The sequence below is a fragment of the Imperialibacter sp. EC-SDR9 genome (assembly GCF_902498805.1).
Classification (GTDB): Bacteria; Bacteroidota; Bacteroidia; order Cytophagales; family Cyclobacteriaceae; genus Imperialibacter.
This window is the reverse complement of the sequence record NZ_LR701581.1, coordinates 173,014-216,337: the sequence shown is the minus strand read 5'-3', so window position 1 is coordinate 216,337 and position 43,324 is coordinate 173,014. Positions and strand designations below refer to the sequence as shown.

Annotated in this window: 31 protein-coding genes (1 of these 31 cut by a window edge); 11 read left to right on the top strand and 20 right to left on the bottom strand. The window is 48.2% G+C overall.

What is annotated here, in order from left to right; genetic code table 11:
• Positions 1-1,155 precede the first annotated feature (1,155 nt).
• The 4 genes from GC130_RS11330 to GC130_RS11315 all read right to left on the bottom strand — a co-directional run bounded on the left by GC130_RS11330 (position 1,156) and on the right by GC130_RS11315 (position 4,043).
• The gene (locus GC130_RS11330; RefSeq protein WP_151998415.1) at positions 1,156-1,641 is read right to left on the bottom strand and encodes a DUF3368 domain-containing protein; all 486 of its coding nucleotides are present in this window, start codon (positions 1,639-1,641) and stop codon (positions 1,156-1,158) included.
• Positions 1,642-1,644: 3 nt separating this feature from the next.
• Complete coding sequence (locus tag GC130_RS11325; RefSeq protein ID WP_151998414.1) at positions 1,645-1,911, bottom strand: UPF0175 family protein; 267 nt, start codon at positions 1,909-1,911, stop codon at positions 1,645-1,647.
• A 206-nt stretch (positions 1,912-2,117) separates the two neighbouring features.
• On the bottom strand, positions 2,118-3,371 hold the full coding sequence (locus GC130_RS11320) for a DUF819 domain-containing protein (RefSeq protein ID WP_151998413.1): 1,254 nt from the start codon (positions 3,369-3,371) through the stop codon (positions 2,118-2,120).
• Between the two features lie 33 nt (positions 3,372-3,404).
• Positions 3,405-4,043, bottom strand: coding sequence for a CoA pyrophosphatase (locus tag GC130_RS11315; protein WP_151998412.1), 639 nt, complete (start codon positions 4,041-4,043; stop codon positions 3,405-3,407).
• Positions 4,044-4,119: 76 nt separating this feature from the next.
• Between GC130_RS11315 and GC130_RS11310 the strand changes: the two genes are divergently transcribed.
• Complete coding sequence (locus GC130_RS11310; protein ID WP_151998411.1) at positions 4,120-4,830, top strand: hypothetical protein; 711 nt, start codon at positions 4,120-4,122, stop codon at positions 4,828-4,830.
• 7 nt (positions 4,831-4,837) lie between these two features.
• On the opposite strand, the gene GC130_RS11305 is transcribed toward GC130_RS11310, so the two are convergent.
• A complete protein-coding gene (locus tag GC130_RS11305; RefSeq protein ID WP_193217836.1) occupies positions 4,838-5,899 on the bottom strand; it encodes a tetratricopeptide repeat protein in 1,062 nt (353 codons plus the stop codon).
• A gap of 295 nt (positions 5,900-6,194) precedes the next feature.
• On the opposite strand from GC130_RS11305, the gene ilvD reads away from it, so the two are divergent.
• The 5 genes from ilvD to ilvA all read left to right on the top strand — a co-directional run bounded on the left by ilvD (position 6,195) and on the right by ilvA (position 12,637).
• Positions 6,195-7,871, top strand: a complete 1,677-nt coding sequence (gene ilvD, locus GC130_RS11300; protein ID WP_151998409.1) for a dihydroxy-acid dehydratase — start codon at positions 6,195-6,197, stop codon at positions 7,869-7,871.
• Between the two features lie 10 nt (positions 7,872-7,881).
• Positions 7,882-9,615: a biosynthetic-type acetolactate synthase large subunit gene (ilvB, locus tag GC130_RS11295; RefSeq protein WP_151998408.1), complete on the top strand. Its 1,734-nt coding sequence runs from the start codon at positions 7,882-7,884 to the stop codon at positions 9,613-9,615.
• Between the two features lie 12 nt (positions 9,616-9,627).
• Entirely contained in the window at positions 9,628-10,212 is a 585-nt protein-coding gene (ilvN, locus tag GC130_RS11290; RefSeq protein WP_151998407.1) for an acetolactate synthase small subunit, read from the top strand.
• 44 nt (positions 10,213-10,256) lie between these two features.
• Positions 10,257-11,300 (top strand): ketol-acid reductoisomerase, encoded by a 1,044-nt coding sequence (gene ilvC / locus GC130_RS11285; RefSeq protein WP_151998406.1) that lies wholly within the window; start codon positions 10,257-10,259, stop codon positions 11,298-11,300.
• Positions 11,301-11,374: 74 nt separating this feature from the next.
• Entirely contained in the window at positions 11,375-12,637 is a 1,263-nt protein-coding gene (gene ilvA / locus GC130_RS11280) for a threonine ammonia-lyase (RefSeq protein WP_151998405.1), read from the top strand.
• Between the two features lie 71 nt (positions 12,638-12,708).
• Here the strand turns inward: ilvA and GC130_RS11275 are convergent, their stop codons facing one another.
• The 6 genes from GC130_RS11275 to GC130_RS11250 all read right to left on the bottom strand — a co-directional run bounded on the left by GC130_RS11275 (position 12,709) and on the right by GC130_RS11250 (position 28,796).
• Positions 12,709-15,408 carry a T9SS type A sorting domain-containing protein gene (locus GC130_RS11275; protein ID WP_151998404.1) on the bottom strand — a complete coding sequence of 900 codons (2,700 nt, stop codon included), beginning with the start codon at positions 15,406-15,408 and terminating at the stop codon, positions 12,709-12,711.
• A gap of 22 nt (positions 15,409-15,430) precedes the next feature.
• Complete coding sequence (locus tag GC130_RS11270; protein ID WP_193217835.1) at positions 15,431-20,368, bottom strand: fibronectin type III domain-containing protein; 4,938 nt, start codon at positions 20,366-20,368, stop codon at positions 15,431-15,433.
• A 53-nt stretch (positions 20,369-20,421) separates the two neighbouring features.
• A complete protein-coding gene (locus GC130_RS11265) occupies positions 20,422-23,985 on the bottom strand; it encodes a tail fiber domain-containing protein (protein WP_151998402.1) in 3,564 nt (1,187 codons plus the stop codon).
• A gap of 417 nt (positions 23,986-24,402) precedes the next feature.
• Positions 24,403-25,725 carry an AarF/ABC1/UbiB kinase family protein gene (locus tag GC130_RS11260; protein ID WP_151998401.1) on the bottom strand — a complete coding sequence of 441 codons (1,323 nt, stop codon included), beginning with the start codon at positions 25,723-25,725 and terminating at the stop codon, positions 24,403-24,405.
• A gap of 4 nt (positions 25,726-25,729) precedes the next feature.
• Positions 25,730-26,413 (bottom strand): TetR family transcriptional regulator C-terminal domain-containing protein, encoded by a 684-nt coding sequence (locus GC130_RS11255; RefSeq protein WP_151998400.1) that lies wholly within the window; start codon positions 26,411-26,413, stop codon positions 25,730-25,732.
• 52 nt (positions 26,414-26,465) lie between these two features.
• Positions 26,466-28,796 carry a response regulator gene (locus GC130_RS11250; protein ID WP_193217834.1) on the bottom strand — a complete coding sequence of 777 codons (2,331 nt, stop codon included), beginning with the start codon at positions 28,794-28,796 and terminating at the stop codon, positions 26,466-26,468.
• Positions 28,797-28,997: 201 nt separating this feature from the next.
• On the opposite strand from GC130_RS11250, the gene GC130_RS11245 reads away from it, so the two are divergent.
• Entirely contained in the window at positions 28,998-29,669 is a 672-nt protein-coding gene (locus GC130_RS11245; protein WP_226940440.1) for a GNAT family N-acetyltransferase, read from the top strand.
• Positions 29,670-29,671: 2 nt separating this feature from the next.
• Here GC130_RS11245 and GC130_RS11240 read toward each other — a convergent pair whose 3' ends face one another.
• Positions 29,672-32,080: a penicillin acylase family protein gene (locus GC130_RS11240; RefSeq protein ID WP_151998398.1), complete on the bottom strand. Its 2,409-nt coding sequence runs from the start codon at positions 32,078-32,080 to the stop codon at positions 29,672-29,674.
• A gap of 93 nt (positions 32,081-32,173) precedes the next feature.
• Between GC130_RS11240 and GC130_RS11235 the strand changes: the two genes are divergently transcribed.
• Positions 32,174-32,863, top strand: coding sequence for a nitroreductase family protein (locus GC130_RS11235; RefSeq protein WP_151998397.1), 690 nt, complete (start codon positions 32,174-32,176; stop codon positions 32,861-32,863).
• Here the strand turns inward: GC130_RS11235 and GC130_RS11230 are convergent.
• The gene (locus GC130_RS11230; protein WP_151998396.1) at positions 32,857-33,375 is read right to left on the bottom strand and encodes a hypothetical protein; all 519 of its coding nucleotides are present in this window, start codon (positions 33,373-33,375) and stop codon (positions 32,857-32,859) included. The two genes, GC130_RS11235 and GC130_RS11230, sit on opposite strands and share 7 nt — an antisense overlap.
• Positions 33,376-33,519: 144 nt before the next feature.
• Between GC130_RS11230 and GC130_RS11225 the strand changes: the two genes are divergently transcribed.
• A complete protein-coding gene (locus tag GC130_RS11225; RefSeq protein WP_151998395.1) occupies positions 33,520-34,164 on the top strand; it encodes a hypothetical protein in 645 nt (214 codons plus the stop codon).
• On the opposite strand, the gene GC130_RS11220 is transcribed toward GC130_RS11225, so the two are convergent.
• Positions 34,124-34,846: a lysoplasmalogenase gene (locus GC130_RS11220; RefSeq protein ID WP_151998394.1), complete on the bottom strand. Its 723-nt coding sequence runs from the start codon at positions 34,844-34,846 to the stop codon at positions 34,124-34,126. The two genes, GC130_RS11225 and GC130_RS11220, sit on opposite strands and share 41 nt — an antisense overlap.
• 30 nt (positions 34,847-34,876) lie before the next feature.
• Positions 34,877-36,061: an MFS transporter gene (locus tag GC130_RS11215; protein WP_151998393.1), complete on the bottom strand. Its 1,185-nt coding sequence runs from the start codon at positions 36,059-36,061 to the stop codon at positions 34,877-34,879.
• A 207-nt stretch (positions 36,062-36,268) separates the two neighbouring features.
• Between GC130_RS11215 and GC130_RS11210 the strand changes: the two genes are divergently transcribed.
• Together GC130_RS11210 and GC130_RS11205 are read left to right on the top strand one after the other, a co-directional pair.
• Positions 36,269-36,463, top strand: coding sequence for a hypothetical protein (locus GC130_RS11210; RefSeq protein ID WP_151998392.1), 195 nt, complete (start codon positions 36,269-36,271; stop codon positions 36,461-36,463).
• Entirely contained in the window at positions 36,453-36,785 is a 333-nt protein-coding gene (locus GC130_RS11205) for a type II toxin-antitoxin system RelE/ParE family toxin (protein WP_151998391.1), read from the top strand. The genes GC130_RS11210 and GC130_RS11205 overlap by 11 nt, the downstream gene beginning before the upstream one ends.
• A 126-nt stretch (positions 36,786-36,911) precedes the next feature.
• Here the strand turns inward: GC130_RS11205 and prfB are convergent.
• The 5 genes from prfB to GC130_RS11180 all read right to left on the bottom strand — a co-directional run.
• A protein-coding gene (gene prfB, locus GC130_RS11200) for a peptide chain release factor 2 (protein ID WP_151998390.1) occupies positions 36,912-37,995 on the bottom strand; the annotation gives its coding sequence in 2 pieces (ribosomal slippage) (positions 36,912-37,934 and positions 37,936-37,995; 1,083 coding nt in all).
• Positions 37,996-38,108: 113 nt separating this feature from the next.
• On the bottom strand, positions 38,109-39,173 hold the full coding sequence (locus GC130_RS11195) for a branched-chain amino acid aminotransferase (RefSeq protein ID WP_151998389.1): 1,065 nt from the start codon (positions 39,171-39,173) through the stop codon (positions 38,109-38,111).
• 237 nt (positions 39,174-39,410) lie between these two features.
• Positions 39,411-41,603: a TIM-barrel domain-containing protein gene (locus tag GC130_RS11190; RefSeq protein ID WP_226940438.1), complete on the bottom strand. Its 2,193-nt coding sequence runs from the start codon at positions 41,601-41,603 to the stop codon at positions 39,411-39,413.
• A 121-nt stretch (positions 41,604-41,724) separates the two neighbouring features.
• Positions 41,725-43,038 carry a putative oxidoreductase C-terminal domain-containing protein gene (locus GC130_RS11185; RefSeq protein ID WP_226940437.1) on the bottom strand — a complete coding sequence of 438 codons (1,314 nt, stop codon included), beginning with the start codon at positions 43,036-43,038 and terminating at the stop codon, positions 41,725-41,727.
• Positions 43,039-43,114: 76 nt separating this feature from the next.
• Positions 43,115-43,324 carry the end of a Gfo/Idh/MocA family protein gene (locus GC130_RS11180; RefSeq protein ID WP_151998387.1) on the bottom strand. It continues 1,167 nt past the right edge of the window, so the window shows 210 of its 1,377 coding nt (coding positions 1,168-1,377); its start codon lies off the right edge, out of view; its stop codon occupies positions 43,115-43,117.

Here is a 43,324-nt window from a genome sequence, read left to right as displayed (position 1 = left end):
GACAAGCTCCATCAACTCAAAACACTCAGGTATAAAATCTTTGCTATTGGGGGCTATATAACCAAATCCGGCAGTCAGAAAATACTCAACCTTTCTCTGGCAATGAAACGAAGAAAATGGATTGAAGGAATCTGGACAGAGTCCCAAAATTTCAACTGGCCTTTTGCTCCGTCCTAATTCCTAATGACAATTCCGGGTTAATACAACTGAACCATCTATTTCTCCAAAGCTCTTTTTGCATTTCGTTCATTTAATGAAGCACAATAATTGAATAAACCCAACATCCTGGTTTATACCTACAATATAGTCGGATATATCCAACCTACTCTTTATATACACCTTATATTTTTAGATGATAAAGACTAAAAAGAAGCTAGCATCAAAAGCAATGACAAAAAAAACAGGCTTCTCTCCTGATCAGTTTACCCATGGCATGCTCCATTTCGCTCAAAGCTTCGGCGAAGTATAGTGGAAGGCAGTACCGTTTTCGGCTGAAGGTTGTGCGGCACTTCATTGAAGCTTCCATTGCTTGATCTTCAAGCTTGATCTGTTAACGGAACAAGCTTGTTTCGTTTGCAGTCGAAGCTTCAACCAGTTTCCATTGAAGCTTCAGTGAGAGCTGGTTGAAGCTTCAGTGGGAGTTCATTGAACCTTCGGTAAGAATCCATTGAAGCCTCAATGGGAAACGGCCTCCAGTCTGGTAAGAAAAAATGTCTTTTAGCGTTGAATTCAACACTTTTTGGAAGTATATTTGACTACACTCAACCAACTACCTCAATATGAAAGTAACAGCCAGGGATATCAGAGTTTTTCTATTTGGAATGCTTTTTATGTTTTTGATCGTGCTTGCTTACGATTGGGAAAATTTTCGAAGAGGCTTTGCTGGTGAACCAGAACGGGCGACTCAATCTATGAAATAAGGTCTCTTCATTATATTTTTCATCTATGAAAATCACCAAAAGAGATATTATTTTTTCGTCGTCGGCTTGTTTACTATGTTAATCATAGAATCGATATATGATTGGGAAGGCACCAAACAAGCTGCAAAAGAAGGCTGGGAGGCTGGAATGAGCAGAGCAAAATAGCGACGATTTGTCTTAAAAAGTTTTACGGGCTAGTCTGCTGCAACTCCTCCTCGACAATAGCTTGCTGCTGTCACCATTCGCCAAGGGTATTTTCTCCAATTTCAGTCAGCACTGTATTCAGAAGCTTCTTTGAGAAAAACCTCCCTGAAGAAATCCATTTTTGAAAAATTGGTCGCAGCTCAACAATGCTTCCATTTAGCTTGGCCTGCATCAGTAACCCAATAGATCCAATGCACTTTACATTCAGCAACTCGGCGATAGCCCTTGCCTTCTTATTGTCGTCGATGAGCAAAAAATCTGCTTTTAATTCTTCGTATAAAATGACAGACTCCGATTCTCCGAAATCCATCACCATTGACAGGTGATTCGTTGACTTTATTTTTATGACCCTCTTTTCAATGTCCTTTAATACGCTGCGATCAAAGCCTGGATTGTCGTAGACCTGTAATTCCTGCCACACGGCTTCCGCAATGAAATAATCACCAAAAACACTTTCAATTAAACCAAGTGGCACAAGAGAAATGATGGCCCCGGTATCTGCCACAACTACTTTCACTGGCTACAGCTTTTTGATCGTCTCAAGATCTGCCATCACTTGCTCAATACTTGGATTCGAGACAGGCAAATTGCTTTTAGCGAGAGATTTTTCAAACTCGTAACGAGTTAAGCCCGACAATTGAATAGCTTTTCCGATGGTTAACTTTCCTTCATGAAAAAGCATGATTGCCACGGCCACCTGTAAATGGTCTTTCAACTCTTCCTCAGATTCGTTCAGCGCCAACATAATATCAGAAGGAATTTCTACAGGTATCGTTACATTTTTCATGGCCGGGGTCTTTTTATTCAAAAATACGACCTTTATTTTAATATTACTGAAGAACACGACGCCTATTGGGCTCAGAAATTCACCTCAAAATAGCTGCTAGGCCGTAACACCCACACATAGTTGGCTGGCTTCTTCGCCGTGGGTTCAGCCTTCTCTTTTCTTTGCGACTTAGCGCTTTTGCGTGCCAATAAAAATTGGGCAAGAACCTAAGGCGCCACCGCCTGCATCATCAGCCCACACAAGTAAGCCCCGTAAGTGCCCGCCGCATAGCCCAGCACGGCCAGCAGCACGCCCACCGGCGCCAGCGAGGGATTAAACGCTGAAGCCACAATGGGCGCTGAAGCGGCACCACCCACATTGGCCTGACTGCCCACTGCCACAAAGAAGAATGGGGCCTTGATCAACTTGGCCACCACCAGCATGATGGTGATGTGGAACAATATCCAGACAAAGCCTACAAGAAATAGTCCCGGGTTTTCGAAAATGGCCAGCAGGTTCATTTCCATGCCAATAGTGGCTACCAGAATGTAAAGAAAGACACTTCCAAGCCTGGAGGCACCAGCTCCTTCAAGATTTCGTGCCTTGGTGAAGGACAGCAACAAACCCAGTGTAGTGGCAATCACCACTATCCAGAAGAAGCCGGAAGTAAGGCTGTACTCCTCCAGCCCAGGAAAGTTCTCCCCTATCCACGGCGCAATGATGTCGGCACCGAAGTGAGACAGGCCTGTCACCCCAAAACCTACGGCCAATATCATCAGTGTGTCCGACATGTTGGGCACCCGCATGATGCTGAGGCGGTAAGTCTCTATTTTCTTTTTTACCTCTTCAATGGCGGAGGTGTCCGACTTCAGAAACTTGTCGATCTTTTCAGCTCGTCCTGTGCCATACAGCAGAAATGCTAACCACAGATTCCCGATTAGAATATCGACAGTCACCATGGTAGAAAACATCTCCCCTCCCACGCCAAACACTTCTCTCATGGCCGTTTGGTTGGCTCCACCGCCAATCCAGCTACCGGCTATGGCCGTCATGCCTCTCCACACTTCCTGCCCGGGGGTGCCAGTCACCACCTCGGGTGCAACAACTGAAAATAGCAGTATCGCCAGCGGCCCGCCAAGCATAATACCGACCGTGCCTGCAAAAAACATTATCAACGCCTTTGGCCCCAGCTTCATGATCTCTTTGAGGTCTACCGACACAGTGAGCAAGACTAAACTAGCGGGAAGCAGGTAACGGGAAGCCACAAAGTACAGCTTGCTGTGAGCACCCGATATGATGCCCATGGAATTGAGTATGGATGGAATGAAATAACAAAGGAGAACGGTAGGCACAATGGAGTAGAACTTCTGCCAGCCGGTGTGCTTGCTGGAGGCCGTACCAAATACGGCTGCCAGTATCACAATGAGTATACCGAATACGACTGCGTCGTTGGTGATAAGAGGTGCGGTAGTTTCTTCCATGGGAGCCTTTTAATCAACTCCCAATATGCCCAATTACCTTATATCCTCCAAAATTTGAAGCAACTCACCCAGCATCATGGCGGTAGCTCCCCACACTACCCTGTCTTCGACAGTAAAAAATGGCGACCTGATTTTTATATTAGGGCCAACGATCATGTCCTTCACCGCAATTTCCTGCTTCATCAAGTTCCCTACGTCGGCTGATAATATTTGAGCTACTTCTTTTTCCTCTGGCACAAATCGGGGCGTTGAAAAACTGATCCCTATGACAGGCAGCACTTTGAAGTTGCTGGCGGGGATATAAAGTTCGGACATGGTGCCCATTACTGTAATTTCACTGGGGTTGGCTCCCACTTCTTCTTCGGCTTCTCTCAAAGCAGTATGCAGCAGGTCTCTGTCGCTTTTCTCGTACTTGCCGCCCGGAAAGCTCACCTGACCACTGTGGGCACCAGGGTATTCAGGCCGCTGAATCAACGGAAAGTGAATACCACCCGTTCCCGGATGAAACAGGATCAGCACGGCTCCCGCCTTCGCATCCGGCCTTTCTTTGAATGCAAACCGCTCCTGGTTGATGGGCGTGGGCGACATCCGAATTTGTGCGTCGACACCTGGCAAAGGTGCCTTCAGCCTGTCCGACAGCCTCGCCTGAAACTCTTCATTCAACTCCCACATACCCAAAGATAATCTATCATAGAATTTTGCTTTACGAGGAATTTGCTAAATTCGTTTGTCAACGTCAAACGATGAAATGGACCCCGACCTCCCGCTAAGGATTTATATCGTATTTTTTCTAACTACTTTTTCCCTTTTTCTGTTCCTCCTTTTTGCTATTGGATTTAGCCGCCACTCCAAAAGAATTCGGCTCCAGTGGCTGACCGGCTTCACCATAACTGTTTGGCTGGGGATCACAGGCTACCTCGCCTACTCCGGTTTTTTCCAGGCTTACGAGGAAGTGCCTCCCAGAATGATTTTTGGCGTTCTGCCTCCCTTAATCACCGTGATCGGGCTGGTGGCTTTTGGCGTTTCCAGGCGTTTTCTTTTTCGAATCCCGCTGTTCACCCTCACCTACCTGCACATTATCCGAATTCCGGTTGAGATCGTGCTTTGGTGGCTGTACAGGCAGGGGCTGGTGCCTGAAATGATGACCTTCGAAGGTGGCAACTGGGATATTCTGTCAGGCATCACCGCTCCCTTCGTGGCTCACTTCCTCAATCCCACTGTCGGCAGGCACCGGTTCGTGATCTTTATTTGGAACCTGGCAGCCTTAGGGCTCCTGTTCAATGTGGTGATCAGAGGCGTGCTGTCGGCGCCGTACATTACTCAGGTTTTCTCTTTTGACCAGCCCAATATTGGATTGCTTCAGTTTCCTTTTATCTGGCTGCCTGTTTTCATTGTGCCTGCGGTATTGTTCAGCCACCTCATTGCCATGAATAAACTGGTGAGGAAGTTGAAGAAATAGTTATTGGTTAGCAGTTGTCAGTTATCAGTTTCAAGGCTTCGGGCGCTGGCCCGGCCTCACTTAGCACCTCGCAAGCCTTGACTTTGTTGCCTACTGCCAAATAAGCTTTTCCCAGCCACAGGTGAACTTCGGTCATTTGGCTGTCCATGGACTCAGCCCTTGTCAGCAACCGAAGGGCCTCCTCAAAGTTGCCTGCCTTGTAGTAGTATATCCCCTTGTTCCGGTAAGCCCAGGCGTTCTGCGGATCCCGCAGCAAGCTGGCGTCAATATCCTCCACCGCCTTTTCCAAACTATCGAGCTGTAAGTAAACATATCCCCGGTTGTTCAGAAAGTAGGCTTCGTTGGGTGAAATGTCAATAGCTTTATTAATCAGGTCAAGACCCTTGGCATTGTTGCCCTTCGCCGACGCTACCATCGCCAGGGTGTTCCACGCATTGCCCTCCTCCGAGTGAGACAGGAGCCCTTCTTCCAAATCCGATTGTGCCGAATCGAGCTTGTTTAAATAATACCTGACGGTGCCCCGGTTGATATAGGCCTCACCATTGCTGTTGTCCCTCATCAGCGACTCCGTGAAGGCGGCTTCCGCCTGCTGGTACTCTTTGAACTGAAAATGAATGACGCCTTCCGAGAAATAAACCCTGGCCGAATCGGGGAAGGCCTTTCTTACTACAGTGATGTCGTTGATGGCCTTGTCGTACCGGTTGGCACCGGCATAGGCCTCAGCCCTGTTCCATACATAGGAGAGGTTTTCGGCATCAATGAGAATGGCCTGATTGAAGTCGAGCAAGGCAGAAGCAGCATCTCCCCTCTTCATGTGCGCAATGCCTCTGTTATTGAAAGCATCGGCATAGTCGTTGTCAAGTGCCAACGCTTCAGTGTAAAGCCGGATGGCCTCCTTATTATCGTTCCCCTTCAGTGCCTCATTGCCCAACAGAAAGAACCTGTCTCTGTCGTTTTTCTTCCTTTCCGCACCACACGACGTGATAAAAGCGATGACGGCAATGAGAATGCTGAATTTTAATAATTTATCAAAAAAACTTCCTGAAAATGTAAATTTTATAATGTTCATTCTTTTAAGTACCTCTTTTTTTGAAATATATTGTGAAAAAAACCAAACTAACAATGGGCTAAGCCCTTTGCCGAAAAACAAAATTCTTCTTTTTTGTTGCCAGATAAAATTTTCTGCCATAGGTTTGTGGCACAAGTAACAGAAAGAAAAGATTTATGTTATCCTCGCTTATCATTAACGTCCGTGTCATTGTCGTCATCGTTGGATGTCGGTCGTGAGAATGGAGCGTTAAAACTAAGCACAAAAAGGGCCATTCTCATTACAGAGAATGGCCCTTTTTTAATTGTTTCAGCTCATGTCAACAGAATTAAACAAACACAGTAAGACAATCACCCAGGATCCGAGTCAGCCGGGCTCTCAGGCGCAGCTTTACGCCCTTGGACTTACGGAGGAAGATCTGAAAAAAGCGCAGGTGGGTATCGTGAGCACTGGCTTTGAGGGCAACCCCTGCAATATGCACCTCAATATTCTGGCCCACCAGGTAAAGAAAAGCGTAAAAGAAGCCGACCTTGTAGGGCTCATCTTCAATACAATAGGTGTGAGTGACGGCATGTCCAATGGAACAACTGGCATGAAGTACTCTCTGATCTCCAGGGATGTTATTGCAGATTCTATAGAGGTAGTTAGCCAGGCACAGTTTTACGACGCCCTGGTGGCAGTGGTAGGCTGCGACAAAAATATGCCGGGTGCCATTATGGGCATGTCCCGACTGAACAGACCCAGCATCATGGTCTACGGAGGCTCTGTTCGCCCGGGCAAATGGAAGGGCGAAGACTTGAACATCGTCTCAGCATTTGAGGCTTATGGTCAGCGCCTCGGCGGCAACATGTCGGACGAGGACTACAAAGGCATTATTCAAAACTCTATTCCCGGCCCTGGTGCCTGTGGCGGTATGTACACAGCCAACACCATGGCATCGGCTATCGAGGCAATGGGTATGAGCTTACCTTATAGTTCATCAAACCCTGCTGAAGGCAACCCAAAGGTAAACGAGATTCAAAAAGTGGGTGCGGCTATTCGTAACCTGATGGAAAAGAACATTCTTCCGTCAGATATCATGACCAAGAAGGCATTCGAAAATGCCATCACAACTGTAATGGTGTTGGGCGGGTCTACGAACGCAGTGCTTCACCTGCTGGCCATGGCCAAAGCGGCAGACGTGGAGCTCTCACTTGACGACTTCCAAAGGATCAGTGACAAGACACCTTTCCTCGCCGACCTGAAACCAAGCGGAAAATACCTGATGGAAGACCTGCACAAAATAGGCGGTGTACCAGGTGTATTGAAGATTCTCTTGAGAGAAGGTTACCTCTATGGCGACTGCATGACTGTAACCGGAAAGACGCTAGCCGAGAACCTGGAAGAAATTGCTGATCTTCAATCGGGACAGGATCTTATCTATTCTTTTGATAAGCCGATCAAAAAAACAGGCCACCTGCAGATTTTATATGGCAACCTGGCCCCCGAAGGCGCTGTGGCGAAAATCACCGGCAAAGAGGGAGAAGTGTTCGAGGGCCCTGCAAGGATCTATGAAGATGAGTTTGCTGCCATCGACGGTATTGGTAAAGAAGTTAAAAAAGGTGAGGTAATCGTCATTCGTCAGTCGGGACCGAAAGGCGCACCAGGCATGCCTGAGATGCTGAAGCCGACAGGTGCCGTCATGGGTGCCGGGCTGGGCAAAGACGTGGCGCTGATCACCGACGGAAGATTCTCAGGCGGGTCGCACGGATTCGTGGTGGGGCATATTACCCCTGAATCGCAGGAAGGCGGGCCTTTGGCACTGATCAAAAATGGAGACATTATCCGCATTGACGCAACGAATAATTTGCTGGAAGTGAAACTTTCGGACGAAGAGCTGGCAGCGAGAAGAAAAGCATGGGTAAAACCTGCTTACAAAGCCACGAAAGGAATATTGAAGAAATATATTAACTCAGTAAGCTCAGCCTCACAAGGCTGTGTTACAGACCTTTAATGAACGTAGTATGAACACCTCGACATTAGCGGTTGAAAAAAAGCAACCCAAAAAGACCATCAGAGTATCAGGTTCAGAAGCATTGCTTATGTGCCTGCTCGAAGAGGGCGTTGACTCCATTTTCGGATATCCCGGAGGAGCCATTATGCCGATCTACGATGCTTTGTATGGCTACCAAGACAAGCTCACCCATTACCTGACCCGCCATGAGCAGGGAGCTGCCCATGCCGCTCAGGGTTATGCCAGGGTCACTGGCAGAACGGGTGTCTGTTTCGCTACTTCCGGGCCCGGAGCTACCAATCTGATTACCGGCATTGCTGATGCTCAGATTGACTCAACCCCAATGGTCTGTATCACAGGTCAGGTTCCTTCTCATTTGCTGGGAACTGATGCTTTTCAGGAAACCGATGTGATTGGCATTTCTATGCCTGTAACAAAATGGAATTATCAGGTAACCAAAGCCGAGGAAATACCGGGGGCTATTGCCCGGGCATTTTATATTGCCAACACTGGCAGGCCCGGCCCTGTGTTAATCGACATTACCAAAGATGCACAGTTTGCGATGGTGGACTTCTCTTACGAAAAGTGCACCAAGATCCGCAGCTATCATCCCTACCCTGTATTGGATGAAAGCAAGGTGGAAGAAGCCGCTGAAATCATCAACAGTGCGAAGAAACCATTCTGCCTTGTTGGCCACGGTGTTTTAATTTCACACGCACAGGAAGCGCTTAGCGAATTCCTGATCAAAGGCGATATCCCGGCAGCATCGACTCTTCTGGGGCTTTCGGCGCTTTCTACGGATCATCCGCAGTACGTTGGATACCTGGGCATGCATGGCAATTATGGCCCCAACATCAAAACCAATGAGTGTGACGTGCTGATTGCGATCGGTATGCGGTTCGACGACCGGGTAACAGGCGACTTGAAAAAATATGCACGGCAAGCCAAAGTGATTCATATTGAAATCGATCCTTCAGAGATTGATAAAAATGTAAAGACCACAGTGGCAATCAATGCTGATGCAAAAGCGGCGATCAAATCATTGATTCCGAAGATCAAAAAGGCAGAGCACAAAAGCTGGATGGCGGAATTCAAAGAATGCGACAAGTTGGAGCATGAAAAAGTCATCCAAAAGGATCTTTACCCAACAAGCGGCGAAGTGAAAATGGGTGAAGTAATCAGGCTTTTCAACGAAAAAACAAAGGGAAAGGCGATTTTGGTTACTGACGTTGGGCAGCACCAGATGGTCGCCACCAGGTACTATGGCTTCAACGAAACCGACAGCAACGTAACATCGGGCGGATTGGGCACCATGGGCTTTTGTCTTCCGGCCGCTATTGGCGCCAAGCTTGGCAAACCAGACAGGCCGGTGATTGCCGTGATTGGTGACGGGGGCTTCCAGATGACCATCCAAGAACTGGGCACCATCTTCCAGTACAATATTGGCGTGAAAATCGTGGTACTCAACAACAACTTCCTTGGCATGGTGCGCCAGTGGCAGCAGTTGTTCCATGGCAAGCGGTACTCATCTACTGAAATGGTGAACCCTAATTTTCAGCTGATTGCTGAAGGCTATGGCATTCCATGTCAAAAAGTAGTAGACAGAGGCGACCTTTCATCTGCTATCGACAAAATGCTGAGCACCGATGGCCCCTACTTTCTGGAGGTAGTAGTGGAGCAGGAAGAAAACGTGTTCCCTATGGTTCCCTCTGGTGATTCAGTTTCAAACATTCGTTTAGAGTAAAAGAGCAGTATTATGTCACAGTCATTATATAACGAACAAAACGGGCAGGATCCTGAAAGACTCTTCACTATGTCTGTCCTGACAGAAGACAAATCGGGACTCCTGAACCATATTACCATCATATTTTCCCGCAGGAAAATCAATATCAGCAGCCTGAACGTCTCAACGACAGAGGTAGCTGGTGTGAGCCGCTTCACCATAGTGGTGCATAGCACGAGGGAGCAGGCAGAGAAGGTAGTAAAACAGATCAGAAAGCTGGTGGATGTACTTGGAGCATTTCTTTACGAAGAAGACCAGGTGCATTATCAGGAGATTGCCCTGTACAAAGTTCCAACCAAGATTTTCATGGGGGGTAACAAGATTGAAAAACTTGTCAGAGACAACGGAGCACGAATACTTGTCATAGAAGAAGACTATATTGTGCTCGAAAAAACTGGCCACAAAGACGAAACCTCTGACCTTTTCAAGAAGCTGGAACCCTATGGTGTTCTGGAGTTTGTGAGGTCGGGTCGTGTGGCTATCTCGATGAGCAAAAGAAAAACCGAAACCTTTATCAAGGAATTGGAAGAAATAAAAACCAACCTATTGTTACAATAGCGGTCATAATGTAAATCCTAATTTTAATAAGAAAACACAAGAAAATGGCAAAGATCAACTTTGGAGGCGTAGAAGAGGAAGTAGTAACCAGAGAAGAATTTCCTTTAGAAAAAGCCAGAGAAGTCCTTAAAAACGAAACCATAGCCGTACTGGGATATGGAGTACAAGGTCCTGGACAGGCACTCAACCTGAGAGACAATGGTTTCAACGTTATCGTTGGCCAGCGTAAAGATTCGAAAACATGGGACAAAGCGGTGAAAGACGGCTGGGTACCTGGCAAGACACTATTTGAATTGGAAGAGGCCTGCGAAAAAGGCACCATCCTTCAGTTCTTACTTTCTGATGCCGGACAAATTGCGCTTTGGCCAACAGTGAAAAAGCATTTGAAAAAAGGCAAGACTTTATATTTTTCTCACGGCTTCGGCATCACTTACAAAGAGCAGACTGGCATTGTTCCTGACGCTGATATTGATGTGATCCTTGTAGCACCTAAAGGATCTGGCACCAGCCTTCGCCGTCTGTTCCTTGAAGGAAAAGGCTTGAACTCCAGCTTTGCTGTTCATCAGAACGCATCTGGCAAAGCAAGAGAAAACGCTATTGCCCTTGGTATTGGCGTAGGATCAGGCTACCTGTTCGAAACTGATTTCAGAAAAGAAGTATTCTCTGATCTTACTGGCGAAAGAGGCACGCTTATGGGCGCTCTGGCTGGAATTTTGGAAGCACAATACACGCTGCTTCGCAAAAAAGGACACTCACCATCAGAATCTTTCAATGAGACAGTGGAAGAACTGACTGAGTCCCTTATCAAGCTTGTAGCCGAAAACGGTATGGACTGGATGTACGCCAACTGCTCTACGACTGCTCAACGTGGTGCACTTGACTGGAAAAACAGGTTCCGTGATGCTGTAGCTCCTGTGTTCGACGATTTGTACGAAAGCGTTGCTACAGGTAACGAAGCTCGTATCACGATCGAAGCGAACCGCCAACCGGACTACCGTGCTAAATTAGAAGTAGAACTAGCTGAACTTCACGATTCAGAAATGTGGCAGGCAGGCGCTCAGGTGCGCAAGCTCCGTCCGAAACAGTAAATAGTAAATGGTAATCAGTAATCAGGTGACACCGATTACTGATTACCGATTACTTGATACATTTATCTCCGCCAATGTCTTCCATGCAATCTCCTCTCGTTGCTGTAGATAAAATCCTACAGGCCAAAATCACGCTCAAAGACGTTGTGCCCCCCACCCCGCTGCAATTCAATCAGCAGCTTTCTGAAAAACATGGTGCCAGGATCTACCTGAAGCGGGAAGACCTTAACATCGTTCGTTCTTATAAGATTAGAGGCGCCTTTAACAAAATTGCTTCGCTGTCGGATCAGCAAAGAGCCAACGGCATCTTCTGTGCCAGCGCAGGCAATCATGCTCAGGGCGTAGCCTATGCATGCTTCCATCAAAAGATTCACGGCAAGATTTACATGCCCACACCCACGACCAGTCAGAAGATCGACAGGGTGCGGATGTTCGGAAAAGAGTTCGTTGAAGTAATTTTGATCGGCGACACGTTTGACGACGCCAACTCCCAGGCCGTTAAAGACTGTGAAGCCGCTGGCGGCACCTTTGTTCCTCCCTTTGATGACGAAAAAGTAATAGAAGGCCAGGGCACAGTGGCGGTGGAAATACTGGACGAAATTTCCGAACCCATCGACTACCTGCTTGTTCCCATTGGCGGCGGCGGACTTTCCGCCGGTGTGGGAAGCTATTTCAAGGCATTGAGCCCAAAGACAAAAATTATTGGTGCAGAGCCACTGGGAGCACCAGCCATGAAGAAGTCACTGGAAGCAGGACATGTAGTGACACTGGAAAGTATAGACAAGTTTGTGGATGGCGCCGCTGTGCAAAGCGTGGGTAAGCGCAATCTGGAGATTTGCAAAGAGGTGTTAAGTGAGGTGGTGCTGGTACCGGAAGGCAAAGTTTGTACCACCCTGCTGGAGCTTTACAACAACGAAGGCATCATTGTAGAACCAGCCGGCGCATTAACCACGGCGGCGCTTGACATGGTAGCTGATCAAATCAAAGGGAAAACCGTCGTTGCCATAGTCAGCGGCGGCAACAACGATATCATCCGAATGGCAGAGATCAAAGAACGGTCAATGCTGTACGAAGGCTTGAGGCACTATTTTATCGTTAAATTCCCACAGAGAGCTGGAGCTCTTAAAGAGTTTCTTGTCAATGTGTTGGGGCCGAATGATGACATCATACTTTTCGAGTACACCAAAAAGACAGCCCGTGAAAACGGCCCGGCCATGATCGGAATAGAGCTAAAAGATCGGAACGACTTCCAAAGCCTGCTCGATAGAATGAAGGCCTATAACATCAACTACCAGCTGCTCAACAACAAGCCCGAGCTGTTTGGGATGCTGGTTTGATTGGGGGCATTTTGGCGTATGCCAGAGCCAAAAAAAGGCCCGAACCCGGGCCTTTGCGTTGTTGCAGAAATCTATTGTTTAATGAACCTAAAGTCTTTTCGAACCTTGCTGTCGAACACCCGCAAATAGTAAACGCCAGCCGGTAAGTCAGCTAATTCAATCGAATTCTCATCAACTCTCAGCTCCAGTTCCTTCACCAAGCTTCCTGAGACATTCGATATTTGCACCGTTTTTACCGAACTGAATACTTCGTCCAGTGACTTCAGCGAAATCCGTTCTGTCGCAGGGTTAGGATAAACGATGATATTGCTGAGATAAGCCTGGTTAATACCCGTTATCGTCACATTCACTTCCGCCGAGGTACTGGTACATCCACCCACATCCACCATCACTTTAAATACGCCACTCTCCTGATTGGGAAGGTTATTTCCTTCGGTAGGCAATTCCTGTCCATCTCTGAACCAGGTGTAAATAGCGCCGGTTACCAAAGCGGTTGATAAGCTTTTTCCTTTAGAAGCGACAGTAATCACTGGCAAGGCAGGGTTAACACAAATCGACTGGGTAGCAGCGGTGGCGGCGTTGTAATTGCCATTGCCAGGCTGGCTGGCCGAAATTGTTAGTGGACCGGCACCCAGCAGGGTTACGGTATTACCTTCAAGGCTTGCGTCACCTTCGACAGAAAAAGTGATTGGCAACCCACTGGACGACGAAGCCTCAAGGGTAAGGGTGCCCCCCTCCAGGTTCACATCTTGCAGCGCTGTAAAGCTAATCGTTTGGCTGGCCTTTGCCACTTGTATAGTGACCGACGCATCCGCTGCGGTGTAGCCATCATTCCCCGCCTGTACTGCGTCTATGACGAGCTCGCCAGCCCCCGTGATAGTCACCACATTTCCGGAAATAGTAGCAGGCCCCGTTACAGTAAGCGCTACGGCCAGTCCGGCACTGGATGTGGCGGTTACTTCGAAAACAGCATCGCCAAATGTCTTATTATCTATCGCAGCAATTGTAATCGTTTGGGATAACTTATCAATTGATCCGTCGCAGTTGTTGTCTTTGCCATCAGGCAAAGCGGGAGCGCTGGGGTAAACGTCCTTGTCAGTGTCGTTGCAGTCTGTGGCGTCGGCCACAAACCCCTCCGGCTTGCTACATGATTTTGACGTGGTGGCCGCATCACCAAATCCATCTCCATCGGCATCTTTGTACCACAGTGTATTGGGATTAACATCCGCCTTGGCGTCGTCACAATCGCCTGTCACGAGCACATATCCCTCAGGTTTTGTGCACTGTGTCTTTTTATCGGTTTCCAATCCGAACCCATCACCATCGGCATCAGCGTACCATACAGTCGTCGGATTGATAGCTTCCTGGCTGTCGTCGCAATCACCTGCTGTTATGATGTATCCAGCTGGCTGAGTACATTGGGTTTTCGTCACACCTTCGTCTCCATAGCCATCCCCGTCGGCATCGGCATACCAAACAGTTGTTGGTTTAATAGTTTCTTTGGTATCGTCACAGTCGTCAGCGTTCGCCACATACCCGGCAGGAGCAGCACATTGTGTAAGACTAACGGCGGAGTTGCCGTAGCCGTCACCGTCGCTGTCCTGGTACCAAATGGTTGTCGGTTTAATGTTTGCATCATTATCGTTACAGTCGCCACTTACCCGAACATAACCGGTGGGCTGCGTACACTGCGTTTTTGTGTCTGTATCTGTGCCATATCCGTCACCGTCCGCATCGGCATACCAAACTGTAGCCGGATTGATAGTGCCGTCGTTGTCGTCACAATCTCCGTCGCACTTCTTGTAGCCATCACCATCCACATCTGAGTCAGCAACCAGAATATTGCTGTTCTGCGCCACTTCCTGTCCGTCGTCGCAGCCATCGTCGTCGGTGTCGGCCAGGTTCGGATCGGACTCATAATCGTTCACTTCTTCTCCATCCTCGAGGCTGTCCTCATCAGTATCCTTCACCAGTGGGTCAGTACCATAAACATTCACTTCATCACCGTCGCTGAGGCCATCACCATCGGTATCGGATAGCAAAGGATCGGTGCTATAAGTGATTAGTTCCTCATAATCATTTAACCCATCATTATCGCTATCCGAAAGCGTGGGATCAGTACCGTATGTAATGACTTCGTCATAGTCACTAATTTCGTCTCCATCTGAATCGGTAAGCGTCGGGTCACTGCCATATGTATTTACTTCATCGCCATCCTCCAGACCGTCATCGTCAGAATCCTTCAGCGTCGGGTCGGAACCATACACGTTCACTTCATCGCCATCTTCAAGACCGTCATCATCGGAGTCTTTGAGGGTAGGGTCACTGCCATAGGAATTGATTTCGTCATAATCACTGAGGCCGTCATCGTCAGAATCTGAAAGTGTCGGGTCGGTACCATAAGTGTTCACCTCCTCAAAATCATTCAGGCCATCGCCGTCGGAATCTGATAGAGTAGGATCAGAACCGTAGGTATTTATTTCCTCGCCATCTTCCAGCCCATCATCATCTGTGTCCTTCAAAGTTGGGTCAGAGCCGTAAAGATTTACCTCATCTCCGTCATTCAACCCATCGTCATCGGTGTCGGCAAGTTCAGGATCAGTGTTGTATATATTGATCTCATCATCATCCGTCAGCCCATCCCCATCAGTGTCGGTGGTTACATAACTTTCCAGGGTAATCTCATTGCCTGCGGAAGTAGCCAAAAAGGGAGCCAGCAGCAGCAAAAAGGCAAGAGTACTCCATATCGTTGGTTTGTATATCGAACTCATCGTAGTAGTAGTTTGGGTTAGATTAGTGGGTCAGAATGATTCTCCTGCTAATTTCCAGTCCTTTGCCATTCGAAAGCTTAAAGACATAGATGCCAGAAGGTCGATCCCTCCCCTGCCAGACGAACTCAGCCTGCTCTTCTCCTTCGAGCCACCCGTCAAACAGGTGTTGTACCTCCTGCCCGGCAAGGTTAAACACCGACAAAGAGAAGTAGTCACTTTGCGGTGGTATAAGCCGGAAAAACACCTGATCAGGTGATGGGTTTGGATAAATCACCAATTCAATAGCTGCAAGAACTTCTTCAAGTCCCATGGCTATCTCAGTATCATCTTCTTCAGCTACCCTGGCACCTGGTTCGGCAATGGTTTGGAAAGTAGACACTGACGAGAACTGGCTGCGCAACGAATTATCACCTGAGCAAATTGTACGCACTTTCCACTGGTAGGTGGCCAGCGAAGTCAGTCCTGACAGGCTTATCGATGCAGTGGCTGAAGTTGCCGCCGTCCAGATAATGTCGCCCTGCTTGCGGTACAAAACTTCATAACTCAGGGCACCGCTGGCGGCCTCCCACGACAAATCGGCGGTGGTCTGCTCGGTGATGCCAACTGTTAAACCGGTTGGAACCGCACATGCCGTGGCACCAGTAGTACTAAACTCCATTATGGAAGAATACGGGGACACCAGGCTGTTATCCGGAGCACAAAGTGTTCTCACCCTTACCTGGTATGGCATACCCGACGACAAGCCAGACAGGCTTACCGAAGCGGTACCTGCAAGCACCTGTGTCCAAATGGTAGTACCTTTTACTCGATAACGAACGTCATATTGATCTACACCCGCAGCAACAGTCCAGGTAACCTGAGCGCCCGTGTCGGTGATGGCCGACGCTGCGACGCCAGTTGGCGATTCACATGACACTGTGCCGGTGGTGGTGAAAAATTCCACACCCGAGTACAACGATTTCAGTGAGCCATTGGCTGCACAAACAGAACGCACCTGAAATTGATAATTGGTGCCGGTTTGAAGCGACCCAAGGCTGATAGCGTTCGTGCCAACATTCAGGTTTGTCCAGATGGTAGACCCGCTCACTCTGAACCGGACATCATAACTCAAGGAACCAAGGTTAGCCCAGGTTATCTCTGCATCTGTATCAGCAGCGCTAACGTTAAAACCGGACGGTACATCGCAACTTGGTAAGCCATCGGTGGTGAACTCTGCCGGCACAGAGTATACCGACGACAGCACAGGGTTGGTGCTACAGTTTGATTTCACAGAGAACTGATAAGGCATGCCTGGCTCGAGCCCTGTGAGATTGTAACTATTTGTTGCGGTTGTAACGAGCGTCCACAAACTGGTTCCTTTCACCCGATACCTCAACCCGTAGCCACTGGCTGCTTCTGCCACAGTGGTCCATGAAACCGTGGCTGAGCTGGACGTAATATTGGAAGCAGCAAGGTTAACAGGAATTTCACAGCTAACGGTCCCAGAGGTTTCGAATGAAACCAATGAGCTAAACAGACTCTGAATACTTCCATCTACGGCACAAATTGCCTTGACCTGCACCTGATAAGGCATGCCTGACTCAAGGCCGGTGAGGACGTAGGAAGGACTGACAATCGGAACCATCGTCCATATGGGTGTTCCGGCGATTCGGTAGCGAATTTGGTAGGATGTCGCACCGACATCGCTCCAGGTCAGGCTGGCCGTCTGATCGGTTATAGCTGATACTGACAGGCTGGTCGGCACTTCACATGAAACAACGCCAGTCGTTTCAAAAAACGCTGTGGAAGCAAAAGGCGAAGCAAGGGTACCCTCCGCATTACAAATGGTTCTTACGGTCCACATATAGGGCATTCCACTCACCAGTGAACTGATGTTCAAGGAATTAGTTGCGGTGGTTTGATAGCTCCATGTGTTAGTTCCCTCCAACCTGTAGCGTACCTGATAGCTGAAAGCGCCTCCCTGAGCCGCCCACGTCAAACTCGCATCGGCTGTGCCTGGGGTAGCTGCCAAACCCCCAGGAGTGGTACATGCAGCCGCACCCTGTGTGGTGAAGATGTAGGTGGTCGAATAAACAGACACAAACGTACCATCAAGGGTACAAACCGATCTGGCCTGCACCTGGTAGGAAGTACCTCCACTAAGCCCTGTCAATTGCTTACTGTTTGTTGGACTCTGTAAATAGCTCCAAACCGTAGTGCCCTGCACACGGTAACGAATATCGTAAGCTACTGCTCCTGTGCTGGCAGTCCAGCTCAAGTCTGCGGTATTGGTAGTCACTGTAGCACTCAACCCAACCGGGGTCACACAACTTGGTGCACCCGTGGTAGTAAACTGATTGACAGTTGTGTAGACTGAACTCAGCCCCGAACTCGAATTGCAGACAGCCTTGAGCATGTACACATAGGCAGTGCCGGGCTCCAGGTCGGTCAAATCGATGCTCGCCGTAACTGCTGTAGCTGTCGTCCAAATAGCTGTACCATTGGGCTTGTACCTGATTTCGTATGACTCAGCCGATTGGTCTGTCCAGGAAACTGTAGCAGACGAAGCAGTTATGCCCGAAACCGACATGCCCGCTGGCACCGGGCAACTTACAGCTCCCGAAGTAGTAAACTCATATACGGATGAATACAGGGTCTGAACAGCCGCACAAACTCCTCTTACCTGTATCTGATACGCCATACCAGCCTGCAGGCCAGTGAGACTCGCACTCGCAGAAACAAGCCCTGTAGTGGTTGTCCAGATAGTAGTTCCTTTTAGCCTGTAACGAACATCGTAGGTCACAGCCCCCGTATTATTCCATGTAATGTCCTGCTCAGTATCACTGATGCTCACATCGCTCGCTATCACAGGCACTTCACAAGCAGGTGTACCCAATGTGGTGAACGATTCCACATCCGTATAAGCCGACGTCAGCACCTCAGACCCAGTACATGTCATGTTCACTTGAACAAGGTACTGCACACCAGGCTCAAGAGCAGTAAGTTGAAGGGAGGTTCCCCCTTGAATTACCTCTTCCCATGTGAGCGTACCCAGTGGTTTGTAACGGATTTTATAAGTGAGCGCATCTCCGGCAGGGTACTGAGCTATATTCCAGCTTAAGTCAGCTGTGGTGGAAGTAACATTCGAAACAGTGAACGATACGGGCGTATCACATATTTCCTGATACTTGTATTTGCCAACAAACATCGATGTTCCCGTGCCAGCCTGCAACGTGCTAAGCTGGCCAAACTCAGCAGCTCCCAAAAAGCGGCCGGTGGCGTAGAGGTTGTTCTCAAAAACTGAAACAGCACGATTCGACACCAGATAATTAGACTTACCTTCCACCTTGTCTACCCGAAGGACTGCTCCAGAGGCATCGTAGTGAGCAAAGAATCCAAAACCGTTACTCAAAGTCTCAGCCGACGGTGGGAATAACATTTGATCAATCCCCATAAAACCACTGACGACGATCTGCCCGGAGCTGCCTGTCGCCATGGCCAAAACGCCATCGCTTCCTGCACCGCCCATTGAACGCACCCACTGAGTGGCACCATCAACCGATGCTACCGCCAGAAGGAACCCTTCCCGGCCTCCTGAGCTGGAAGCCGCCCCGGAAGGCACAGATAAACTTGCACCATCGAAGAAGCCACCGACATATACACTGCTGCCGCTCGTGGCTACGGCGTATGCCTGATCAGCCTGATCTGTCGATGCGTGTTTGACCCATAGTGGATCCCCGGAATTATTGAATTTTGAATAGAAGATGTCGCTTAGTCCGGTCGATGACAATGATGTGCCACCAATTGTGGGCGATGCTGAGAAGCTACCGACCACGTACACATTCCCCTGTGCGTCCACGGCGAGGTCGTTGCCCGTAACGCCAGCATCTGCTGACACGGGTTTGGTACGCACAAAATTTCCATTGGGTGATATTGTCACCAGATGAAGGCCAGCATTGAGAGCGCTACCTCCAAAAGTACCGTTTGTGCTAGCTGAACTGTATAGAAGGTGGATATTTCCGCTACCATCAAAAGCATGTGAGGTGATGAGGTCGTCGAGCGAGCCTCCCAAAGCTTTCGCCCAGATCAACTGCCCATCGGCATCCATTTTCAGCAAGAATCCGTCATTGCTACCCAGAGCGTTGAAGGTTGGACCGTTGGGAATGGTAAGCGCTCCGCTAAAATAACCACTGACGTACAACACGCCATTAGCATCAACCTTTACCTCCTCCACCGATGCATTACCAGTGGACAATAGTTGTCGGCCCCACACGATATTTCCGTCCGCATCATATTTGATGACAAAGCCATCGCTGCCTCCTGCTACCACCCAGCTTTCGGCACCAACGTACAGGTCGGCCTCTACCCGGCCACCCACGAAGGTATTGCCATTGTTGTCGTTGGCAACGGTTCGGCCGTAAGAGGGCGAATAAAGGCTGCTTGCCCAGGCCCATCGATTATCAAGCGTCCCGGAGAAAGTGGAAGTTCCATCATACACATAATCAGACTCCTCACTGGCTCCCACAGCTTTCAGCCTGTAAAAGTAGTAGGTGTCTGGAGTGAGGCCAGTATTAGTGTATTCAGTGCCATTGGCACCGACAGGAATGCCTACTAAATCAGTCGTGAAATCATCCGAAGTTGATCTTTCCAGCGCATAGTGAGTTTCATTGCTTGCGTTGTCAATCCAGCTAATGTAAAGTGACGTCTCACTCAAAGGCAATACCAGAAAGTCGGATGGTGCCTGGGGAAAAGCGTCATTGATAATGGTATGAATAAAGCCAATATTCATTTGATAGTTGCCACCTGAAGCACCACCCGCTACAGACTGGCCTGCTACCCCAAAATGCTGGATATTGGTGCCAGTTGAACTGCCACCGCCATTCGACGTTGTTTGGCTCGTCTGCACCAGCTGGGCCTGTGCTCCCTCGTAAAGGAGAACAGTGCACGCCAGCAGTAAATAATATCTTAAGTTTCGTTTCATAGTCATTCAGTTTTTAAGTCCAACTTGATTGAGTGGATTAGGTAGTTGAATGACTACTCTTGTTTCCCTAGTGATATGCTGTTTTCATCCGACTGTTTGGAAGGTGCCTGCAGCAGGTTCACCAGCGATTTGACGCTGGCTTCCAGCTCGGTTATTCGTTTTTCGTTATTCTTTGCTGTCGCCAGCTCCGTTTTTAGCGATGCATTCTCGGTCTTCAGTGTTTCGATCTGAGTATTCAGCTCTTTGATGGCTTCGATAAGCACGGCAACCATTTGTGAGTAATTCACCGACTTCATGCCCTCTTCGTTGGTGTGCACAAACTCGGGATATACTTCCTCTACCTCCTGAGCGATCACGCCGATTTGTCTGCTTTGAGATTTGGATTTGTCTAGCCAGTTGTAAGATACACCACGTAGTTTAAGTGTGTTTGCCAGCGAGTGCTCGATCGGCGTTATATTCTCCTTCAAACGACCATCTGAAGTTGTATTGAAATTTGTTGCAAACATATCTCCTTCAGCGCTCACACTGTTGCTGGCGTTTACACTTCCATCCCCCCACAGATACACGTAGCTTCCAGGGCCGTCAAGTGCGATATGGCTTCTTACATTGCCATCGCTATCAAAGTCATAGCCACCATACATCCTTAGACCGTGACCCGCAGACGTAGCCCCTAAGTTGACTGTCCCACTGGTGTTTCCGTTGTTTTCGCCAGTTGCGACATTTACAAGTCCATTCTTAACGTTGATACTTCCATCAAGTCCATTGAGGGTTATTTCATTTTCGTTGTTGGTATTATTAATATTCAGGAAGCCAGCATCCCCGTTGTCACCCATTTCAATCGAGTTATTACCAGGAGTACTGCTTTGTGCTACCGCTATCAAACCAGTAGATCGGATACCCCATTGGGCATTGAGGTCGACAAAACTTCCGTTGGCACTGTGAGACAAATACATAGAACCCGTGTAATTGGCAGCGCCGTCGTCACTTACTGATATCAGCGCACGAGATTGATCATTGGCATCTCTCAAGTCCAGTGCTCCCTGACCATCATTGCCCCATTGGCTTTGCAGGGTGGCTCTTTTCATATGGATATTCTTAATGTCGCCGCTCAGCCCATTGGCATCAATTCTAAGATTAGCTCCATCGGTACCGTTAAAACTGACCGCACCCAATTCATTGCCCAACCCATCGTCGGCTACTTCCATCCATACCAAGTCCTGATCCGGCGTATTACCCCGCATGCGGAAGTAAGGTCTGCCCGCCCCATTCGTGGGATCCTCCCAGGATTTGGCCCCTATTTCCACGTTGCTCACTCCATCGTTAGCCTCCAGTCGCAAAGAGCCCCATTCCTGGCTCCCGTCCTGATTGACCTGTAGGCCTGCATGGCTGTAAAACCAGCCGTTTCCGTCAGGCTTGTTGCCAAACAGTGATAAATGTCCCAAATCGCTGTCCTGGTAGTTTTGACCACCAATGATAACGTTAGGAGACTCCTGCCCACTCAGCTGAAAATTGCCCGACCATTCAGTGGGTGCATTTCCGCCGGGATCGTTTGAGAGATAGGCAGAAACGAAGCTCCTTGGACAAGTAGTGCAATTCACATCATTGTACACCGGGCCAAATAGGGAAAAGCTGCCAACTGTTTCTGATCCTGCTTTTTCCACTCCCAAAGCGATTCTAATATTGTCTTTTCCTGCTTCGGCATCGCCACGAAGGTCAAGGTAGCCCTGAAGACCTGTCTCCCAATTCTTTTCTCCAAAATTCCCATAGTCCTGATTGATACCCGTAGCAGAAATGCTCCCCCCCTGCCCATCGACAGAAAGTGTGCCGGTTACCTTCACGTCTCCTTCAAAAAATCCTGCCCAGTTTTCCCCCGAGGCGCTAGAAGCAGTGCCATACACACCAATATTTTTCGCAGAGTTGTTGGACGTAGAAACACCTGATACACCTATATTTTCGCTTGTTTGTGCTCCGTCGCCCTGGGCTCTTCCTCGTAGGCCGACATTTTGTCCCGGGTTATCGTTTGCGGAAAAATCACCGCCAAAATTGGCGCCTCCAGCTGCTGAATTATTAGAAATTCCCCTAACACCAACGCTAAAGCTTGATTGACCAAGTGCCTCACCTCTTAACCCGTAGATTACCGCAGTACTATTCGCCTCAGTAGACCTGGAGATGCCATACACGCCATAATGGAAGCTAGCGGAATTGGCTGAAACATTGGCAATACCTCTCACACCAGCGTTTCCACCCTCAGCAGCACTACCAATACCTAATATTCCGCTGTATTCTGTAATTCCGGCACCCTGCCCATCCCAAACTCCCGTTCCTGATACTTCTGCCTTCAGGGCAGTAATCTCTTCGCTTGTCGAACTGTTCTGATCGACTGAATAGTGGCCATTTCCCGCCACGCCATTGTAATCGATCATGTACGACTGACTGCCATCGGCATTTCTAAGCGTTAAGCTTCCATTTCCGGCGTCCAAAACAACCGTTTCTGTTCCGTCGTCATCCTTCATTTTCAAATTGCCGGCCTGGTTGCTGCCAGAAAGGATTGCTTTTGGCTGTCCCTGGTATCCATGGAGCTCCAGCTGTCCATAAGAGGTGGCGGAATTTGGCCCATAAGAACCCAATGAGGCCCTTCTTCCTTCGCCATCATCACGAGGACCATAGATGGCTACCAGTCCATTATCGAAGTTGCCGTCGTAATAGTTGGGGGCAACAAAAACCCTCCAATCCGGTTGTCCCGAACCAGCACCATTGGGATTGATAGACCCTAAATTTTGTCCATGAAGAGTACCAGAAATCTTCACATCGCCATCAAACCAACCTGCCCAATTTTCTGAACCACCAGTTGCCATGCCTACTAGTCCTTTGTTGACTCCTGTACCCTTGGCCCAACCGAGCACTCCTCTATTCTCTACCCCACCTGAAATTTCACTCCAGCCAACTACGCCTATGTTGTCCGCCGCCCCTGCATTTCCTGTAGCCTTTCCCCAAACACCAATATTTCCATTGAGGTTGTCTTTTGCTATTCCTATCGCTCCGTAATTGTAAGAGCCAAATGTGCCTTGAAAGTCGGTAACTGACCCGTCACCCGCACCAAGACCATAACCATAAAGGCCAGCGTTTACTTTTCCAGTTCCCTCTCCCTGACCGTATACACCGTAATTGTCTCCGTCGGTGCTGGCATATCCCTCTATGGCTGCCCAATTACTCGCTGGGCCCGATATTTCACCCAAAATCGCAGGTCGATCAGTACTTCCGTCCATTTCCTTCGTGAACTTCCACTCCTTAATACCTGCATAGAGAGTAATAGGAGATAAACTTGTCGCCCCTACGGTAATTTCCAGGGTTCTTTCACTCACATCCGAAAACAACTGATCAGGCAGAGTCGCAACGTCGCCTAACACAAGTGAATAAAGTCCATCCTGAACCTGTACACCAATGTGAGTTTCTGTCCACAAAGATCCGCCAACTCCGTCTGGTATATTGAAAACAAAATCTCTGGTACCTGTCACAGGTGTCCCGTTTTCAATCAGCTGTCCCTGAAAGGGAAGCTTCTGCGAGAAGGCCACAAATGAGATTAGGGTGATTGTTAATGTTGTTACAAGGGCTTTCATAAAGTGATCTGTTGGTTGCAAATAAAACACCTTATAAAAGTAGTTGAAGGTCAACGGGGTAGTCAATACTCAATTTGGAGTATTTCTAGGTTAAGAAAAAAATTATTCTTGAGCCTTAAAATGCACTTTCACCGATTAGCTCTTCAGAAAATAATATATGCCAATATATTATTTTGAATCACATAAAAACACCTATCACATGCCGAAATATTAGGGGCACTCACCAAATAAATGAGCCTAATCAAATCCAGAGAAAAATTTTCCGGAAAAGATCACTTTGTAGTAAATCTATAATTATTTCAATAAAAATAGGTGAGTACTAAATTTGAACCAGTTAACTTATATAACCACATACAATTGAAAAATACTGTATGAGGCTGACTTCCCCATCAATTCAATGTGACAAAGCGGAGTGCTTCACTTTACTAAAGAAGTCATCAGCCACTCCGGCTTGGTCGTCTTCACCTCCGCTCCCAGGTCGTGGAGCAGGTTATAGAGCCCAAAATAAGTCCTGTTGATGTACAACCCATGCCTCGAACCTCTCGGGTGTTTGGAGTTTTTGAATTCCTTGCGCTTAGAAATTCCTTCGCCAAGGTCGAAGATTTTCCTGAAGTACTCTTCGTCGGCAAAATCAAATGACTCTTTGTGAAAGGGAGCGCCCAATAATTGCATCATTTGCTTGAACACATCGATATACAGCGCTTTGTAGTCGGCCCGATCGTCTTCATATAGAAAGCACAGGTCGTGAAATGCCACCACCAGCTCCTCTTCTTTCCAGAGCAAGTCTTCCCTCATCAGTTGAAAATAAGTCCTGTAAAAATCCTCAGGGATTACTTTCACACAGCCGAAGTCTATCACTCCCAGGCTGCCATTTTCCATCATTAGGAAGTTGCCAGGATGAGGGTCGGCATGCACCTGCAGGAGATTATGCACCTGATGGTTGTAGAAATCCCACATGGCCTGACCTATCTGGTTTCGCAGATTCTGTGAAGGATTGGTTTTCAAAAATTCTTTCAGGTGCAAACCCTGTAGCCAATCCATGGTCAAAATCCTTTCCGATGAAAGCTCGGAGTAATACCTGGGAAAGGTCAGGTTCGGTATATGAGCGCAAGCCTCAGAAATTTGCTTTGAACGCAACAGCTCCAACTTGTAGTCAGTTTCTTCCAGTAGGCGCTCCTCTACTTCTTCCATATAGTGATCCAGCTCCTGTTCGTTGAGCTTCACTAGCCTGAGGGCAAACGGCTTCACCAGCTTCAGATCCGACTTAACGCTGCCAGCCACTCCGGGATACTGCACCTTTACTGCAAACTCCTTGTCGCCAATCGTACCCTTGTGCACCTGGCCGATGGAGGCAGCATTCACCGCACTTTTTGAAAACGACTCGAATGCATCCGACGGAGACTTTCCAAGCTGCTCTTTAAAAGTTTTGACCACCAGCGGGTACGACAACGGAGGGGCGCTATACTGTGCCATGGAGAACTGGTTTTGATAAGCCGTCGGGAGGATATTCTTATCCATAGCCAGCATCTGAGCCACTTTCAGGGCACTTCCTTTGAGTTCGCTCAGCGAACCGTAAATATCTTCTGCGTTTGCCTGATCAAGATCCTCACGGGACGTATCGCCAGTAATGAAGCGCTTGGCGTAATGCTTGACATAGTTACCGCCTACCTTAGCGCCCGTACTTACAAACTTCGAGGCCCTCGCCACTTTCGAAGTGGGAATACTGGATTGTTCTTTCATTTGATCAGGCTTCCTTCTTCGATTGGTAAATAAACTTGGCCAGGTCTAGCAATGAATCCACAGCCCCCCGCCCCATGAGGTCAAAAGCCAGGTTGACGGCCTTTTCTATCGCAGCATCCGTTTTCTCAAAGCCTTTGCTCTCGTCTTTGTGCCAAAAATTTAGAATAAACAAAGTTTGTACCCACATGGCTTCGCCATATCTGTCGCTGATAAAAGGTCGGTTCGCTATTTCGTCTGTGTCCTTTCCTTCAATCACAAGATTATTGGCCCAGGAAAGAAATTCGGATTTAAATGCCTTGAGGAAATAAGGCGTTGTGGTGGGGTGCTTCACAGCTTGCATCTGCCACAGGATATAGCTCCTGTTCCGCTTCAGCTCCTCAATCAGGGTGTAGTAGAACGCTAAAAGCTTCTCCCTGACAGAGTACTCTTCGTAAACCTTTTCTGATTCAATAGCCTGGATAGTGGAGTTGACAAAGTCATGCCAGATGCCTTTTTCAATAGACTCAAATGAATTGTAAAACTCATACAAGTCTTCTTCCTTCAGCTTGAGCGACTTTGCAAACAAAAAAAAGGAAGATGGTGCTGCGCCATTTTCCAATACGTGATCTTTGTATTTGGCTCTGATGTCAGCACTTTGAGGTTTTTTAGCTCCAGTTTTTGCTTTGGGAGACTTAGCTTCTTTTTCCATAGCATCATAACCAGTTTTTCACCTAAATGGTTAGCTATGGAGTGAAAAAAAATTATTGGTCTATGACGCTGTTTGTTATGTATTTGTTCACCTTCTTTTTCAAATCCTCCGGATCAAACGGTTTTATGATATGGTCGTTCATACCGAACCGCTTTACCTTATCCCGGTCTTCCATCATGGTAGAGGCCGTGAGGGCAATAATGGGCGTATTAATTCCGAGCGCCCTTATTTGTCTCGAAGCTTCATAGCCATCCATGACAGGCATTTGCAAGTCCATCAAAATCAGATCGAACTTTTTATTCTTGACTTTGTCAACAGCCTCAGCGCCGTTGGCCGCTATTTCGATGCCAAATTCCCATTTCTTCAAAAACTTCTGTGCTACCAGCACATTGACTTTGTTGTCCTCAACAAGAAGAATATTCGCTCCTTTATTCCCTGATTCAACTCCATCCGCCTGCGCTTCATCCTCTTCTACGGCGTGATCCACAGTTTCAAACCTTTGAATAAAGTAAAACTCTGAGCCCTTTCCTTTCTCGCTGTTGAGACCGAGTTGTACGCCCTGAAGGTTAAGCAACCTTCTGGTAATTGTTAAACCGAGCCCGGTCCCTCCATATTCTCTGGTCACCGAGGTGCTCGCCTGAGTGAAGCTGTCAAATATTTTCTGCTGGTCGGCCATGGAAATACCTATGCCCGTGTCCTTTATTGCAAACCGGAGTGTTATATGGTCTTCATCTCTGTCCAATTCGTTCACCATTAACTCAATTCCACCTTCTTTGGTGAATTTCAGGGCGTTGCTGATCAAATTGCTCAACACCTGACTTGTCCTTGTCGAATCACAGAGAATAGACTGAGTTATCGTTTCATCAACCGACACCTTAATATAAAGACCCCGCTCGTCGGCTATTCTTTCAAAAACCTGTTTCAAGCGGGATGTCAGCTGCCTGATGTTGACAGGCATTTTCTCAAATTCTATCCTGTTCGCTTCAATTTTATTGAGATCGAGGATATCGTTGAGGATCACAAGCAAGTTCTCAGCAGAAAATTTGAGTGTATTGAGTGCTTCTTTGTGTTCCTTTTTTGGTTTGTCACCAATCATATAGTTGGTTAATCCTATTACGGCATTCATTGGCGTTCTGATTTCATGCGACATCATCGAAAGGAAGTCAGACTTGGTTCTCGACGCCTCCTCCGCCTCTTCCTTGGCTACCCGCAAAGACCTTGTCACTCTGAAGAACATGTTCAACGACTGAAAGAAAAAGAATGAAATAAACCCAATGAACGTAAGGAGTCTGTTTTCGGGCTCCAGTGCCAGGTAAACATATATTTTGTAGATAAACACAAGCAGCACTACCATGGTGCTAGCCAAAGCATAATTGGCTCCGTCCCGATTAAACCTGGCAGCAGCAGCATACACGTAGGAAACGTAGGCAATCACAGCGACCATTACGAATAAATAGGGCTCCACAAAAAGTGTGAAAATGGTGCTGGGCAAAACAAGGGTCAACAGGCTCAGTATGCCAGAAATACCTGCAAACCCACCCAAAATAATCAGGTTGCCGTCTTTTGGAAAAAGGGTGTAGGAGTAGATAGCAAACAATGAAGGCGCCAAAAACAGAGCCAGGTACTCAAAATGCAAGGTCACAATCCAGGGAATATCAGGATACAGAATGTGCAGCGCATAATTATCGGCACCGAAAAACCGGTAGCTGAATACCAGACAAAAAAGACCGAAAGCGATTATGTAGTTTTCTTTTTGCCCAAACAGGTAAAGCCCCAGGAAGAAAAGACCAGCCATAATCAGGCAACCGGAGAGCAACAGGTCGTAGCTGATATTGAAGAGGCTGTCATGCGTAATTCTATCCCGTGCTCCCAATATAATGGGTTCCCGGGCTCCTCCTTTCGAGTGATGAAAATTGGAGATATGGAGCACTAACTCCAGGGTATCAGAACTGGGAAGAATTCTCAGGGTTTTGGGAATCCAATGAGGCTCCGAAGTTTCTTTGGTGTTGCCCACCACGCCATTTTCTCCCAACAGTTGACCGTCGACATACAGATCGTAGTCACTGTAGAAGTGACTAATGGCAATAGACAACGGCGGAGTTTGTTGTGGCAGGAGCAACTTGACCCTGTAGGTGGCAAAGCCCTGACTCGACAGTTCTACTCCACCAGCAGTTTTTGAATCGTTCCAGAGCTTGGGGAACATGAAGTAATCAGGCTCTGGAGTAGCGTATTTGAACTGCTCTGGCGTTATCAATCTTTCCCAATAAAACTCCCACTCGCCCTCAAGTTGTGCTTTCCCCTGGGAAAAATCGAATTCCCTAAGGTCAATAATACCCCTCTCCACTTCCCGGGCCTGTGCCCCAAAAGAAAGTACAACAAACAAACAAAAGAATTTGACCAGGCTCCGCATCGCTCGAAAATACACCGCAATTTATGTATTTATAGTGGCGCACCGATAGTGCTGTAATATTTTATAGGTTTTCGACATTTTCCAGACACCGCATACGATCATAAACGATTTCAATTAGCCCCAAAAAGGTTAATTAGACAAGTATCATAGCAAACTTTCACATAGATAGCTTTTATGAAAATTGGCAAAAAGCTTACATTTGACTTGTTTGATTTTTTTTCAATATCGTCTATCCAATTGATGAAGTCGGCTCCTGCAGAATACCCACCAGTCCCGGTAACCTTAGAGGGTGAGTATGTAATCGTTCAACCCATGCTTGCCGAACATCTTGCCGACCTTTGTGACGCTGCCAAAGATGGTGAACTCTGGAAACTTTGGTATACGCTGGTGCCATCACCCGAAACGATGGAAGCATGGATTCAAAAAGCTTTTAAGGAGCAGGCCGACAAAACCTGCCTGCCTTTTGTGATTTACAGCAAGGCGCATCAAAAGATAGTTGGAACTACCCGTTTCCTGAGGATTGAGAAAACCGTACATCGACTGGAAATAGGATCCACCTGGTATGCAAAGTCTGTTCAGCGCACTGTGATTAACACCGAATGCAAGCATTTACTCCTTACACACGCTTTTGAAAACCTGAAATGCATTGCTGTGGAGTTTCGAACACACAGAATGAATACAGCATCAAGGGCAGCCATCGAGCGGCTTGGCGCTCAACTTGACGGCATTTTCAGAAACCATTATGTTATGCCCAACGGTACCATGAGAGACACCGCCGTTTATAGTATCCTTGATACCGAATGGCCCGCAGTAAAAAGCGGGCTGGAGTACAAACTGGGTAAATAGCCTTACCGGGGGCTCATTTTATAGCTTTCTTCAGCCACTTTCATGATCATCTCTTTCGAATAGTAAACCGGAAAATATTTATCATTAGCCCAAAGATCAAAAAGGTTTTTGTAGTATTTGCTGTCAGGGTCGCCCGACTGCCCGGGTGAATTGATGCCCATCGACCGATCCCAGCTTTGGGTGTCCATAATAATGCGAAATGTGGCACCATGGGTTTGATTGTCGCCTGATCCGGTCACGCCTGGCGTTAGGTGGTAGCCTCCCCGTGGTGCGGGGCCAACATCCAATTTTTTCCTTATATCAGCAGAAACCGCCTCACTCATGGGGTGTTTAATTACAACATGATGGTTCTTTTCCTGGCCATATTGCCACTTGTGTTGATCTCTTCCCAGTTTTTGCTCAAGTTGAGCAATGGCCACCGACAGAGATGAAACCAACAGGTCGTCCCTTCCCTTGATGGGATCGCTGCCAAAAACCGGCGGCGGCGCTTGCAACCAGCCGATGACCTTAAACATGGAAAGTCCCGAAATATGCGCCCTAGCCTCGAGCGGAATCATCAACACCTTCATTCTCGCATTGATCTCCTTTTCCCAGGCAGCGTAAATAGTAGCCGTTGTGGAATTCTTGTCGAGCACAAAATCCCAGGCCAGCAGTTTGTCTCTCGCTGCACTTATTTTTGTATCAGAAATAGACAGATTTTTCAACATAGGCACGATTTCCCTTGCCGGAAGCGCCAGATAGTCCGTTTGCATGGCAGCCATGTCCCCCAGGCTCAGCACCCTACCCGAAGCAATGATCTCCTTCAGCCTGTCGCCCCTGTACCCATCACCCCAATCAAAAGTAATTACCTCAGGAAACTCATAATCGGTTTTGGTAAGGTTCTCATTGGCGGTAATCACGTAGCCTTCCACCGGATTGTAGCTATGAGGCTTGGCTTTGATTGGCAAGTATCCTCCCCACTCGTAGCGGCCGTCGCCAGGCACTGGCACCATGCCGCTGAAGTTTTTACGAATGGGAGCAATGCCCACAGCCTGCCATCCGATGTTTCCTTTGCGATCGGCCCAAATCATGTTCTCTCCGGGAATATGGCTGTAACCGCAAGCCTCTCTGAATTCCTCCCAGGTTTTGGCCTGATCCATTCTCAAGCTGGCAAGGTAGGGTGCCCCGCCCACTTCCTGCCATCCGCAACGCACCGCATAAGCCACGTGTTTGTCTGCTTTCTCAAACACCACCGGTCCGTGGCGGGTATACTTCAAATCAACGGTAACATCCGGGCGATCTTTCACTTTTATCGTCTCGCTGATGATCTTCATGTCTTCCCAGCCACCGTTGTATTTGTATTGACTGGGGTTGTTCGGATTTGTTTCATACACATACAAATCTTCGCTATCGTTGGTAAACACCGTGAGCCCCCAGGCACCAAACTCATTGTGGCCAATCGAAATGCCGGGAATCTCAGGCTCACCAGCCCCTATCACATTCCAGCCCGGCGCTACCAAGTGCGACCAGTATCGAAGTGATGGTGCCGCCAGTCCACGGTGCGGGTCGTTGGCCAGCATGGGGTAGCCGCTCTGAGTACGCTCGCCACTCACCACCCAATTGTTACTACCAACGGCGTTTCTGAGTTCCTGCCTGTCAAGCGTAAAGTCCTCTTCCCATTTGGCTGCCAGCTTGCTGTACTTCTCCATGCCTTCCCTGGCGCTGGCTTGCACATCTGAGGGTTGAAATTTGACAGATTTCCGATAAGCATTATAAAGCTCAAGGATATCTTCGGTCAGCAGCGACTGGTCGATAACCGGGTCCATATTCAAATCGGGATCGAACGGATGATAGTACTCTATTTCCTTAAACTTTTCGGCTCCAATCGCCGCCACGGCCCGGGCAGCTTTCAGCTCGTTGCCGATATTCCCCAACAACCCCTGATGCCTGGAAATAACTACTTCGGGTGTCCAAGGCTGTGGTTTTGTCTTCAAGAGTTGAAACTCGACAGGCAGTTTATCAGGAGCTGCATTAGCTTCGGCGATATAGGTATTTACCCCATCTACAAAAGCGGTAATGATTTCCTCACCTCTTTCATGATAGTGGTTCATTTCTTCTTTCATGTTTCCCCGAAACTTAAAGAGCCTCGTACCTATGTCTCGTTTTATTTCCCGTTCTCCCAGCAGTTCAGCTACTGTACCAGTGGCCTGCCTTCGCCAAATTTCAAACTGAAAAAGGCGATCTTTGGCGGCCATGTAGCCCTGGGTAAAAAAGAGGTCGTGCTCATTCTCAGCATAAATATGGTTGATACCCCAGGGGTCACGGTATACCTCTACTTTATCCTGCAGCCCGGAAACTGTTAGTTGTTGAGCATGCGATGTAAAGAAGCTGAAAAGCAATAAGAAGGACGAGGTGGCTAATTTTTTTAACATCAATTCTGAGGTTTACGATTGGTTGTCTAGATTTGAGAAGGTATAAAAATTAAGCCCGACAAGAGGCTGCATTTTTTTATAAAGGCCAAAAAGATGACTGAGGAGACAATAAAAGTTATAGACGGATACGAGCATGTGCAGTACCATCCGAGGGCATTTACCCCGGATATCACCTTGCAAAAGAGCCTGCACTTTTATCAGGACATGGACTTGCGGCGAACCGTCAGGGATTTCTCAGACAAACCGGTTGATCGGGCAGTGATCGAAAATATCATAAAAACCGCCTCTACAGCACCTTCCGGGGCACATAAGCAACCCTGGACATTCTGTGCCATTTCAAACCCAGCGATCAAAAAGGAAATAAGAAAAGCAGCCGAACAGGAAGAATACGAGAGCTACCATGGCCGCATGAGCGAACGCTGGCTGAAAGACCTCGCACCTATAGGCACCAACTGGAGCAAACCCTTTCTGGAAACGGCTCCGTGGATAGTCGTTGTGTTTAAGAAGGCGTACGATAAAGACACTGAGGGAGAAAAAATCAATAATTACTACGTGAACGAATCGGTGGGGATTGCCTGCGGGATGTTCATTACAGCGGTGCACATGGCTGGATTGGTGACACTGACACACACACCAAGCCCAATGAATTTTCTTTCGAAAATACTCGACAGGCCCGACAACGAAAGGCCCTATTTGTTACTACCTGTGGGTTATGCGGCCGATGAGGTGTATGTGCCTAAGCTGACAAGAAAGCCACTGGAGGAAGTGGCTAAATTTTATTGAGCAGGCTCCAGGCGCAAGGCCTCCTTGAAATCGAGCCCAAACTTCACTCTGTCATGCATATTCCTCATAATTCTTCTGGGGCCCACAATGGTCATGTTGTGGTTTTTGAATTTCACAGTAACTGTAACATTCTCCATCCATTGATTCAGAGAAACAATCCCACTGATCTCAGGATCGAAAACCATCACCTGGTCTTTATCTTTCCTCAACTCATAGCCTTCTTTCCGCATCGCTTCAGTGACCAGCTTGCCAAGCTTTCGCTTGGTGACATGGGTAACTTTCAGCGTTGAATGTCTGGTGATGTAAGCAATCCCACCGGCAAGAAAAAAGGGAAGAAGAATAAACCGATAGAGCCCCTGGCCGACAATGATTCCTTCAAGTGACTGGTCCATTAAGTAGCTCGCCAGAAGCGACAATCCTGCCAGAATAACTATTAACAGACTAAAAACCTTAACGAATACCTGGGGTTCGAATCGTCCTAGCGAATAAGTAATCTCCGGTTTTTTATCCATTCCTTGGGGCGTGTTAACGTGGCTGCAATAATAACTTTTGAAAATGACTTAATTCAATTTCATTTTCAATAAATCTTACAATAGGCGGCTACTATTTTGACAGAAAAGAGCATTCCAAGACAATAAATAGCTAACTTAGTTCTAATGAGGCCACTTCTCCCCTTCCTTATTTTAGCTGCCATGCTGGGTTGCGGACAAAAACGATCTGCCATTGACCCAACTGATAAAACTGGTTCATCTGTAAATGGTACGGCCTCATCACTTCCTGTCGCCAATCGCAAGACGGCCCTTGCCCTAAATGCCTATCGGGATGTCATCGATCTTACAGGCTACAAAGATCTGGGCAGTTTTCATTTTCGCAGGCTCCATTTCTACACCAGAAAGAATCCGGGGATCAAAATTGGCCCTGCCAACGTAGACGAAATCACGGCTTACTTTATCGATCGCTATGCAGTGAAAATCAGATACAAGCTGTCGGAAGACGTGGCTGCCTATCTGGTCGACTCACTGACTACAGACACCAAAAGGGTGCAAGACCTGAACCGGGACTGGTCGAAACAGCGGCAGATCAAATGGAACTACTTCAGCAAGATCATTACGTATCAAAACAAGTGCCCTGACGATGATCTCGCTCTGACACTGACCAATGAAATATGTGATAGCCCTTATTGGTTGTATGTTGAGCTTCCTGGCTACAAGAAAAAGGTAAAAGAGCTCAAAACCGTGGAGAGCGCCGTGCACGAATACCTCATCGACGCCCCTTCGGCGCAGGTTTCTTCGCCGGACTAGGCTCACCGTGATAGTGTGCCAATACTCCCTGAACAATCAGCGCCTGTGCCGCAATATACGTCACCATTACCCAAAATCCAGCCATGGGAAATGGCCCGACAAACTTACTTACCGCCAGCATAGAATCGGAGACGAGAAAGGCGATGGCGCCAAAAAATAAAAGGGAAAAACTCGTTTCGTTGGTTCTGTTTTTCCTGATCACCGCCATTAACAGCATGCCCACCAAGCAAGCACCGTAAAAAATAACCGGCACCTTGAGGCTGCCAAGGAAATTCCAGAGCGTATACAGCATGAAAAAGTAAAAGATAACAAGTAGACCCACACTAAATTTTGTGCGCCACTCCATCTTTCCTTTTGAAGGATTTTTAAGCTGGGCAAAATTGAATCCATACATGATCTGTGCTACAAGAAAAGCGCCCAGACCAAGCAGGAAATACATTTCCGCCTTTCCCTGATACATAAGCAATGAATCACCCAGCCAGCTAAAAACCAGCGCCGCCAGAATGCCTACCCTCACCGACTTGTCAACCGCCTTGCTACTCAACCAAAAATAAAAGGCCAGCAAGGGCATCAGCAACGGCTTGGTCCAGTGGATCAGGTCGGAGTTTTCAACGCCCACCGCCCACAGGTGCACACCTATCGAAAGAAGGAAAAGGACAGAGATCAGGTTTCGGGTGTTCATTGTCTGTGTTTTGGAACAAAGTAAATAAATCTACTGGCGCAGTTGGGAGGGAATCACGTCTTTTTTCTTACCAATGAGCTCTACAAAAACCCAACCCAGAAAGGCAACAAAGCCTACGAATGAAAACACATAGGGCATATGCGAAAAGTGGTTGCCGTAAAGCCATCCTGCCAGCAGTGCCCCCAAACCTATGCCCACTTCCAGGGCTATATACATGGTGGCAATGCCCCTGCCTCTGTGATGCTCATCGCTTAGGTCGATGGTCCAGGCGTAAATAGTGGGTGAGTTCATGCCCGTGCCGATGCCAAACAGCACAGCACCTGTCAAAAACTGCCATACACTGGTGGAAAAGCCGGTAGTGATCATGGCCGCCACAAGAAAGAAGATGGAGAAACGCAGCACAGCCACCCTTCCATACTTGTCCGACGCTTTGCCTGCAATGAACCTGATACCCAGAGAGGCTATTGTGAAAGTCGTGAAGTATAGACCTCGGTTTCCCATTCCCAAATAGTCGCTAAAGTCGGGTGCGAGGGTAAGCACAGCCCCGAAAGGCAGCATGGTGAGCAGCAAGGTAACTGAGGGATATAGCACCCTTGGTTCATATACGTCAGCCCAGTTTATTTTCAGGTGATCAGGGCGAAATTTCTCCCTATTGGCCAGCGTCTCTCTCATGCCAGCCAGTATAACCACTGACAACAGCGCCATCAGTGAAGAGGTGTAGAACATGGTGTTCAGCGAAGCAGCTGAGGCGATGTAGGAGCCTATAGCAGGCCCGATGGCCATCCCCATGCTGCCAAAGAGGCCAAAAATGCCCATGGCTTCTCCCCTTTTCAGCAGCGGCGCAATGTCTCCTACATAGGCTGCCGTGCCAGTAGGTTTAAAACCTGTTGAAAAACCATGAAAGAAACGAAGCAACAAGAAAGCCCATACCACGGTGACATGGGGATATACCAGCGCCGCCAATCCGCTAACCGTAGCGCCGAATACCATCACGGGTACTCGCCCTACCTTATCGGCCAGCTTGCCACTGAATGGACGGCTGAGGCCGGCTGTGAGGGTAAAAACCGAAATGATAAGACCCTTGTAATCGCCACCGCCAATGGAGGTCAGGAAGGCCGGTAGCTCCGGGATGATCATATTGAAGCTGCTGAAGAAAAGGAGACTACTGAAACACAATAGCATAAACTGCCATGTGTATATCTTTTGCTGGGTCATAGAAAAAATCGACGGGTAAAGGTAGAGCCTTCGGGAAGGTAATTCAAAAAAAAAGGCGGGTTTAGACGAATTGTTCCGGCGTGTAAGTGATGAGAACAGATATTTACTTAATCCATAAGCGGCAACACCAAGACTAGCGGCAAATCAAGATGTAACCCATGGGCGAAATAACGTACAAAATAGCTAACTTTGTGGAAACTAGCGGCCATGAAAGAGATCACACTTAAAATCAACGACAGTAAATTCAAAACTTTCGTAGAGTTTGTAAAGACCCTGGATTACGTTAGAATTGAAAACAACAAAAACCTTGAAGACCTCGAGAAAGGCCTTTTTGAGTTGAAGCAAATTCAGGATGGTAAGCTTAAATCCAGGCCTGTGGAAGACTTGCTGAATGAGCTATAGTGTTGAAACCATTCCTCATTTCGATAAGCATGCCAAGAAGCTTTCGAAAAAATATAACTCCCTTAAATCCGACTTGGCCTCACTGGTCTCTACATTAAAAGGCAACCCTTTTTATGGCACGGATCTGGGCCATGGGCTTTATAAAATACGCCTGGCCATTACCGCCAAAGGGAAAGGGAAATCCGGTGGAGCAAGAGTAATCACATACGTGAAAGTTATTCAGAAGACCATCTATCTGGTGTCAATATATGATAAAGGGAAACTTGAATCGATTGCCAGAAAAGAGATTCTGGAGCTATTAAAGAAAACAGGTCTTATTTAAGTCAGGCTACTTCAAGAACTAACTCAACTCTAGTCGGCGGGCTGTTCAAAAAATGGATCGGTTTATGAGAATAAGCAATTTTCCGGCCATGGAGACACGTGCCGGAACATTTCAAGCTTCTGACTACTAAGCCTCCTGCCCCATCAAAAACGCTTTGATGTAGTCGTCGAGATCGCCGTCGAGTACATTCTGCACGTCGGTGCGCTCCACGCCGGTGCGGGCATCCTTGATCAGTTTGTAAGGGTGCAGCACGTAGTTGCGGATTTGCGAGCCAAAGTCGACCCGCATCTTACCGGCTTCCACCTTGTCACGCACGGCATTGCGCTTCTCCACCTCCATCTGATACAGCCTTGACTTCAGCATTTGCATGGCCAGCTCTCTGTTGGCCAGCTGCGACCGCTCGACCTGACACACCACCACAATGCCCGTGGGCTTGTGGGTCAGCTGCACCTTGGTTTCCACCTTGTTCACGTTCTGACCACCCGCACCACCTGATCGGGACGTATGCAGCTCCACATCGGCAGGATTGATTTCAATCTGAATGCTGTCGTCGGCTACCGGGTACACATAAATGGAAGCAAAAGACGTATGCCTTCTTCCGCCCGAATCGAAGGGTGAAATGCGCACCAAACGGTGCACGCCCGTTTCGGCCTTCAGGTAGCCATAAGCAAACTGGCCTTCAAACTCCAGCGTGGCAGACTTCAACCCGGCTGTTTCACCTGGCGTGTAGTCTACCTGCCTCACTTTGTAACCATGCTTCTCTCCCCACATGATGTACATCCGCATGAGGATTTCCGCCCAGTCGTTGCTCTCAGTTCCACCTGCACCTGGATTAATCTCGAGCATGGCGCTCAGCTGGTCTTCTTCGCCACTGAGCATCTTCTTCAACTCTACTTCTTCCAGCTGCGCAGAGACTTTTTTGTACTCCGCATCAACCTCCTCCATCTCAGCCTCGTCGGCATTATAGAATTCATACAGGGTTTCCACATCTTCCAGAGAAGTTTTCACTTCTTCATAGGCGTCGGTCCACACCTTCTGTAGCCTGATTTCTTTCAACAGTTTTTCAGCTTCACTGGGTTTGTCCCAGAAGCCCGGCAGCACCGTCAGCGCCTCATTGTCTTCTACTTCACGTTTGCGGTTATCGTAGTCAAAGATACCCCCTCAAAGCCGCTACCCTGGCTTTCACGTCTTTCAACTGTTCTATTGTCATGGTGTTATTTGTTTTCCACTGTTAGTAAGTTCGCCTGTTTTCTTAAGACACTGGCAAATAAAAAATCCACCCCCTTCGAAAAAGCAGATGGATTTTGTGATATGTTACTATGGTCAGATTCTGTAAATCCAGCCGTGTGTGTCTTCTATTCTGCCGTACTTAATATCGTCAAGCGTTTTCAAAAGCCTGTTCGACAGCGTTCTTGACTCCTCTCCCGGCAGTTCCAGGTCGCCGTCTTCAAAACCAATGTGACTGATTTTGGCAATAGTTGCCGCTGTGCCCACACCAAACGCTTCGTTCACCTTACCGTCCAGCAGTGCCTGTTTCAACTCTTTCACATATACTTTGCGCTCCTCCACAGGATAGCCCCACTCTTTGGCCAGGGTGATCACGCTGTCTCTGGTCACCCCATCAAGGATGGTTTCTCCGGCTGGAGCTGTGCAAAGCACGCCGTCGATCAGGAAGAACACGTTCATGGTACCAGACTCCTCAAAGTATTCGTGCGTACCTGCGTTAGTCCATAGCAACTGGTCGTAACCTGCTTTCTGGCCCTGCACCATTGGGTACAACGCAGCGGCATAGTTACCAGCTGTTTTGGCGCTGCCGGTACCCCCGGGAGCAGCCCTTGTATATTTCGTTTCCACTTTCACCTTCACCGGCCTGGAGTAGTAAGCACCCGCAGGGCTCGTAAAAATGATGAATTGGTAAGTCAATGATGACCTGATACCTACGAATGGATCGTTGCCGAATACAAACGGGCGGATGTACAGCGAGGTACCCGGCTTGTTGGGCACCCAGTCTCTGTCGAGCTTCAGCAGCTCAGTAAGGGCACTCATGAACATCTCCTCAGGAATCTCAGGAATGCACATTCTTACGGCACTCTTGTTCAGTCGGGCCGCATTTTTGTCAGGACGGAAAATCAACACATCACCATTGTCTGCCTTGTACGCCTTCATGCCTTCAAAAATTGACTGGCCGTAGTGTAGCGTGGTGTTGGCTGGGCTCATGGAGAGGTTTCCATAAGGTACAATTCTCAGATCTGTCCACTGTCCATCGACATACTCTGCCATAAACATGTGGTCAGAGTAGCTCTTACCAAATTGAACATTATCCATGTCCAGTTCTTTGATTCTGGACTTCGCCACCTGGGTGATCGGAAATTGAAGGGTATCTATCATGGCCTCAACCTATTATTGAAAAAGTAAAATTAGAAATTTAATCTCTAAACGATGGTATAACGGGCAGGAAGAATCTTTGGTTTTTTCAAAAAATTTGGGGCAGGGTGCAATTAAGCGTGCCAGTTTCTTATTCAATGGGGCCATCAGCGTACTTCACTGACACAAGCGTTCGCATGTACTGTGGTTCTTGTGGTTAAACCCACAACCACACTGCGTCTGACAAAGCACGATTTGAAATCACCTCACAGTCATTAGCTGCCAATTTATACTCCCATAACCAAAGACATTACCTTCTATCCGTTTCTCACTCCCCATTTGGCCCTTTTCCGGGTCAGCTTTCAGCTCGGTCAACGAATAATCACCCTTTTCATAATTGAAGGTCTCGCCGTCATCGTCGTACAGCAGGAAGGCACCCGGCGCTTTGCCGTAATACCTCACTTGCAATGCTAGCTGCTCACCCGGCTTGGGCGCATGGAGCCGGGACTGGATCATGGGAATGATGCCGCCATCTTTCACAAAAAGCGGGATGGTGGCCAGCGCTGTTCTGATCTCAATCACTTCATTTTCGCCTGCATAGTCGCCTGTGTAAAAGTTGTACCATTTGCCTTGTGGCAGAATAACCGTTCGGGAAGTTTCACCTGTAAACACTGGAGCCACCAGCAGGTTATCACCAAACATAAACTGGTCTTTGATGTCTTTCCTGATAGCCAGGTTGTAGGGGTTGGCGGTGTCATCCAACTGCCCGGCTTTCACCTCTTCCTTTGCTCCAAAGCCTTCCACTAGTTGCATGGGTCGAACCGGTGGCGTGCCATTGAAATAATAGTCGGCAAATGTGGAGTAGATGTAGGGCAGCAGTTGCATCCTGAGCATGGCCACTTGCTGCACTTCTTCATACACCTCGGGGTACGACCACGGCTTGGTACCGCTCGACCACGCATTTACCATCGCCATGGGCGAAAAACACACCGACTGCATCCTGCGCAGCCATTCTTCACCTGTGTCGGACTGCCTTACTTCGGGCGTCCAGAGCACCCCAGAAAACCCAGAGTTGATAAGAGCCGTGATGAAATCCCGGTGGTCGTAGTAGTCGTTGTACAGCACAAAGGGAAGGCTGGCGGCTCCTGCATTGGAGGCCCTTACCAGTCCGTAAGTCCTTTGGTTATTTTTGTGGTACAGGTCGGCAATCATCTCCTGCATGAGCAGTCCATACACCTGCCGCATTTGCTCTGCGCTGGTGCCCGAAGGAAAAGTGGCAGCATCGGGCCAGAGCCAGTTATCGTAGCCATCCACTTCGTCTATTTTGAGCCCCGAGACGCCAATATCAAGCTGATGCGCATTGTAGGACTCCAAAAACACCTTTCTGGCAGCCTCCATGGTATAATCTGGCACGATGCCATTCCAAACCAAATGCGTGCCTGCATAGGGCAGCATAGGCTGGTACAACTTCGCTTTGGGTGCTATATAGGGGTTCATCCACAGGTTTGTTCTCACGCCCTGGCTCAGCAGTGCCTGCACAAACTTTTCCGGTTCAGGAAATCTGCCTTCGTCCCATTCATAAGAGCAGGGATACGACATGTTCATCCAGCCAGGCTCCAGCCCAATAAAGTCTAGCGGAAACTCGTTCTCTTCGAACTCCTGCACTTCGGCCAACACCTCCTCCGACGTATGCTGTGTATGGCTGCGGTAGGTAAAGCCCAGGCCCCACTTGGGCGGCAGGACTCCCCCACCCTGATAGAGGTTGTATTTCCTTATAGTATTGACGGGTGTCTCTCCATTGAAAACGATCACCTCCGCACTTTCGTCGGGAATAACGATTTCCACCACATCCGATTGGGGTTGGGCCTCCCAATTCTTTTCGGTGTTTCGGTCGTAGACATAAGGCTTATTTTCGCTGTCGAGCCTCACGTTGCTACCCACGTACACAGTCATGTAGCTGGCAGAGTTGATCAGCACACCATAGCCTTTGCTCGACACATAAAAAGGTACTGGTGCATGGGTCCTGCCATTGTCTTTGCCGCCGTAGTGGTCGACCTGCAAATGATAGATTTTTCCCCGCCGATTGACGCTTTTGAACTGTAGGCCCAGTCCATAAATCTGTTCATCGTCGTCGAGCGGCAGTTGGATCACTATTTTGTGATCGGATTTTGTGATGCGGATTCGTTCTTTGTCGAATGGAAAAACTGTGGCTGCGCCGACATTCAGTCTGGTAATGTTGGGAACCGCCCCGGCCGCACTCAGCAGATTGATCTTGTTTTTTTCACCGATGGAGTATTTCCAGACGCCGTTGGCTTGCTGCTGCCAGTCTTGCTTCTCAGGCTCCTCACAGGCGAAGCAAATAACTGAAATCGTGGCAAGTAGAAAGAAGTTTTTAAGGATCATGCAGGTTGGAAGGAATAAATGATGATAGATCAATGCGTTTACCCGTGACATTAGCGGCCAAAGGGTTAATTGCCAAAATGATACACCTCAATTTCAAAAAGCCCGGCTGTAGTACCACCAGCTATCGCTGTGGGCGCCACAGCCGGGCCCGTAATTCAAAAATGCTACAACATCACTTAGTCGTGGCCATTTCCAGAGCTTTGATATTCGTGAAGTACTTCACCTTCATGAATGCCTTTTCCCACTCCGGCATGGATCCGGCCTGGTAGTACTCCAAGAACTTCTCGGTTACCTGACCAAAGTGTGCTTCATGGCCATTGTGGTAAGAATCAGGAATGTCTACAATGTACTCGCCTCCCTCCTGCTTGGTCAGCCCAATCCCGGGATACTTCGCCTGCAGCGTTTCGTTGATCGCCTTGGCCAGTGCCTCTTCCTGCCCATCTAGCAGTTTCACGTACAGCGTGGCCCGGTAGTTTTCTTCCGCTCCCTGACGGATCATCAGGTTGGCTTTGGTGCCCCGCATCATGCTGTAGTGTGTATCGGCTGCTCCCTCTGGTGCCTGGTAGTTCCAAATCACGCTTACTTTAGCATGTTTGCCACGAAGGGTGTAGTTCATCTCACCATTACTCATCACTTCTAACTTGCCATCTTTGATGTATTCATTCAAAAAGGCAGGAAACTCGTTAGCGCCCGTCACGCCTTTAAAGTCGTCGAGGGTTAGCACAGTAGGCCAAAGCTTCGCTGACATCATATTGACATCGGTGGTGTCGAGCCTTTGCTCAGGGAAGGTTTCCCACTGCACCAGGTCTACCAGGTGAGTGGTTACGTCCACAATGCCAGTTCCTTCTACTCTCACATCAAAAAACCAGTCGGGCCGCACTAAAGGCTTGCCAGATACATATTTGAAAAAGTGGTGCACACTCTCTTTGGTGATCGCCGGATTATCAGGTGTGCCGTCTTCCAGTTCCCCAAATACATCAGGCAGCATGGACAGCTGACGCTGCAAAATAGTGGTGATCTCAAATCTCTCGGTCATGATATCATACAGCAGCAGGTCTTTTTCTTCCGCCACCTGAAAAGCTTTGAGTAACTTGGCATAACCAGCCTTGTCCACTACCAGCGGCTTGTCGGCATATACGTTGATATCGTTTTCAATGGCTTTCAGTACATAGTCCACTTTGTGGTCGTTCTTCCCGGCCACCATCATCACGTTGCCCTGCTTCTGATCGACCATTTTTTGCAAGAAATCAGGACCTTTGGTCACCTCCAACTGCCAGCCAGTCGGGTTTTCCGCCCGGGTATTGTATCCGTTGATGCGGGCAAGATAATCCGTCAGCTCTGGGCCGTTCGGTGCAAACACATAAATGGTGGAGTCCACCACCGGATACATTGACTTGTGGATAAGACCGGCATGAAAATGCCCCGGCTCCAGCGTCATGATCCTGATTTTACCGTTGTCGGTAGATTCTTCCGTGCTCTCTTTCATCGTTCCTGATTGGCACCCTGCAAGAAAAAGGGCTGCGAGAGCCCCTAAAAATAGTTGATTGAGTTTCATTTATACTTTATCCTTTCATTTTAACATTATCGGTTCCGTAGGGCGCTCTTTGCGGCCTGCTTAAGTAAGTATTGGCCTCGTCGTCGTTGACAAAGCGCTCTGTTTTGGAATCCCACTCCAGCCTTCTGCCAATTTTCATGGCTATGTGACTTGTCAGACACACGGAACAGGCCTTATGCCCCATTTCTACGGGAGATATGGGCTCCTTGCCAGACTT

Bases quoted from the DNA above. Each gene is read 5' to 3' on its own strand.
- GC130_RS11325 (WP_151998414.1), bottom strand. From the start codon at position 1,911: ATGAAAAATGTAACGATACCTGTAGAAATTCCTTCTGATATTATGTTG.
- GC130_RS11320 (WP_151998413.1), bottom strand. From the start codon at position 3,371: ATGGAAGAAACTACCGCACCTCTTATCACCAACGACGCAGTCGTATTC.
- GC130_RS11315 (WP_151998412.1), bottom strand. From the start codon at position 4,043: ATGTGGGAGTTGAATGAAGAGTTTCAGGCGAGGCTGTCGGACAGGCTG.
- GC130_RS11310 (WP_151998411.1), top strand. From the start codon at position 4,120: ATGGACCCCGACCTCCCGCTAAGGATTTATATCGTATTTTTTCTAACT.
- GC130_RS11305 (WP_193217836.1), bottom strand. From the start codon at position 5,899: ATGAACATTATAAAATTTACATTTTCAGGAAGTTTTTTTGATAAATTA.
- ilvD (WP_151998409.1), top strand. From the start codon at position 6,195: ATGTCAACAGAATTAAACAAACACAGTAAGACAATCACCCAGGATCCG.
- ilvB (WP_151998408.1), top strand. From the start codon at position 7,882: ATGAACACCTCGACATTAGCGGTTGAAAAAAAGCAACCCAAAAAGACC.
- ilvN (WP_151998407.1), top strand. From the start codon at position 9,628: ATGTCACAGTCATTATATAACGAACAAAACGGGCAGGATCCTGAAAGA.
- ilvC (WP_151998406.1), top strand. From the start codon at position 10,257: ATGGCAAAGATCAACTTTGGAGGCGTAGAAGAGGAAGTAGTAACCAGA.
- ilvA (WP_151998405.1), top strand. From the start codon at position 11,375: ATGTCTTCCATGCAATCTCCTCTCGTTGCTGTAGATAAAATCCTACAG.
- GC130_RS11275 (WP_151998404.1), bottom strand. From the start codon at position 15,408: ATGAGTTCGATATACAAACCAACGATATGGAGTACTCTTGCCTTTTTG.
- GC130_RS11270 (WP_193217835.1), bottom strand. From the start codon at position 20,368: ATGAAACGAAACTTAAGATATTATTTACTGCTGGCGTGCACTGTTCTC.
- GC130_RS11265 (WP_151998402.1), bottom strand. From the start codon at position 23,985: ATGAAAGCCCTTGTAACAACATTAACAATCACCCTAATCTCATTTGTG.
- GC130_RS11260 (WP_151998401.1), bottom strand. From the start codon at position 25,725: ATGAAAGAACAATCCAGTATTCCCACTTCGAAAGTGGCGAGGGCCTCG.
- GC130_RS11255 (WP_151998400.1), bottom strand. From the start codon at position 26,413: ATGGAAAAAGAAGCTAAGTCTCCCAAAGCAAAAACTGGAGCTAAAAAA.
- GC130_RS11245 (WP_226940440.1), top strand. From the start codon at position 28,998: ATGAAAATTGGCAAAAAGCTTACATTTGACTTGTTTGATTTTTTTTCA.
- GC130_RS11240 (WP_151998398.1), bottom strand. From the start codon at position 32,080: ATGTTAAAAAAATTAGCCACCTCGTCCTTCTTATTGCTTTTCAGCTTC.
- GC130_RS11235 (WP_151998397.1), top strand. From the start codon at position 32,174: ATGACTGAGGAGACAATAAAAGTTATAGACGGATACGAGCATGTGCAG.
- GC130_RS11230 (WP_151998396.1), bottom strand. From the start codon at position 33,375: ATGGATAAAAAACCGGAGATTACTTATTCGCTAGGACGATTCGAACCC.
- GC130_RS11225 (WP_151998395.1), top strand. From the start codon at position 33,520: ATGAGGCCACTTCTCCCCTTCCTTATTTTAGCTGCCATGCTGGGTTGC.
- GC130_RS11220 (WP_151998394.1), bottom strand. From the start codon at position 34,846: ATGAACACCCGAAACCTGATCTCTGTCCTTTTCCTTCTTTCGATAGGT.
- GC130_RS11215 (WP_151998393.1), bottom strand. From the start codon at position 36,061: ATGACCCAGCAAAAGATATACACATGGCAGTTTATGCTATTGTGTTTC.
- GC130_RS11210 (WP_151998392.1), top strand. From the start codon at position 36,269: ATGAAAGAGATCACACTTAAAATCAACGACAGTAAATTCAAAACTTTC.
- GC130_RS11205 (WP_151998391.1), top strand. From the start codon at position 36,453: ATGAGCTATAGTGTTGAAACCATTCCTCATTTCGATAAGCATGCCAAG.
- GC130_RS11195 (WP_151998389.1), bottom strand. From the start codon at position 39,173: ATGATAGATACCCTTCAATTTCCGATCACCCAGGTGGCGAAGTCCAGA.
- GC130_RS11190 (WP_226940438.1), bottom strand. From the start codon at position 41,603: ATGTCACGGGTAAACGCATTGATCTATCATCATTTATTCCTTCCAACC.
- GC130_RS11185 (WP_226940437.1), bottom strand. From the start codon at position 43,038: ATGAAAGAGAGCACGGAAGAATCTACCGACAACGGTAAAATCAGGATC.